Consider the following 57358-nt stretch of genomic DNA (forward strand, 5'->3'; position numbering starts at 1 on the left):
GAGGATGTGCGACGCGCTGCTGATCATCGACCAGGCGTTGTTGATGGTGTTGTACTGATTTTCGTACGCGGGGTACTTACGCGACTCTCTGCTGCACTTGCTCTCGTATGCTGCTGCCTCGGAGATGCACTCGCGGGCGACTTCATAGGCCCACGGCATGTCGTTCCACAGGTTCACATCGCACTGTATGTCAGGTCCGTAGGTCCAGAATATGGGCGATCCGCTGACGGCGTTGGAGAGCATGGCGTAATGATCGAAGGCGTTGTTGAAGTCGTCGGAAAGCTCGCTTGCCGCAGCCTGGAGCTCGCTTTCGCTTGGGCCTGAATCGACGACGGGGTCTTCGGGCTGCGTTCCCTGGTCCCCCTGGTCTCCCGGAGTCACCTGGTTTCCCGGGGCGCTTGCGCCTCCTTGGGGGCTCTGGGTCACGGCCTGGCCTTCCTCGTTCACGGCTGCGGTCGCCGTTGCGATGACTCCTCCAAGCGAGCTCGCACCGATGGGAGCGATGTTGCCCGGAGAAAACGAAAACGCCCCGACGTCAGCACCACCGGCTGCGGCATCTCCAGCGGGCTGCGCGCCTTCCGCCGGGGATTCGCCGTTCGTGGTGCCAAAGAGCGCACCGCGAAACAATCCGCCTGGCTGCGCGTCGAATGCCGGTGGTATCGCAAAGGCGAACAGCGTGACGGAGCAGGCCACGAGAAGCGTCGAGGCGGATACGAGAGTCCTGTGTGCTTTGGGGAGATGGCGAAGGAGGGCGCCAATCCCCGAAGAAGGTTTTGAGACCACGCGCTTGTTCCTCCAATGTGCGCATCATCTTGGACGTGCCGCGACACGCGGGGTGCCAGACCCCTCCATCGTGAAATGTTGCGCAAGTATTATATTTCGCTGCTTCTGGTTTTTGTTGCGCAACAGGATGATGCTCGGTGATGTGCGTGTTCAGGACAGCGTGCTCGGCGCATCTTCGGCTCACGCCGTCGCTTTTCGCCATTCCGCAAAAAATTCAAAATTATGCATTGACAAAAAGTTAGCTATGTCTAATATGCAGTTAACATTAACTAACTACGGAGGCTATCATGACGTTATCGGATATCAAGCCGGGAATGAGCTGCACGGTCGTGCGTCTGCGCGACAAAGGCGCCACACGCCGTCGCATCATGGACATGGGCATCACCAAGGGTGCCCAGATCAAGGTCGACAAGGTCGCCCCGCTCGGTGATCCCGTCGATTTGACCGTGCGTGGCTATCATCTGTCGCTGCGCAAGGAAGACCTCAACAAGATCGAGGTCGAAACGGCATAACCACACGAAATGACGATGGGCTGGCCCTCCCTGTACCAGCCTATCTTTTTGCATTGATGTTAGCTACAGCTAACAAATGAGACAATTACTCAGAGCAATTGTCTCATTATCAGACGTTCCAAAAGCAAGGAGAGGAAGAGAGCACGACATGGAAACGACCATCGCGCTGGTGGGCAACCCCAACTCAGGCAAGACGACGCTGTTCAACCAGCTCACCGGCAACCACCAATACGTGGGCAACTGGCCGGGCGTAACGGTGGAGCGCAAGACGGGGCACCTCAAGGCGGACAAGAACATTCGCTTTGTCGACCTTCCCGGCATCTATTCGCTATCGCCGTATTCGAACGAGGAGGTCATCTCCCGCAACTACCTGGCCGATGGTCACCCCGACGCCATCATCAACATCGTCGATGCGTCGAATCTCGAGCGTAATCTCTACCTCACCACGCAGCTCATGGAGTTCGGCGTTCCCGTCGTGGTCGCGCTCAATCAGATGGACATCGTCAAGAAGCGCGGCTACACCATCAAGTCCAAGGAGCTCTCAGAGCAGCTGCAGGTGCCCGTCGTCGAGATTTCGGCCCTGCGCGGCGACGGCATGAAGGAGCTCGTGGCCACGGTCGTGAAGGCTGCCTGCGAAGGTATCGCCCCGCAGCCCGTCTCGTTCACGCCTGAGCTCGAAACCGCGCTCAAGAAGATCGAGGACAAGCTCCCCAGCGTCATGTCCGATGACATGCGTCGTTACTACGCCATCAAGCTCTTCGAGCGTGACAAGGAGGCTATCGAGGAGCTTGGCGCCAAGGTCAACTGCGACGAAGTCATCTTCGAGGCCGAAAGCCTCTTCAATGACTCGTCAGATGCCATCATCACCAACGAGCGCTATCGTTACATCGAGGGCTTCATCAAGCGCGTCCAGCGCCGCTCGATTTCCGGTGCGACAATCTCGGAGAAGGTCGATAGCGTCCTCACCAACCGCATCCTGGCGTTACCAATCTTTGTCGTGGTCATCACGCTCATCTACTACATTTCCATCAGCACCGTCGGCACTTATGCGACCGACTGGGCCAACGACGGCGTCTTTGGCGACGGCTGGTATCTTGACCCGGTTGCCATCGTGTCAACCGAGGGTACGGCGCAATCCGCACTCGACGCGGCGACCGAGCCCTACGACGAGGCGCAGACCGCTGTCAACGAGTATCTGACGCAAGCTGGCGAGGCGGGCGTCAACACCGATGCGATAGCGGCGTTCATCGGCGAGAAAGCCGACGAGGGCGCCGACCTCGAGTCTCCCGAGTTCCAGGCCGCGCTCGCGGCGTTCGAGCAAGACACTGCCAGCTCCGGTTTCGTGGCCGAGTACACCTCGGTCGACGAGGAATCCTCAATGGAGACCGACTACTTCGTGTACTACGGCGAAGCAGGCGAAGAGCAGGCGTTGGCTCTTGCCGATGCCCGCAACGAGGAAATCGCCGCCGAAGGCCGCGAGGGGTCTGCCGAGGCCGTCGTCTACAGCTTTGACGGCGAAGCCACCGATGGGGAGACCGGCGAGGTCATCACCCAGGGTGTCGGCGTGCCCGCACCCGAGGACCCGAGCGCCTACGGTATCTGGATTCCCGGCATCCCCGTCCTCATCGGCACCGCTCTCGAGGCCGTCGGCTGCGTCGGCTGGCTCTACGACCTCATCATGGACGGCATCGTTGCCGGTGTCGGCGCCGTACTTGGCTTCGTCCCGCAGATCATGATCCTGTTCTTCCTGCTGGCTATCCTCGAGGCATGTGGCTACATGGCCCGCGTCACCTTCATCCTCGATCGCCTCTTCCGTCGCTTCGGCCTGTCGGGCAAGACCTTCGTGCCCATGATCGTCGGCACCGGTTGTGGCGTGCCGGGCATCATGGCTTCGCGCACAATCGAGTCCGAAAGCGCTCGTCGCCTCACGGTCATGACCACGACCTTCATGCCGTGCTCGGCCAAGCTGCCCATCATCGCGCTCATCGCCACGGCCATCTTCGGCGGCGTGTGGTGGGTCGCCCCGCTCGCGTACTTCATGGGCATCGCCGCCATCATCGTCTCGGGCATCATCCTGCGCAAGACCAGGCCGTTCATGGGCAAGGTCACGCCGTATGTCATGGAGCTTCCCGAGTACCGCCTGCCGCGCTTCGTCGATTTGCTGCGCAGTATGTGGGACCGCGCCTGGGCCTTCATCAAGAAGGCGGGCACCATCATCCTGCTCGCCACGATCGTGGTCTGGTTCCTGTCCGGATACGGCATCTACGAGGGCCAGTTCATGTGGGTCGGCGAGGACCTGATGGATTACTCGTTCCTCGCGTACTTTGGCAACGCCTTCGCGTGGATCTTCGCACCGCTCGGCTTCAACAACTGGGAGTGCGCGTCCACCGTTATCACCGGCCTCATCGCCAAGGAGAACGTCATCTCGACGATGGCCGTGGTGTACGGCGGCGATCCTAACGTCGCGTGGACCAGCGCCTACATGGCGTCGCTCGCGGCGACGACCGGCTCCGTCTTACTCGTTCCTGTCGCGGCCTTCGCCTTCATGACCTTCCAGCTGCTTTGCGCACCGTGCTTCGCGGCCATGGGAGCCATCAAGCGCGAGATGGGCGGCTTCAACAAGTGGTTCTGGGCTGCCATCGGCTGGGAATGCGGCTTTGCCTACGTCATCGCGCTCATCATCTTCCAGATCGGCGCGTGGGTCACGACCGGCATTTTCAGCCTCGGTACCATCGTCGCCCTCGTGTTCGTCGCGGCCCTGATCTGGGCGCTCTTCCGCCCGGCCAGCAAACCCGCAGCCCCCGAGCAGGCCAACTCGGCTGCAAAGGCGGCTGCGTAGATGAGACAAAAGTCGCCGGGGCAGTTTTGTCTCATTGTCCCGGCTGCATAGAACGTTTACCCCTGGCTTCAGGACAAGCCTTCTTCATGGGCGGCTCCTCCACCCGCCTGAAAATGTCCTCCCTCTCTCCGGGAAGCGCCCCTTACGGGGCGTTTCCTGCGTTTGGCAGACAAAACTGCCCCGGCGACTTTTGTCTGGTTTCACCTCGCACATTTAAGACAATTGACGCTTAATTCAACTTGCTGATATAGGTAAATTGCATGTAAAATACATGCATAATAAATATCGATGAAGGAGCACTTCATGCCGGCGTTGCAAGTAAGAGATTTCCCCGATGCCCTTTACGAGGACCTGCGTGAGTATGCCGCGCGGCATCATCGCAGCATGGCCCAGCAAACGGTGGATGCCGTCGATTGCCTGATACACGGCACCGCACCTGCGCAGACATGCGGATGTGCAACTCCCGCATCATTCGACCTCACCTCTGTCCGGAAGTTGCGCATAGCCAAACGCGAGGAGGTGTTCCGTCGGGCAGCCGAACGCAGGACGCAGCGGCAAGACGGCCTTCCCAATCCGGTGGAGATGCTCGCCCAGGCTAGGGACGAGCGTGACGAGCAGCTCGAGCACGTCATGGCAGAGGTCATGGAGGACGCACGATGATTGTCCTCGATACTAATGCCGCCGTTGCGATTGCCATGGGCACCGACTTGGGCGATGCTCTTGTCATGTTGCGTAACCCCGACGAGCGTGTCATCGCGCCTTCGTTCATGCATGCCGAGGTAGCTCACGTGATGAGCAAGTATGTGCGCGGGGGATACCTCGAGGTTTCGCAGGCTGTGGACTGCGCACGCGATGCCCTGCTTCTCGTGGACGAGTTTCGCGATGATGCCTCGCTATGGACGGAGGCCCTCACCGAATCACTGCGGCTCGGCCACTCTTCGTATGACCTATTCTACCTGGTGCTCGCTCGCCGAGAGGGGGCAACGCTGTTTACGTTAGATCGCAAACTCCAGAAACTCTGCGACAAAAATGGCGTCAATGCCGTTTGGCTCGACTGGAATTTTGGGTGAAGATTCTCTAATCCAGCTGTCGCAGAATTTGCGACAGCTCACCAGACAAAATTGCCCCGGCGACTTTTTGTCTGGTCTACAACCGCGTGCTCGTGGGGGTCTCGGAGACGGGGCCGAAGTTCTCCTCGTACCAGGCGATCCACTTGTTCATCGTATCCTCGCTGACAGCATGCTCCATCATGCACGCCTCGCGATTAGCCGCCTCTTCATCCACGCCGAGCGCATCGATGAGGAAGGCGCGCAGTACGCGATGACGCGTGAGGATATGCTCGCCGTATTCCTTGCCAACTTGGGTGAGGGTGATTTCGCCGTAACGCTCCTGCTCGATGTAACCCATCTCACGCAGGTTCTTTGTTGCACGTGCAACACTGGCCTTGGAAAAGCCAAGCGCATCCGCGACGTCGGTGGAGCGCACCGAGCCACTGCCATGCAGGGCAAGGTCGTAGATTGCTTCGATGTAATCCTCATATGAGGGGGTAAGGTCGCCTATGGCCACGATGAGCTCCGCTCGCTTCGAGAGTCGATGATAAACGCATTATACTACGGATGGATAATCACGGCGTGTTCTTTATCTGGATTTATGGATAATGCGGAGAAATGAGACGGTTGCTCAGAGACATTGTCTCATTGTCGAGGTCTGAGAGCTGCGGTTACGTCAACTTGTTGCGTTATCGATGTCGAGAAATGCCAGCACGTCATCGTCCAGGCCGTCGGCATCGAAAAGGCAATCCGCATCACGCACGGTCCGCAGCGAGCCATCGAGCACGATGCCGACCTTATCGGCCAAGATGCGCGCCTCCTCGAAATCATGCGTGACAAATACGATGGTGCAATCAAAGCGCTTGTGTACTTCGCGCACGACGCCGTACATTTGCCGCTTGGTTGCGGGGTCAAGTGCCGAGAACGGCTCGTCAAGAAGCAGTATCTCGGGTTCGAGGACGAGGGCGCGTGCCAATGCCGTACGCTGGGCCTCGCCACCGCTGATGACGCCAGGGTATCGGTCGGCGATCCCATCGATGCCAAAACTCGTGAGCAGCCGGTCGGCGCGTCTTCGCGCTTCATCGCCGCCGATTTTACGAACCCGCAATCCGTACTCCACGTTCTCCCGCACGGTCATATGGGGAAAGAGCGCGTAATCCTGGTAGAGAATCCCCAGATGGCGCTGCTGAACGGGAAGGCTGTCGGCCCTCTTGCCGTCGAGTAGGATTTCCCCGCGTTCCCAAGAACATGCCCCGGCGATGGCCTCCATGAGCACGGTCTTGCCCGATCCGGTTGAGCCGAGGATGGCGAAGATTTCGCGCGGTCGTATATTCAGCGACGGGACGCTCAGAACGAACGCCCCGCGCCTCACACGCAGGTCTCTGATTTCGATACTACCGGCCAAAGGATTCCTCCTCGAAGGGCACATCGGCGATATCGGGCATTTCGTCGATCGGCTTCTCGTTGCAAGATGCCCGTCGGCTGCGCAGCCATCTACCGCGCCCGCCTTTGTCCACGCGCGATGCTCCGACCGGGCGATTCAGCAGGTCCGCGAGCACCAACGTCGCCGCCGAGACGATGAGCATGATCATGGCCGTCGCCATCGCCACGTCATTGTTTCCCGTCGATATGCTCAGGTAGATGCTTCCCGGCAGCGTCTCCGTTCGCATACGTGTGACTCCCACGAGCATGAGCGTGGCACCGAACTCTCCCATCCCGCGTGCCCACGTGAGGACGGCGCACGAGATGATCGAGTTGCGTGCCTGGGGAAGGATGATGTCGCGAAACACCTGCCAGGATCTCGCCCCGAGGGTCTTGGCCACGAACTCCATGCGAGGGCTGACCTCGTCAAGCGCCGTTCGCACCATGCGGATGGCGAAGGGTAGATTGACGATGAGCTGGGCGAACACGATGCCAGCCGGTTGAAAGACCACGGCCAGGCCAATGTCCTTGAGTGCCTTGCCAAACGGTGACGAGAAGATGATGAGGAGCGCGAAACCCAGCAGGATGTAGGGCAGCGACAACGTGAGTTCCATGACGACGCTCGCGATGCGCTTGCAGGGCATGTTCGTGTGCGAGAGCGCGTAGGCGGTTGGCAGCGCGAGCACGAGGCAGATGGCGGTCGAGATTATCGAGGTGACAACACTCATGCGCAGTGAGAACATAACTTCAGCCGAGGTGAGTGCCTCGTGGAAGTGGGTTATGCCACTGGCGACAACGGCAACGATGGCACTCCCGATGAACAGGAGCGCCACGATTGCGATGATGATGGTGAGCGTGGGAAAGAGTTCCCGGATGCGCCCACTATGCTTGCGTGTCTCGTCCGTATGAGACATGGCGATTCTTGGAACAAATGTGGGACAAATGGACAGGTCGTTTGCCCCACATTCACGTCCGAATATACGGAGCTATGCGCGCTCGTAGCCGTAGGAAGCCCAGATATCCCAGACGGCATCCGTTTGCAGGAAATCCTTGAAGGCGCTAACGGCGGCGACATCCTGAGCGCAGGTAAGCTGAGCTGCGGGGATTACCTTGACGAGGGCATCAAGATCGCTCGTGTCGACGATGCTCACACCATCGCCCTTCACGTTCTCCTTCCAGACGATTCCCGCATCACCTTCGCCATTGGCAAGAGCGGTTGCGATCTGAGGTGCGGTGGTCGTGGTGGTGATGACGCCCGAGCTCATAAGCGAGTCCCATAACTCGGCATCGGTCAGTGCCTTCTTGGCGATTTTGCCGATAGGGGTGGATTCGGGGTCACCGACGAGCACACGCTGAGCGTTGGCGAGGCTGGCGATGCCGGTGATGTTTGCAGGATTCGATGCGGGAACGGCAAGTACAGGGATGTGCTTGACCAGATCCTCGCTCGAGGCGACCGCGCTTTCGACAGGCTTGAGCTCTTCCTTGGAGCCGGCGATGAAGAAGTCACCTTCGTTCGTCGTGGTGATTTGCGTTTGGATTTGCGCGGCGTTGGCATAGGTCACGTTCATCTCGCAACCGGTTTCCTCGGTGAAGAGGTCAGCTATCTTCTGGAAGGGCTCGGTCATGCCCGCGCCGCAATAGATGTTGAGCTGCTGGCCTTGCAGGTTAGCTGCTTGCGACGATGATTGCGATCCCGCGTTTGACGAGGAACACCCCACCATCGTTAGCGCTGCTAGCACGAGAGCCATGGCAGCGATTGCGCCAAGTCGCCTGATTCTACTTCCCGTTTTGGTGATTGCCATTGCAGTTCCTCTCCCAAGGTGATTGATTCGGTATATGAAATATATCAATAAAAGAATATTTTACAAGAAGAATAGATGTGCATTAGAATAATACTGCCACGAATGGATACTCGTAAATCGCCCAGTGGCAAGCAAAGATAAGGAGCAGATCATGAGGATTTCCGCACGTAATCAGCTGAAGGGCACGATTGTCGAAGTAGAAGAAGGTGCCGTGAACGGCATTGTCACGATCGAGATTCCCTGCGGATGCAAGATAAAAGCTTCCATTACGAATGCAGCGATTCATGATTTGGGACTCGAGGTTGGCAAAGAGGCCATTGCGATAGTCAAAGCGAGTTCCGTCATGTTCGCAACTGACCGCATCCCCAACATTTCGGCTCGCAACCAACTCAAGGGCAAGCTCGTCGAGGTAGAGGAAGGCGCGGTAAATGGAATCGTCACCATTGAGCTGCGCTGCGGCTATAAGATCAAAGGTTCGATTACCAATCAGGCAATCGACCAGTTGGGACTCGAGGACGGCGGAGATGCCGTCGCCGTTTTCAAGGCCAGCGAAGTCATGGTCGGGGTCGAATAAGGAAAAAGTTTCATATTATTCTTTACATAGAATAAAAAGAGGCTATACTATTATTTCAGATGGAGAACAATTACTCTTCTTCTTCCTCTCTCTCGTGCGAATGCGGCCGAACTTCCCCGGTCGCATTCGCATATATGCAGGGTTTTTGCGCGCAGCTCGACCTTTCGGCATCCAGGTCCTAGGGCTCCGGCTCTTCGCGAATAATCGGTATCGGGATGTCGTGTCTGTCGGCTGCGCTTGCGCAACCGGAGCAGCTCCCCTTGCTGCAACCCATGCAGGCGTTTGGGAGCCTGAGGTCCTCATCGCTTGGCAAGTCGGCATCGCGATGCGCGCCATGGCATGAGCGCCCCTTCTTGCCAAAACCGCCGAAGAAGGCGACCTTGATGGCAATGCCAATCCACACGACAACGATGGCAAGTATGATCCAACTCGCAATATTCATATCCATATGTTAGCATACCCTAACTAATGAGACAAATGTCGCCGGGGCACCGGATTTGTCATTTCGAGCGGAGCGGCCGAGGGCTGCGCAGTCGAGAAATCTCCGCCATGGGATTCCTCCACTTCGGGGCCTCGCGGCCCCTTCGGTCGGAATGACAATCGTGGGACAAATGGCCCGTTCATTTACCCCGGCTCGACCGCTTGCTCCATTCGCCCGTGATAGTATGTGCAGCGTGTCATTTCATCGAGGAGGAACCCATGAGCTACGACATCACCGACATCAACCTTGCCGACGAGGGCCGCGCGCGCATCCTGTGGGCCGACCGCGACATGCCCGTGCTCGCCGAGATTCGCGAGCGTTTTGCCAAGGAGCGCCCCTTCGAGGGAATCCGCGTCGGTGCGTGTCTGCACGTGACGACCGAGACCGCCAACCTTGTACGCACGATGATCGAGGGCGGCGCCCAGGTCGCTTTGTGCGCAAGCAACCCGCTCTCTACTCAGGACGACACGGCCGCTGCACTCGTCAAGTACTACGGCGCTGAGGTCTTTGCCCGCTGTGGAGAAGATACCGAGACTTACTACAAGCACCTCGATGCCGTCATCGATACCAAGCCACAGATCACGATGGATGACGGTGCCGACCTTTGCGACCGCATCCATGGCGATCGCCAGGATGCCCTCGAGTACGTCATCGGCGGCACCGAGGAGACGACAACCGGCGTCATCCGCCTGGCGGCCATGGCTGCAGCCGGTGCGCTCAAGTACCCCTCGTTCAATGTCAACGATGCCAACACCAAGCACTTCTTCGACAACCGTTATGGCACGGGCCAGTCCACCCTCGATGGCATCGTGCGCGCGACCAATCGCCTGCTCGCGGGACGCACCCTTGTGGTGAGCGGCTACGGCTTCTGTGGCCGTGGCCTGGCGCAGCGTGCTGCCGGCATGGGCATGAGCGTCATCATCTGCGAGGTCGATCCGCTCAAGGCGCTCGAGGCTCACATGGAGGGCTATCGCGTGATGCCGTGTGCCGAGGCCGCCAAGTACGCCGACGTGTGGGTTACCGTGACGGGCGACCTCAACGTCATCGACGCGCCAGCGTTCGAGAACATGAAGGATAGCGCTATCATCTGCAATTCCGGTCACTTCAATAGCGAGATTAACATCCCGTGGCTCGAGGAACATGCGGTATCGAAGGAGACCCTCAAGCCGCTGGTTGACGAGTACACGCTGCCTGACGGCCGCACCATCATCCTGCTTGCCGACGGACGCCTCGTGAACCTTTCTGCCGCCGAGGGGCATCCCGCCGAGGTTATGGACATGAGCTTCGCCAACCAGGTGCTCGCGGCGGAATATCTGCTCAAGCATCGCGACGAGCTGTTGCCGCAGTGCTACAACATCCCGGCCGAGATCGACGACGAGATCGCGCGCGTCAAGCTCGGCACGCTCGGCATCGAGATCGACACGCTCACGCCCGAGCAGGAGGCTTACCTCAACTCCTGGACGCTGGGAACGGTGTAGGGGACGGGCCCACTGGCGTGCAAAGAAATTACGATTGTGTGAAGAGAAGTCTCGACCCCATCTCACACAATCGCAAAAAACGTGCACGACGCTCGTCGATTCTACTTTGCGGCTTCGATTTGCTCCGAAAGCCAGCCAGCCCACTCGTCAACGCCGTCGCCTTTGGTTGCGGTGATGGCGAAGCTCGGCGCGCTGGGATTGAGACGCGCTATGTGCTCGTCGAAAAGCGTTTTGTCAAAGGTGAAAGCTGACATCACGTCGACCTTGTTGAGGATGATGGCATCGGCCACCTGGAACATTCCCGGGTATTTGAGCGGCTTGTCATCGCCTTCGGGCACGGACAGGATCATCATCTTGATGTCCTCGCCCAGGTAGAAGTCCGCAGGACATACGAGATTGCCGACGTTCTCAATAAAGATAAGGTCGATGTTGTCGAGGTCGAGCACCTCGAGAGCACGATGCAGCATGTCGCTTTCCAGGTGGCAGGCGCCGGCCGTGTTGATCTGCACCGCTGGAATCCCCATGGCCTTGATGGTTTGCGAGTCGACATCACTCGCGATATCGCCCTCGATGACGGCGATGTTGTACTTATCGCGCAGTGCGTTGATGGTTGCCACGATGGTCGACGTCTTGCCCGATCCGGGGCTTGCCAGCACGTTGACCATGTAGACGCCCTTTTCGTCGAGCAGGGCGCGATTTGCCGCAGCGCCCTCGTCGTTCTTGTTCAGAATCTTCGTTTCCAGGTCGATGTGAGCCATGTCGTCCTTCTCTCTCGATGTGCCATGGGGTCTGACCCCTTGGCACATTGGAACCTACGCGGGGTCGTCCTCGTCGTCGGGTGTCTCGATTTCCATGGACGCAACCTCGAGCTCGCGTCCCGCAATAAGCATGGTCGCTGCGGAGTCACAGGCGGGACAGTGGTTGTGGAAGCGGTCGTGCTCGAACTCGTTACCGCAATCGAGGCATTTCGACCGCGGACTCACGAAGTCCATCTCGAGCACGCAGCCATCGAGCAGCGGGTCATCCTCGGAAAGCGCCCCGAAGGCGAACTCCATCGCCTCGGGCACGACCATCGTCATCTCGCCGATCGTGAGCTTGATGTTTGTGATCTTAGTCGCACCGTTTTGACGTGCGACGGGAACGACCGAATCGAATATGCCCTGAACAAGCGAAAGCTCGTGCATTATGCAGCCATCTCCGCTTCTTCCTCGGCGCGCTGGCGCTTGATTCTACGTGACAGTGCAATGCGCGCGGCGGCGAGGGACACCTCGTAGAGCGCGAGAAGCGCGGCGAACATGATGCCCATCGTCACGGGAGAAGCGTCCGGAGTGACGACGGCGGCGATTACGAGCAGGCCAACGTAGATGCCACGCCAGCTCGCACGCATCTTCTTATACGGCACGATGTTGAACAGGATGAGGAAGAACACCACGAGCGGCAGCTCGAACGCAAGGCCAAAGGCAAGCTCGAACAGGATGATGTAATGCAGATAGTCGGTTGCCTGCGGCAGAATCTGACCGATTGACATGCTTTCGTTCGTGAGAAACTGGAACGCCGGACTCAGGCAGAAGCAATAGCAGAACACCATGCCGAGTACGTAGAGTGCGACGGCAACGAAGAACGTCGGCAGCACGTAGCGGCGCTCGTTGGGGCGCAGCGCCGGCAGGAAGAACGCGAGCAACTCCCAGAAGATGAGCGGGCTGCATACGAGGACGGACATGAAAAGGGCGACGCGAAATTTCAGCGAGAAGCCTTCGAAAGCGCCGGTCACATAGACTTCTTGCACGTAATCGCTCACGGGGAGGATGAGGAAGTCGATGAGGTAGGGCGCGAGCAGGTACATGAAGCACACCGTGACTGCGAGGGCGACGACGATTATGACGATGCGGCGGCGTAGCTCACCGATATGGTCCATGAGCGGCATGCGAGCGGGTCCGATGGGCACGTCACTCACCGCCCTTCTCGCCGTCAAGATCGTACAGGCTCGCGGCCATGCTCTTCTTCTTGACGGTGCCGCCTGCCTCGGGAATGGGCTTGCCCTCGGGATGCTCTGCGGGCGCGTCATCAAGGATGGACGCGAACGGATCATCAACAGCGGGTGCCGGAGCTGCTTGCTTTGCCGCCGGAGCAGGAGGCTCACCAGGAACGCCGCCGGGGATGGCAGCGCCGGGCTTACTCGCGGGAGAACTCGTCGAGCTGCCGAACATGTCCTTGAACGGGTCGGTGAACATGTTCTTCGTCTCGTTGAGGGTATCGTTGATGGCGGAGATGTCTTCCTGAATGGGCTTGGTCGACTCTTCGACCTGATCCTTATAGGGGGCAATGGCCTCCTGGAAGGGATCGGCGACCTCTTCCTTGAATTTCTTGTTGGCCGCCTCGGAGGCGTTTCTGAACTGCCTGATCGCCCGTCCTACGGTGCGCCCCATTTGGGGCAGCTTCTCCGGTCCGAAGATGAGGAAACCGAAGAACAGGATAATCACCAGTTCCGTGCCACTGATTCCGAACACGAAAACATCCTTTTCTAACAGCGTTCGATTTCCCTGCAAGCTCGCTACTTTACCACATGCGGCGCGGAGGAAGCGGTGAGACGGCGTGCCTGGCACACTGTCTCATATCGCAGGCATTTTATTGATTCTGGCTATCATTTGAGACAGTGTGCCAGGCACGCCGTCTCACTCGCCTGCGAACTCGATGCCCGTTTCGGTGATGACACCGGTGATGAGCTCGTTGGGGGTGATGTCGAAAGCAGGATTGAAGACGTCGCATTCACTCGGCGCAATGGGAAGCCATTGATGCCCGTAGGGCATACAGCGCACCTCGGCCTCGTCGCGCTGCTCGATGACGACCTCATCGCCCGTCACGAGCGACTTGTCGAAGGTCGAATGCGGCGCGGCGACAAAAAACGGCACGCTGTGATAGCTCGAGACAACCGCGAGCGGATAGGTCCCGATCTTGTTTGCCACGTCGCCGTTAGCGCACACGCGGTCGGCACCGACGATGACGGCGTCCACGAGCCCCTGGCCCATGATGGACCCGGCCATGTTGTCGCAGATGAGCGTATAGGGCACGCCTGCCTGCTCGAGCTCCCACGCGGTAAGGCGCGATCCCTGCTCGACGGGACGCGTCTCATCGACCCAGACCTTTTCGATGTCACCGTTCTCGAAGGCGTGGTAGATGATTGACGTTGCCGTACCCCACGCGGCTGTTGCGAGCGCGCCGGCATTACAGTGAGTCTCGATGCGCAGGGGACGGCCCAAGCGCTGGGCAAGCGTGGAGATGATGACGGCGCCGTTCTCGCCGATGAGCTTGCATGAGTAGATTTCGTCCTCCATGAGCTGGCACGCCTGCTCTTCGAGGTCCTCGGTGATCTTATCAACGCTACCACCCTGGTAAGCGGCCATGCGCGCCGGCGCCACGAGCTCGTTGATCGCCCATGCGAGGTTGACCGCCGTCGGACGTACCGCCGCAATCTCGCGGCCGCGTTGCTCGAGCTTGCTCGCGAATACGGTGACGGAATCGACGTCACTCTTGGGGTTGGCCTGGCGTTTTGCTTCGCGAATGACAGGCCATTCGTTCTTAGCCCAGAGCACAAGGGCGAACGCGCCGGCAATGCCGATGGCCGGGGCACCGCGCACGGCGAGCTCCTCGATTGCATCGCAGACCTGCTTCGAGGTGAAGCAGTCGATGTACTCGATCGAAAACGGAAGCAGGCGTTGGTCGAGCACCGTCAACCGGGCTGCCGCATCGTCAAGATTTGCCGTGGTCAGCGCACTGGGAACCCATCCCTCGAGCGCCGGCTGCCATTTTAGGGAACGCGGAAGATTCTCTCCCACCATGCCTATCGCACCGCCTTTGATTAAAAACACTTAGGCGGATGATACCACCAAGCGTCCGCACGCGGCGGCTTCACGCCTCACAAGACTTTGGCTATCATGAGCGCATGGATAAGAAACCAAACGCAAAGGCATTGCTGCCCATCGTCGTCTTCCTCGTGCTGTACCTCGGATGCGGCATCTATTTCGAGTACATCGCACCGACCGAGGGACAGATGGGCTTCTACGTGGTGAGCGTCGTCGTGGCGTTCGTCATCGCGCTCATCGTCGCGCTGCTGCAAAATCGTTCGCTTTCCTTCGACGAGAAGATCCACGTCTGTGCACGTGGCATCGGTGACGACAACATCGTCATCATGCTCTTCATCTTTCTGATGGCCGGGGCCTTTTCGGGTATTGCGAGTGCGGCCGGAGGTGTCGAGAGCACGGCCAACCTCTTTCTCGACATACTCCCTGCCCAAGCGGCCATACCCGGCCTCTTCGTCATCGCCTGCATCATCTCGCTGGCCATGGGCACGAGCGTGGGCACCATCACGGTGCTAACGCCAATCGCGGTCACGGTTGCGCAGAGCGCCGGCTTCAACTTGCCCCTATGCGTTGGCACCGTCGTGGGTGGCGCGATGTTTGGCGACAACCTCTCGTTCATCTCGGATACCACCATCGCGGCGACCCGCACGCAGGGCGTCAACATGAAGGACAAGTTCTTCAACAACTTCCGCATCGCCTTGCCGGCAGCGCTCATCACGCTCGGCATTCTCATCGTCATGGCACTCATGGCCGGCACGCCCACGCTCGACGACTTCGACTACAACATTTGGCAGGCGATTCCGTACTTCGCGGTGCTTGTCGCCGCGTTGTGCGGCATCAACGTCTTCGTCGTGCTCGGTGGTGGCATCGTGCTCTTTGCCATCGTGGGCGTCGCGACGGGATCGCTCGACTTCGCGACGGCGTTCTCGGCCATGGGCACGGGAACGGCCGGCATGTTCGAGACGATGATCGTCACGATTCTGGTGGCGTCGATTAGCGCCCTCATGCGCGAATACGGTGGCTTTGCGTCGGTGCTCGGCTTCATCAAGCGTCATTTCACGGGCAAGCGCGGAGGCGAGCTCGGTTGCGGTCTGCTCACGTTGCTGCTTGACGTTGCCTGCGCCAACAACACGGTCGCCATCGTCGTGGCCGGACCCATCGCCAAGCACATCGGCGAGAAATACGGCATCGAGCCCGTGCGCGTTGCCAGCCTCATCGACATCTTCAGCTGCGTCGGCCAGGGTCTCATCCCCTACGGTGCGCAGCTGCTCGTTGCCGCGAGCCTCGCCGGCATCGCGAGCGTCGAGATCATGCCGTTCTTGTTCTATCAGTTCCTGCTACTCGCCTGCGTACTCATCAGCATCGCCCTCGACCGCAAATGAGACACATTGGACAGGTACATCTGTCTCATGCACGCGCAATTGTATTGCGACCAATACCGGTAAGTCGTTCAATTTGTCGGATGGATAATCCGTTTGTCTTCATGAGCTTCAAGAGGGCGTCTCTTCTCGGTTTTGAGAATGTCTTTACATCCGTCGTGGGCACATCTCCTAAAATATCCTCTGCTTTTTTAAACAGCGCTGCCTCATCTTTGGTGTATTTGCCATATCTCGCCTCATTGTCGAGGCAGCAAGTCTGATCATGATTTTGGACATGGAATCGTTTAAATGCATCGATTCCTCCGCACAGCTCAAGCACGAGTCTCGTGTCGCATATGACCGAGTTACCAACATATTCCCCATAACTTGACCATGGATAATCGTTGGTCTCGCACAATCCCCCCTTCTTTGGGTTTTCATGGATATAGCGGACGACTGTCAGAAGATACGCTTCGTCGTCAACGGCCTCACTCTTGAAGCGCTCTTGGAACAGGTGTCCCACACGTCCCGCTTTTGCGTTAAACCATCGCGCATAACCACCGGATAGCTTTTGCATACATTCCGCAAGCTTTTGCAAATCAGCATGGACGAGTAGATGGAAATGGTTGTCCATAAGGCAGTAAGCGTGTAGCCGGACCTCACTAAGGTCAACTGTTTTCTGAAGCAAATGCAGAAAAACGCGCCTGTCCCCATCACATTCGAAGATTATCTGCCTTCCTGTTCCGCGGGCCATCACGTGGTAGAACCCTGCCTCACTCATTTTTCTTTTCCTGACCATTTTTTCTCCAATCTTTGGTTTGCCAGAATGAGACAGATGTACCTGTCCAATGTGTCTCATCTGTTTCTTCACCAGACGCGGCAGCAGGTGACGGTGCGGATCTCGTGGGCGCCGCCGTCGAGGAGCACGTGCGCTGCTGCCGAAAGCGTCGCGCCCGTCGTGAAGACGTCGTCGATGAGGACGATGCGTCGCGGCGGCGCGCCTGCGTCCGATATCGCCCCCGCCGCCAGCGAGAATGACCCACTGCGATTTGCCAGTCGCTCCCCGCGTCCCAACTCGCGCTGGTCGCGTGCCCCTTTGCAACTTGCAAGCGCATGCACGAGCGCCATCCCCGTACGTCGCGCGACAATCTCCGCCACGCGTTCCATATGGTCGAAGCCGCGTCGCAGCAGCGCCTCGGGCGATGCTGGCACGTACACAAGCGCATCTGCCCACTGCGACCAATCCTGGAGAGGCGGCGGGATTTCTCGACTCCGCTCCGCTTCGCTCGAAACGGCAACAGGGGACTTCGCTTTACTTGATTCACGAACTGAATGACTCGCCTGTTCGTTCCCTATCCACCTGCCCCATGAGACAGATGTACCTGTCCAATGTGTCTCATTTCGTCCGCGGATGGCGGTGCAGAGAAGCGATGCGATCACCGCGTCGAGGCGCAGTTCGTCGCTGTCCTTGTAGGTGCTGATGATTCTCCGCGCACCGTCCTCGAAGGAAAGCGCCGCTCGCGCCTGCGTAAACGGAAACGCCTCCTCGGGATGCAGCAGCGCCGACTCGCTACCGGGCATGGGGCACTCCGTGCATAACGTGCGTCCAAACGGCGCCCCGCAACGCGGACACGCAAGTGAAAGATCGATGAAGGGAAGAGAAGATGCGCAGCCCTCGCACAAAACGCTGCCGGGCATGTCGCACACGACACAGCGCGTGGGGCTAATCGTTTCCAAAATGGAGGTAGCCAGAACCTTATATATATGGTTAAAATCGTGCAACTGAGGCCTTTCCGGCCCCACCCGCTAGTCTCCGCGGGTAATTGTAAGCCATAGCTGTCTTCAAGAACGCAGCAAAAACGAGTGAGTGATGGACAACATGGAACTAATCATTACCGAGAAGAACATCGCGGCCCAGCAGATCTCTCGCCTTCTTGCCCAAGGTGGCAAGCCCGAGACGGACAAGGTCTACAACACCCCCGTGTACCGCTTCAATCGCGACGGCCACGAATGCGTCGCCATCGGTCTCAAGGGCCACATCCTCGGTCTCGACTTCCCGCAGGAGCTCATCTACAAGAAGAAGACCGGCTGGGTTGGTCTCGAAGAGGACGGCGAGGTCATCGATGCGCCGGACGTCCCCAAGGAGCTCCCCACCCCACCATGGAAGTCCAAGCGCCGTCCGTACATTCCCGAGGGCATCAACCTCAAGGGCTGGAAGATTCCGTCGCTGCCCTACCTCACCTACGCGCCCATCGTGAAGCTTCCCGCCGAGAAGGACATCATTCGCTCGCTCAAGAACCTTGCCAAGAAGGCGGACGAGATCGTCATCGCCACCGACTTCGACCGCGAGGGCGAGCTCATCGGACTGGATGCCATCTCGGTCGTGCGCGAGGTGAACGAGACCGCTCCCATCACGCGCTCTCGTTACTCGGCCTTCGTGAAGAAGGAGATCGAGGAGGCGTTCTCTCCCGCCAAGCTCACGATGCTCGATTACGACCTTGCGCATGCGGGCGAGACGCGCCAGTACATCGACCTCATCTGGGGCGCCGTGCTCACGCGTTACCTCACTTGCGTGAAGTACAGCGGCATCGGCAACACGCGCTCTGCCGGCCGCGTGCAGACCCCGACGCTTGCCCTCGTGGTCGAGCGCGAGAAGGAGCGCGATGCCTTCATCCCCGAGGACTATTGGGTCATCACCGGCAACGCCGCCCCCAAGGGCGATCACGACGAGGCCTTTACCGCGACGCATGCCACTGCGCGCTTCAAGGACAAGGACGAGGCAGATGCCGTCATGGCCCGCATTGCAGGCGCAAGCGAGGCGACCGTCGGCACCATCGAGAAGAAGCGCCGCAAGTCCAATCCGCCGGCTCCGTTCAACACCACGTCGCTCATGGCGGCGGCAAGTTCCATTGGCATCAAGCCGGCGCGCACCATGCGCATCGCCGAGTCGCTCTACATGAACGGCTATACCTCGTATCCCCGCGTCGACAACACGGTCTACCCCGACAATCTCGACCTGCGCGAGGTCCTCGGCATTCTCGCCAAGGTTCCCGATTTCCGCGAAGGCGCCGAGGAGCTGCTCGCCAAGAACAAGCTCACGGCAACGCGCGGCAAGCAGGAGACGACCGACCACCCGCCCATCTACCCCACGGGCGCGGCCGATCCCGACAAGCTTCGCCCCGAGGAGTGGAAGCTCTACAGCCTCATCTGCCGCCGTTTCATGGCGACGCTGTCCGAGGCCGCCGTCCTCGAGTCCACCAAGGTCACGCTTGACGTCGCAGGCGAGGCATTCACCGCCCGCGGTGACGTGCTCGTCGAACCGGGCTATCGCAGCGTGTATCCGTACGGCCTCAAGAAGGACGAGCAGATGCCCCCGCTCACCGAAGGGCAGACGCTCGACTTCTGGGATGCCGACTGCGCCCACAGGCAGACCGAGCCGCCCGCGCGCTTCTCGTCGGGTAAGCTCGTCCAGGAGATGGAGGCCAAGGGTCTGGGCACCAAGGCCACGCGCCACGACATGATCGAGCGCCTCTATAGCCGCCATTACATCGTGAACGATCCCATCGAGCCCACCCAGCTCGGCATCGCCATCATCGATGCACTCGAGAAGTTCGCCGAGCCCATCACCACGCCCAACAGGACTGCTGAGCTCGAAGGCGAGATGACACAGGTTGCCGATGGCAAGCGCCAGCGCGACGAGGTCGTGCTGCACTCGCGCGAGCTGCTCGGCGGCATCATCGAGGCCCTCATCCCCGAGAAGGACGCCATCGCGGACATGATCAGCGACGCTGTCACGGCCGACAGCCGCGTCGGCGCGTGCCCCAAGTGCGGTGGCGACCTCTGCGTGAAGACGTCGGCCAAGACCCGTGCGAGCTTCGTCGGTTGCAACAACTGGCCCGATTGCGACGTGACCTACCCGCTTCCCCAGGGCCGCTACGAGGCGCTCGAGGAGCCGTGCCCCACGTGCGGAGGTCCGCAGATCAAGGTCACGCCCTTCAGGCAGAAGGCGTATAACCACTGCCTCGATCCCGAGTGTCCCACCAACAAGATGGAAGAGATCGTCGTGGGCACCTGCGAGGTCTGCAAGGAGGCGGGTCGCGAGGGCAAGCTCATCGCGCAGAAGAACCCGCGCACGCTCAAGCGTTTCATCCGCTGCGAGAATTTCGAGCAATGCGACGTGAGCTATCCGCTGCCCCAGCGCGGCGACATCACCGCGACGGGCGAGGTGTGTGACGAGTGCGGTGCCCCCGAGGTCATCGTCTCGACGGCTCGTGGCCCGTGGCGCATCTGCGTGAACATGAACTGCCCCAAGCGCGAGAAGGAGAAAGCCGAGAAAGCCAAGAAGTCGAGCGGTGGGGCCAAGAAGAAGTCCACGGCAAAGAAAAAGACCGCGGCCAAGAAGTAGACGAGGCACCATAGCTGCATGAATAACAACGCAGATAGCACCGGGGGCATTTTCCTCACGCTCGAAGGCGACGATGGCGTCGGCAAGTCGACCCAGGCTGACCTTCTCGCCAAATGGCTCGAGGATCGGGGTCACACGGTCCTGCGCGTGCATGAACCAGGCGGTACGCGCCTGGGCGAGAAGATCCGCGCGCTCCTTCTCGACAAGGACGACGACGCGATGGTGCCGCTTGCCGAGCTCCTGCTCTTCGAGGCGGCTCGCGCCCAGGTGATGAGCGAGGTCATCGAGCCGGCACTTGCCGCGGGCAGCATCGTCGTCTGCGATCGTTTCACCGACTCCACGCTCGCCTACCAGGGTTACGGCCGCGAGCTCGGTGCCGAGCTCGTGCGCTCGACCAACGATCTCGCCTGCGGTGGCCATTACTCGGATCGTACGCTGTTGCTCTCGCTTGACCCCGATGTCGCCCGCAATCGTGTGGAGAGCCGCGCGAGCGGCGGTGCGACAGACCGCATGGAGTCTGCGGGCGATGCCTTTCGCACGCGCCTGCGCGCGGGCTTCGAGGAGATAGCCGCCGCCGAGCCCGAGCGTGTGCACGTCATCGATGCCAACGGCAGCGTCGAGCAGGTGCATGGGCGCATATGCGATGACATCGCCGATTTGCTTGGCACGATAGGGGCTGGGGCGGAGGGGCGCTCATGAGCGAGCTCTTTGCCGACATTGTTGGTCAGGACCAGGTCATATCATATCTCCAGCGCGTGCACGATACGGGCAACGCAACGCATGCCTATCTCATCGCAGGCGGCGACGAAAGCCTGGGCGCCGATTTGGCGCTGCGTTTTGCGGCCGGTCTCATCGCGCGGGGTGACGCGCAGGCGCAAGACGAGGTTCTGCGACGTGTCCACCCCGACCTGCACGTCTACACGCCTGCTGGCACCGACGGCTACCTTGTCGAGCAAATTCGCGAGCTCACGCGTGATGCCGAGCTCGCTCCCATCCGCGCCGCAAGCAAGGTCTACATCGTCCAAGACGCCCATCGCCTGGCGGGGGCGCCGGCAAACGCGTTCCTCAAGACGCTCGAGGAGCCGCCGCACGATGTCACCTGCATACTCGTCGCCAATAGCGAATCCGCGGTACTCGAAACCCTGCGTAGTCGCTGCGAGGTGCTCGTGCTCAACGCCATCTCGGGGGTACGGACCGGAAACGCCCAGGTCTTCGACATGCTCTACGCGCTTGCGCGCGACTGTGACAACCGTACGCTGCTCGGCAACTCCAAGCGTTTCGTCGAGCTCGCACGTGAGCAGGCGGCAAAGATGAGCGACGATGACCTCGATGTCGAGGCATACATCGAGAAGTACGATGACTACCTTTCGCAGGGTGCCAAGAAGCAGATCGAGCTTGCCGGCAAACGCGAGGCAACTGCGCACGAGCGTGCGGCCCTCTTCGACTTCTGCGCCCTCGTGCGTGCCTGGTTACGCGATTGCCTCGTGACGCGCGAAGGAGGCTCGGAGCTGCTCGCGTACCCCGAATGTGCCGACCAGACCTCTCGGGTGGCTCGCTCGACGAGCATCTCAGGTCTTCTTACCGCGCTCGATGCCGCCAAAGGAGCCATCGCGCGCATTTCGTATAATGTGACACCACAACTTGCGATTGACGCAATGTTCTTAGAAATCAGGGAGGCGTTATGCCATTAGTAGCGTCCGTTCGACTTCGCTACGCGTCCCAGGACTATTGGTTCGACCCTGCTGGCCTTGACGTGAAGGCGGGAGACCACGTGCTGGTCGAGACAAGCAAGGGCACCGAAATTGGCCTGTGCACTCAAGATGTCGTCGATGTCGAAGAGGTGGAGCTCGCCAAGCCACTCAAGCCGATCATCCGCATCGCGACCGAGGAGGACCTCGAAAAGGCCGACGAGATAGCCGCGCGCGACCAAGAAGCGCTTGCCGTCTTTCATGACCTTGCCGATAAGAACCACCTCGACATGAGTCCCTCGGCTGTCGAGTTCTCGTTCGACGAGTCGCATGCGACTTTCTACTTCACCTCGGACGATCGCGTGGACTTCCGCGGTCTCGTGCGCGATTTGGCTGCTGAGTTCCACACGCGCGTCGACATGCGCCAGATCGGGCCGCGTGACGAGGCCCGCATGCTCGGTGGCTTGGGCCATTGCGGCGAGGAGCTGTGCTGTGCACGCCTAGGTGGCGAGTTCCAGCCCGTGAGCATTCGCATGGCCAAGGAGCAGGATCTCCCCCTCAACCCTACGAAGATTTCGGGTCTGTGCGGCAGGCTCATGTGCTGCCTGCGTTACGAGTACGAGGCATACAAGGACTTCAAGGGCCGCGCTCCCAAGAAGAACGCCCTCATCGACACGCCGGCGGGCATGGGCAAGGTCGTCGAGTTCGACACGCCACGCGAGACCGTGCGTCTGCGCATGGAGGACGGCTCGAGCCTCACGCTTCCCGTCTCGGCCCTCGACACGGGCGACAAGGTGCCGCGCGAGGGCGAGCGTATCCGCCCTTGCCACATCTCACAGGAGAACTTCGACAAAATCATGGAGGAGCTCAGCAACGACAGCAATCTCGCGATGATGGGCGAGAAGCTCTTCTCCGATGACCCCAATCTGGCTGATACCACGGCCGAAGGCGGCTCGCTCGAGCGCGTTCACCGTCGTCGTCGCGGCTCGTCGGGCTCTTCCTCGCACGGCTCATCGGGCGAATCGGGTCGCAAGCCACGCAAACGCGGGTCATCCTCGCCGGAGCCCAAGCCGCGTGACGAGCGCAAGCGCCGCCGCTCCGTCTCCGCAACCGACGGCAGCGAGATCAAGCACGACGACTCCACGCGCAAGCAAGCGGGTGGCTCCAAGGACGAGCAATCCCCGAGCAACGCGAACCGCTCGCGCAATCGCCGCAGGCGCTCGAACGGCAAGCCACGCGAAAACGGCCAGAGTACGCAGTCTAAGGATGGCGCGCAGAGCAAGAATCAAGGTTCCTCGCGTCCGCGCCCCGGTCAGCACTCATCGACCGTAAGCGGAAGCGCGGCACAGGGCGGCTCAGGCGGCTCGAATGGTTCGGGCAACAAGCGCCGCCGCAGACGCCGTGGCGGGTCGGGACACGGTCAGGGTTCGGGCAAGCCGGGCGAGGGCAAGGCAAGCGAATAACACGCGCGAAGCGGGAGATGCACATGGCACGCAACATGACGCTGTTGACCGATCTCTATGAGATCACGATGGCTCAAGGATATTGGTCGCAGGGCAAGCTCGATACCGAGGCGTGCTTCTACTCGTTCTATCGCGATAATCCCTTTGGGGGCGGTTACGGCATCTTCTGCGGTGCCAACCAGATTGCCGAGCTCATCGACGGTTTCGGTTTTACCGATGACGACATCGAATATCTCGCGACGCTCACCACCGCATCCTCGACCCCGCTCTTCAATCCGGCGTTTCTCGACTGGCTGCGTGACCTCGAGCTGTCTGTCGATATCTGCACCGTTCCCGAAGGCTCACCCGTCTTTCCGCGCGAACCGCTCGTGCGCGTGATGGGGCCGCTGCTGCAATGCCAGCTTTTGGAGCCGGCCATCCTCAATGGCGTCAACTTCCAGACGCTCATTGCCACCAAGGCCGCACGCATCTGTCGGGCAGCCGAGGGACGTCCCGTTTCCGAGTTTGGCCTACGTCGCGCACAGGGCCCCGATGGTGCCATGTCCTCGTCGCGCGCCGCCTATGTGGGCGGATGCGCATCTGTCGCCAACGTGCTCGCGGGCAAGTGCTACGACATTCCCGTAAGCGGCACGCATGCACATTCGTGGGTCATGTCGTTTCCCGACGAGCTATCTGCTTTCAGGGCATATGCGGCTGAAATGCCCGATAACTGCACGCTCCTCGTAGACACCTATGACGTGGAGCAGGGCGTGCGCAATGCCATAATTGTCGCTCGTGAGCTCGAGCGCGATGGGCATAAACTCCAGGCCATCCGCATTGACTCGGGTGACTTGGCGTGGCTCTCCAAGATGGCCCGCTCCATGCTCGACATGGCCGGACTCTTCGATGTGGGCATCGTGCTTTCCAACGACCTCGACGAGTACACGATCATGTCGCTTAACGACCAAAAAGCCCAATACACGGCCTTGGGTGTGGGCACGCACCTCGCCGCCGCCTATGGGCAACCCGCCCTCGGAGGCGTCTACAAGCTTTCGGCCATACGCGAGCCGGGGCAGGAGGAGTGGACGCCGCGTCTCAAGATTTCCGAGCAGCTCTACAAGCGCACCATTCCCGGCGTGCTTGACGTGCGTCGTTATTTCGATGCGGATGGTCACTTGGCCGGTGATCTCATCATTGACGTGCACGACGAGCTACCCGCAGAAGCCGTCATGGTAGATCCGCTCGACGCGACGCGTCGCAAGAAGGTGGAGGGGCGCTTTGAGACGCTGCTCAAGCCGCTCGTCAAGGACGGCCGAGTCGAAGACGTCGATCTGTCGGCACGAAGCGCGCAGGCGCGATGTGCCGACCAGCTCGCGTTGCTGGACGATTCGATCAAACGCTTCATGAATCCGCACGAGTATCCGTGTGGCATCGAGCGCGGGCTTTTTGATCGTCGCAACGAGATGGTCATTGCCACGGGGAAGAACAGTTCGCTCTATGATTAGAGCCGAAGACGCGATGCGGGGCAGTTCCCCGCGTGCAAATAAGAAGGGGGCATCCGATGCCAGAAGATAAGATTCAGTGCCGTTTGGTTCTCGATTCGTGCTGCGATCTTCCCGCCGAGATTATCGACAGCGCCAAGGTCGATCTCCTCGAGTTTCCGTTCAACATGAACGATGGCGAGCACTTCGACGATATGTGGAAGAGCATGACCGCCAAGGAGTTCTACGACCGCATGCGCAAGGGCGAGGTCTCGGGAACGGCGCAGGTTCCCGTCTCCGAAATCACCGAGCGTTTCGAAGCCTATGCCAAGGATGGCATGCCGACGGTGTACCTCGGCTTTAGCTCCGCGCTTTCCGGTACCTTTGGGCTTGTCGAGCAGGTTGTCGGCGACATCAGGGAGCAATATCCCGATTTCGAGATATACGTGATCGATACCAAGCTCGCGTCGATTGCCGAAGGCCTGCTTGCCTACGAGGCAATCAACCAGCGCAATCGTGGCCTTTCGGCCAAGCAGCTCGCAGCATGGGCCGAGGAGGCGCGCTGGTTCGTGAACTGCCTGTTCACGGTCGATGAGCTCGAGTACCTGCGTCGAGGCGGTCGCATTCCGGCAGCGGCAGCCACCATCGGTGCCAAGCTCAACATCAAGCCGCTGCTCGCGTTCGATCTCGACGGTGCTCTCTCTCTTGTCGGCGTCGCCCGTGGCCGCAAGAAGTCGCTCAAATCACTGGTCAAGTGCTATGACGAAAACCACGCCGATGACCATGGGTCCAACGGCGTCGTGCTCACGGCCTCGGCAGATGCGGAAGGCGACGTCAAGTGGGTCGAGGAACATCTCAATCGCCCCGAGGGCGCCATCCCCGCCATCCGCAGTCAGATCGGCCCCGTCATCGGTTCGCACGTCGGTCCGGGTATGGTCGCCGTCGTGTTCTGGGGCGATGACCGCCGCGAGAAGATTTCTATTGCCGATCGCATTGCCAACAAGATAAACAGTGGGGAGTAATTGATGATCAGTCCGCTTGACACGCGCATCGCGTTCTTTGGCGGGTCAGCACAACCCGCCGTCATCGAAGCGATTGCCAAGCTCAAGATGAGCGGGTTCGATGTCGTCGTCGCGAGTCACGATCCGCGCGAAGCCCCGGCCCTGCGCGAAGTGGGTGCGGTCTTCATCGACGACCGCATGGAGGCCCTGCTCGGCAGCCAGGTCGTCATCACCTCGCTGCGCACGACGGCCGAGGTCGAGAACCTGTATCTCGGCGATGAGGGCCTGCTCGAACTCATGGATCCGGGCACGTTCTGCATCGACTTGAGCATATCAAGCCCGCGTCTCGCCCGCGAGATCCAGGCGGTCGCCGCCGTCTCAGATATCGAGGTGCTCGATGCCCCCATCGTCTGCGTGGGCGAACATGAGCAGCCCATCGCCTTCGTGGGCGGTGATCCGCAAACGCAGGAAACGCTCTCGCCGCTCTTCCCGTACCTGGCCCCCGTCATCATGCCGCAGGAGTCGGCAGGTGATGGGCAGTTCGCCGCCATGATTAGCATCATCGCGCTTGCCGGATCCCTCATGGGCGCCATCGAGGCAATTTCGCTCGCACACATTGCGGGCTTTCCCGAGAAGAACGCGCTCAATGTGCTTGCGTCAACCTCGGGCGGCTCGCGTGCCCTTATCGACTACATTCCGCAGGTGCTCAGCCACGACTATACGGGTCTCATCAATATCGCGAGCTTCCTCGACATGCTCGACGTCGCGCTCGACACCGCCGAAGAGCTTGAGGTGACCATTCCCATGACCGAAACGGCCTATCAGCTCTACGAGTTGCTTCAGGCAGTTGGCGGCGAGGAAATGAACCTGCAGGCCCTCGCCCTGCTGTACGAGGATGAGCAGACCTGTGCCGATTATGGCCTGGATTGGGCGCTCGCCGAGGGATTCAACGAGCGCTGCGAGCGTTTCGACGATCTTTTCGGTGGCTCGGGTCTTCTCGATGATGATACCCCGGGCTCCTCCGGTCGCTCGCATGGCGACCCACCGCCCATTGACGGCTTCTTTTCGAAGAATTAGACGGGCGACCTTCCATGGAGTTGTTCGCGACTTGCGGCACGGGTCTTGAGGCGATTCTCGGCCAGGAGCTGCGCGGCCTTGGGATGGACGAGGTTCGCCCCCTCACGGGCGGTGTCGCGTTCTCGGCAGATCTTGAACAGGCCTATACCGCGCTGTTATGGTCGCGCGTCGCGAGCCGCATCCTGCTGGTGCTCGAACGCGTCGAGGCAACGGACTCCGATAGCCTCTATGCGGGCGTGCGTGGCATTGCCTGGGAGGATGTCGTTGCCCCCGGCGCGACGATTGCCGTGAACGCCCGTGGCACCAACGACCAGCTGCGTGACACGCGCTATACGGCGCTGCGCGTGAAGGATGCCGTCTGCGACCGCTTGCGCGATGAGCGTGGCGAGCGTCCCGATGTCGATGCGCAACATCCCGACCTGCTCATTCAGGTAAACCTTCACGCCAAGCGAGCGACCGTCTACATCGACCTCTCGGGCACCTCGCTTGAGAATCGTGGGTATCGCGATGTCGCACGGAGCAGCTCGCCTTTCATACACGAAACGCTCGCTGCTGCCATGCTCCTCGCGGCGGATTGGCCCGCACGTGCAAAGTGCGGCGAAATACTTGTTGATAGCATGTGCGCCGCAGGTACCCTCATTATCGAAGCGGCTTTGATAGCGGGTGATGTGGCGCCGGGTATCACACGCTCTACCTGGGGATTCTCGGGGTGGTGTGGCCATGACGAAAAGTTGTGGCAGACCATCCTCGACGCTGCTGACGCACGTGCCCAAGCAGGGGCGCGTGAGGTCGTGATATACGCGACAGACGCCCGCGAGCGCGAGATAGCGTGCGCACGGGCCCGGGCCAAGGCTGCGGCTATCGCCTCGCTCATCGAGTTTCTACCGTGCCGAGACGCGCTTGCCAACACCATCATGTACCGTGCCGACGCTCGGGGTTTGTTCGCGAGCTGCCTCTTCGTCAGCACGGAGTGCCTCGAGGCGACCCTACCCGCGCTCTACGCGCAGCTTGCTGGCGAATTGCTTGACGCCAAGCCGCTTGAGGCGGCTGTCCTGCTCGTAGAGGGCCAAGATGCCGATGCCTATCTAGGCATGGAGCGCACGCGGGGCTATAGCTGCATGAACGGTTCCGCTCCCTGTGACATCGCGCTCTTCGACCTGCGCGGTGATGCATCCCGTGCTGCACAGGTGAGCGTGCGTGACAGGCAGCTCGCCGTCTACGACGCAAGCGCACAGCAGTTTGCCGACCGTCTCAACAAGGTTTTCAAGCAGCGCCGCAAATGGGCGAGCAAGAACGGCATTTCGGCCTATCGCATCTACGATGCGGATTTGCCCGACTACAACATGGCCATCGACCTCTATGAGGGGGCGGGCAAGGATGCGGGCAGGCGCCTCGTGCACGTCGCCGAGTACGCGCCACCCAAGAACATCGATGCAGCCAAGGCGGCACGCCGCATGACCGACGCCCTCAATATCGCAAGCGTCGTGCTCGACGTTTCCGCAGACGACATCTTCGTGAAGCGTCGCGTGCGTGCCAAGGGCGGCTCGCAATACGCGCAGCTTACGCAGCAGGCGGGTGAGACACATTGGACAGGTACATCTGTCTCATCGCGGTTCCGCGATGAGACAGATGTACCTGTCCAATGTGTCTCACCCGCCATCATGCGCCCCGGGCGTCTCATCACGCAGGAGAATGGTCTGCTCCTCGAGGTCGATCTTGCGAGCTATCTCGACACAGGGCTGTTCCTCGACCATCGTGACACACGCGAACTTGTCGGCAAGCTTGCCGCGGGCAAGAGCTTCCTCAACCTCTTTGCCTACACTTGCACGGCAAGTGTCTATGCCGCTGCCCATGGGGCGAAGTTCACGACGAGTGTAGACCTCTCGAACACCTACCTGCAATGGGGCGAGTGCAACATGGAACTTAACGGCCTCATGAATGGCCACCAGGAGTTCGTGCGTGCCGATTGCGTCGAATGGGTCCAGCAAACGCGTCACACGAAAATGCGCTGGGACCTCATCTTCGTCGATCCGCCCACCTTCTCGAACTCCGCGAAGATGCGCACGCGCGGCTGGGACGTGCAACGCGACCATGCCGAGCTGCTCATCGGTGTGAGCCGCCTGCTAAGCCGTGGCGGTGCTGCGGTGTTCTCGTGTAATCTGCGTGGATTCAAGCTTGACCGCGAAACGATCGAACGTGCGGGCGTGCAGGTCGTTGACATCACCGACAAGACGATACCGTTGGATTTCGAGCGACATGCCCAGGTCCACCATTGTTTTGTTTTGCGGAGAATCTAGACCGCGCGATTATCTGCTGCGTGATACACTAAAGCCGCTCCTCCCAAGTCTGTGGTTGCGAGCTGGTAAAACAGCTCTAGTCCAAGGCAGATGCGGTCGAAAGGATCCACGTAAGCGGGCAGGGTTTCCTGCACGTGAGCATGGCGCATCTTAGGGGTAAGACGTACCGTCCGTTATGGTCACATACGGTGGCCCGGGCGAGAAAATGAGTAGTGAGATAGTATCAGGCAAAAGTTTCTGTATGCGAGTGTGGGGTCAAAAACCAGGTCAGTTGGGAGGAGCACTTTCACTGGCCCATGAAAAACGGAGCAAGATGTTCGCAAAGCAAATCAAACACAAGACAATAGCCTCGATCATCATGGCGCTTGCCGTGTGCATGCTTGCCGTGGTCGGGCTGTCCGCGTGCCAGCTTCAAACCAAGACGCAGGTTGAGAGCAATCTCACGCCCAAGCTGGATGCTTCGGCAACCATCACCGAGGGCGTACTCACCGTGGGCATCAACACGAGCAACTCACCGTATGGCGGCACCAATTCGAGCAATCAGACCGTCGGCATCGATGTCGACGTTGCCGCGGCCGTCGCCCAGGAGCTCGGCTTGCGCATGCAGATCATCGATGTCGGGTCGAGTGGTCGCTTCGCGCTCAGCAACAAGCAGGTCGATGTTGCTCTCGGGCTCACCAAGTCCGGCACGGGCGACCTCGTCACCTACAGCGATCCATATCTGACGGACGGCCTCTCGCTGTTTTGCCTGAGCACCAACCGTCCCGTCTCCATCGAGGATGTCGCAGCGCAGACGGCTGCTGGCACCGCCAAGGTGCTCGTCCAGGCCGAGACCACTGCTGCGAGCAAAATGCAGGAGCTTCTCGGCATCGACAAGATCGTCGCCATGCCCACCATGCAGGCGGCATTTGACGCGCTCAACAACGGCGAGCAGAAGTTCCTGGTGACCGACGCAGTCATCGGCGATTACTTTGCGCGCAACTACGAGAGCGTCATCCGCATGGGATTCCTGGGCGCAGATTGCGTCACGCCCATCTACGCCGTGACGCTCACGCAGAGCTCCGCGCTTTCGAGTGGCGTTAACACCGCCATCAAGACGATCAACGAAAACGGCGTCATGCGTGTCATCGCAACCAAGTGGCTTGGTACCGATGGCGATACGCTTCTTGCAGGAAAGACCGATCTGGCGACGCTGCCAGCCAAGGCATTTGGCATCGGCGTGTCAGCAGAACCGGATAATCCCGAGGAACCCAACCCCGATACGCCGGAAACCCCAGGTGAGGAGGATACGGGCGCGCAATCCGGCGACGAGTAGAACGAACAACCCACGATCAAGGAGGTCTATCATGGCTATCACAGTTTCGGGACGAAAGATGAACGTCACTCCCGCTATCAAGGACTACGTTGACGAGAAGATCGGGCGCTCGCTCGAGGTATTCGACAGTGCCGCCATGGACGCGGAGGTCGTCCTGCGTACCGAGAAGAACCCGGCCATTTCGCTCAATGCCATTTGCGAGGTCACGGTCAATGCCAAGGGTGCCGTCATTCGCGTGGCCGAGTCCGCCGAGGACATGTACGCGGCCATCGACCTGGCATCCGACAAGGTTACCCGTCAGCTGCGCAAGTACAAGACGAGGATCGTGGAGCGCCGTGGCGGCAGGGGTAGCATCCGCCACCTCCAGCCCGACGAGCTGGACATCCCCGATGTCATCCCGACCGAGCCCGAGGAAGACGACGACTTGCTCGTGCGTCTGAAGGAAGTCGAGATGGAGCCTATGACCGAGGAGCATGCACTCGTGCAGACCGACCTGCTTGGCCATGACTTCTTCGTCTACTTCGACCAGGACGCGCATCAGATCCAGGTCATCTACCATCGCAAGAATGGCGGCTACGGCATCATCAGGCCAATCATCAACGCATAGGCAATAAGACACGCCATCGTTTTGAGCAAGGGGTCGGGCACTGCCCGGCCCCTTTGTCGTAGCACATTGGCTACTCTGTGTCTTTTTATACATAGCCGCGCTTGTCAGAGTGCTAGTATGTGCAGATTATCAACTGCAGTAGGACGAAAGGAACGTCAACTCATGGCACGCGTGTACAACTTTTCCGCCGGTCCGGCGGTGCTTCCCGAAGAGGTCCTGAAGCAAGCGGCGAGCGAGATGCTCGATTACGAGGGCACCGGCATGTCCGTCATGGAGATGAGCCATCGTTCGGCCGCCTTCACCAAGATCATCACCGAGGCCGAGCAAGACCTGCGCGATTTGATGGGCATTCCGGATAACTATAAGGTGCTCTTCCTGCAGGGCGGTGACTCCCTGCTCTTCGCGACGGTGTTCATGAACCTTGCAACCAACGGCAAGGCCGACTACATCGTCACCGGCGGCTGGTCCAAGAAGGCCTACAAGGAGGCCCAGATTCTCGGCGACCCCAAGCTGCTGGTCAACGGCGAGGGCGACAACTTCTCGTGGATTCCCGACCTCTCTGACCTCGACATTCGCGAGGACGCGTCCTACGTCTACATCTGCGAGAACGAGACCGTCTACGGCAATCGCATCTACACGCTGCCCAACACCAAGGGCCATGTGCTCGTGTCCGACCAGAGCTCGATGTTCCTCTCCGAGCCGGTTGATGTGAGCAAGTACGGCCTCATCCACGCCGGCGTGCAGAAGAACTGCGGTCCAGCTGGCGTGCAGATCGTCATCGTGCGCGAGGATCTTATCCCCGACGACCTCCCCGGCGTGCCCACCATGCTGCGCTTCAAGACGCATGCGGATAGCGGCAGCCTCTACAACACGCCGCCGAGCTATGGCATCTACGTGTGCGGGCTCGTGTTCAAGTGGATCAAGGAGCTGGGTGGCCTCGAGGTCATGAAGGAGCGCAACGAGGCCAAGGCCAAGCTGCTCTACGACTACCTCGACGCGAGCGACCTTTTCTCGAGCACGGTCAATCCCAAGGACCGCTCCATCATGAACGTACCGTTCATCACGGGCGATGAGGACCTCGACAAGAAGTTCATCGCCGAGGCGACCGCTGCCGGTCTGGCCAACATCAAGGGTCATCGCAGCGTGGGTGGCATGCGCGCGAGCATCTACAACGCCATGCCCATCGAGGGCGTGCAGGCGCTTGTCGACTTCATGCGCGAGTTCGAGGCGGCCAACAACAAATAGGGGCAAACGCGCAACTTGACGCATCGGAAGGGCGCCCGCATTATGCGAGCGCCCTTGTCATTCCGAGTGGAGCGACCGAAGGTCGCGAAGTCGAGGAATCTCTCCTGCCGCCTCTCGATTCTGCTTCGCTTCGCTCGAAATGACAGTGACTGCTCCCCTTTTGATGGGACGCGATTGTTCGCGAACACCTCTTTCGCAGTTGTGAAGCGGATATGTAGGGAATGTGACGGGTTTTGAGCATATTGCTAGCTTACGTTACAGTTATATCCCGCATGCACGTAAACGAAGCGTAAATGAGGTTAATTTTTGCTGCAACATGCACTCAACCGAGGCATCATCCTCGTGCTCTCATCTTTGTTGGCGCTTGTGATTTGTCTTGCCAGCGGCGGGTTTGTGCAGACATCCCTCGCAGACGAAGAAGCTGAGGCTCTCGAGGCACAGGTCAAGTCCAGTGCCGATGCCTATAACGACGCCATCTCACGCCAGGAAGAGCTAACGGCCGAGATAGCGACACTCGATGCGCGTATAGCGGAGCTCGAAGCAAAGCTTCCCGCCCAGCGCGAGCGTTCTGACGAGAGCATACGAGCGCTCTACAAGTACGAGTACGATTCATCGAGCGTGCTCATGATGCTGCTTGAGTCAACGAGCGTCACCGACATGCTTGCGATTGTCGATTCATACAATTGGATCATCGAGTACAACACGACGGAGATCCAAAGCGCTATCCAAATGGAGTCCGAGCTCAAGAATGCTCGAGAGAAGCTCGCAAACGACAAGGCGAATGTCGACAAGGCCGCCCAGGATGCGCTCGATTCGCTGCAACAAGCCCGCGAGGCCCGCGAGCGCGTGGCGGCTCGAGCTGCCGCTGCTCAGGCTGCCGAGCAACAGGCAAGCCAGTACGTCATCAATTCGGATTCGGCGAGCGCCGACGAGAAACAGGCCGCGAGCGCGGCGAGCAACGCGGCATCATCGGCCAGCGCCTCGCATGTGGGATGGTCGGCGGATAAGTCCGACTTCGTGAGCGACTGGGCACCGCGCATCGATGCGTACCTTTCGGGTTCGCCCATGGCGGGTACGGGCGAGTACTACGCAGCGGCTGCTTGGGATAATGGCGTTGACCCGCGTTGGGCGCCGGCGATTTCGTATGTGGAGAGCAGCAAAGGCGCCGTCTGCTTCCGCTCGCACAACGCCTGGGGTTACGGTAGTTACAGCTTTGGCTCATGGGAAGAGGGCATCAACAGGGTCGTTTCCGCACTCGGAGGCTCGCTGTACGGCGGCTATCTCACGCGTGAGGCTGCTGCTACGTATTGCCCCTCGAATCCCGGGCACTGGTACAACAGCTGCGCCGAGCAAATGGCCCAGATCTAGTAGGCAGATGGAGTGGAGGGGATGTGTCAGGGGGTCAGACCCCTTGGCACATGGATCCATGTGCCAAGGGGTCTGACCCCCTGACACATCCGTCTTCGACATTCGCTTATCATGTAGTCCATGGAAATCGTCATCACATCTATAGTGCTCGTTCTTGTTGGCGTCGGCATCGGCGTGTTGTCTGGCTTGCTTGGCATTGGCGGCGGCACCATCATGGTTCCCGTTCTGCGATTGGGCTACGGGCTTGATGCCTTCATGGCCACGGCGACCTCGCTCTTCGCGATCATCCCGATCTCGCTTGCAGGAGCTATCACGCACATCCGCGCACGGAGCTGCTTTCCCAAACTGGGATTGCTTCTGGGTATTGCCGGCGCAGTTACTTCGTCGGCAGGCGTGTACCTGGGGTCGATTTCCCCTTCATGGCTCATCATGCTGGCCGCTGCCATCATCATCGTCTGCTCTGCCTTCACCATGTTGCGAAAGGCGTTGCGCATGGGGAAAGGGGGGACAGACCCCTCCGTTGCAGGTGGGCAAAAGGGGACAGACCCCGCAACGCCGGACCCCACAACGCCGACTGGCAATAAGGGGACGGACCCTCACGGCGCGCACGAGGCCAAGCAGACGCCCCCCTGCGCATTTGCATTCACGCGCAAAAACGTCGCGCTAGCGGTGGTGATAGGCCTCATAGCCGGATTCGCCTCGGGCTATGTGGGCGTAGGCGGCGGCTTCGTCATGGTTCCGCTCATGACGGCATGGCTTGGCATCCCCATGAAGCGCACCTCGGGCACCTCGCTCATCGCCATCATCATCCTCGCCGTCCCCGGCGTCATCCAGCAGGCCTTCCTCGGTCACATCGACTACCTTGCGGGCATCATGCTGTGCGTAGGCGCTATTCCCGGTGCCGTGCTCGGCGCCCGCCTCGTGCCGCGGGTACCCGAACGCACGCTGCGCTTCATCTTCGCCGGTCTGCTTGCCGTGGCAGCCGTGATGCTCGTGATAAACGAGTTCGGCTTGCTGTAATGTCATTTCGACGAGGGGGCGATGCGAGCCCACGCTGCCATTCCGAGCGAAGGAGTACTGCTCCCCTTGTCATTTCGACCGGAGGGGGCTGCCCCCATTGTCATTTCGGGCGGAGAGGGCTGCCCCCATTGTCATTTCGAGCGGAGGGGTACTGCCCCCATTGTCATTTCGAGCGAAGCGAACGCAGTGAGCGAAGTCGAGAAATCTCGCCCCTTGCGTTTCAATGGCAGTAATGGGGGAGATTTCTCCACTACGGCGCTCCGCGCCCCCGGTCGAAATGACTGCGGGAGGGCAACCGGCCTTCGGTCGAAATGACAAAAGAGGCTCGCTATAATACGTAGATTACGCTATCGAAGCCCAGTGACGAGGGAAACGGCAACACCACGATGAGCAAACACAACGAAACGAAGATGACCGGAGCCCAGTGCCTCATACGGGCGCTGGAGGATGCCGGCGTCGAAACCGTCTTTGGCTATCCCGGCGGCCATGCGCTTGACATCTACGACGCGCTTTACGATAGCAAGAAACTCAACCACATCCTCGTGCGCCACGAGCAGGGTGCGGTGCACGCTGCCGATGGCTATGCGCGTGCGACCGGCAAAGCTGGCACCGTCATCGTCACGAGCGGCCCTGGTGCCACCAACACGGTCACGGGCATCGCGACGGCGTACATGGACTCCATTCCGCTCGTCGTCATCACCGGCCAGGTTCCCACCGATGCGCTGGGAAGCGATGCGTTCCAGGAGTCGGACATGACCGGCATCACGCTCCCCATCGTCAAACACAGCTATCTCGTCAAGGACGCGGCTGATATTCCCGCTATCATCGCCCAGGCATATCACATCGCCTCGACCGGACGTCCGGGTCCCGTGGTCATCGACATCCCGAGCAACCTCGCGCGCGAGCTCGACGTTGCATACGACTATCCCGCCGAGGTCAAGCTCCAGTCATACAAGCCCACGTACAAGGGCAACAGCAAGCAGGTGAAGCAAGCGGCGCGCGCAATCGAGAAGGCGAAGCGCCCTGTCATATACGCGGGAGGCGGTGTCATCACCTCGGGCGCGACGGCCGAGCTCACGCAGCTTGCAGAGTCGATGCAGATTCCCGTTGCGACGACGCTCACCGGCAAGGGGGGCTTTCCCGAGGACAGCCCGCTCAACCTGGGGATGCTGGGAATGTACGGGCTCCCGGCGGCAAACGAGGCAATGCACGAGAGCGACCTCGTACTCGCCGTGGGCACGCGTTTCGCGAACCGTTCGACGGGCGATGCACACGGGTTCGCGCCGCATGCGCGCGTGATACACATCGACATCGATCCCGCCGAGATAGGCAAGAACCACCATGCCGATATCCCCATCGTGGGCGATGTGAAGACGGTGCTCGGCTCCCTCATCGAGGAGTTGCACAAGAACGATGCGCAGCCACAGACCTCCGCGTGGCTCGAGAGCATCGCGCAGTGGAAGCGGGAAAAGCCCCATCGCAACATGCGTGACGAGGGTATGATTCGCCCCGAGCAGGTGATGATGGCCCTCGACGAGCTCACGAAGGACCGCGACACCATCCTCACCACCGATGTGGGCCAACATCAGATGTGGGCAAGCCAGCTTTTCCACACCACGAGGCCGCGCACGTTCGTGTCGAGTGGTGGTGCGGGGACGATGGGATTTGGACTTCCGGCGGCAATGGGCGCTCAGCTCGGCATGCCCGATAGCCGTGTCATCTGCATCACGGGCGATGGCTCCATCCAGATGAACGTTCAGGAGATGGCGACGATTCGCGAGAACGGGCTGCCGGTCAAGGTGTTGCTCCTCGACAACAATTGCCTGGGAATGGTGCGCCAGATGCAAGAGCAGTTCCACGACAGGCGCTACAGCCAGACCCTGTTCAGTCGCAATCCCGATTTCGTTGCGCTTGCCCGCGCCTACGGGTGGGGCGCAAGCAAGGTCGAGAGCCCATCGGAGCTCGAGGCGGCGATGCAGCAGTGGCTTGCAAGCGAAGGACCGGCGCTTCTGTGGCTTCCCATTGCGAGCGACGAGGACGTGTATCCCAAGGACGCGTGCGATGGCTCGGCCAAGGGCGTGTCGGACCTGCGAGACGAGGAGTAGCCATGTCGCGCATTCTTTCCGTGTGGGTGGATAACAAACCGGGCGTGCTCGCTCGCATTGCCGGCCTCATCGCGCGCCGCGGCTTCAACATCGAGTCTCTTGCCGTCAGCATCACCGAGGAGGACGTGCGCAGTCGCGTGACCATGGTGGTCGATGCCGACGAGCTCATCGTCGAGCAGGTGACCAAGCAGCTTCACAAGCTCATCAACGTGTACAAGGTGACCGACCTCACCGATAAGGATCACATCGAGCGCGAGCTCGTGCTCTTCAAGGTGAGCGCCGAGCCTGAGAAACGCGGCGAGATCATCGAGCTTGCGGGGCTCTTTGGCGCGCGCGTCGATGGTGGGGCGGCCGATTCGCTCATCATCGAACTCACGGACACCGCCGAGAGGATCGAGGCGTTCGAGGCTCTTCTCGGTCCCTATGGCATCAGGGAAATGATCCGCACCGGCAAGGTCGCGCTAGCAACTGACTAGCCGCCCGTCTCGAGCGAAAGGGCGAGATTCCTCCGCTCCGGTGCCTTCGGCCCCTCCGGTCGGAATGACAATAATGCCCCCCTGTCATTTCGAGCGGAGAGGGCTGCTCCCATTGTCATTTCGAGCGAAGCGAACGCAGTGAGCGAAGTCGAGAAATCTCGTCCCTTGCGTTTCAGTGGCAATAACGGGGGAGATTTCTCCACTACGGCGCTCCGCGCCTCCGGTCGAAATGACAGGGGAGCGAGCTGCACGCCTCCGGTCGGAATGACAGAGCGCTCACGCTCCTCCGCTCGGAATGGCAGAGGCAGTCCTAGTCGTCAACCCCGTCGGCGTTGCGGATCATCTTGCGCTTGATCTTGCCGCCGATGGTCTTGGGCAGGTCATCGACGTACTCCACGATACGCGGATACTTGTACGGCGCCGTCGTGCGCTTGACGTGGTCCTGCAGCTCCTTGGTGAGCTCGTCGCTCGGCTCGTAGCCCTTGGCCAGGATGATGGAAGCCTTCACGACCTTGCCGCGTACGGGGTCGGGGGCGGCGGTCACCGCGCATTCGACGACGGCCGGGTGCGCCACGAGCGCGCTCTCCACCTCGAACGGCCCAATGCGATAGCCCGAGCACTTGATGACGTCGTCGTTGCGGCCAACGAAGAAGCAGTAGCCGTCGGTGTCACGCCATGCCATGTCGTGTAGGTTGTAGTACTCGCCACCCACGGCTTCGGCCGTACGCTCGGGATCGTTGTAGTAGCCGACGAACAGGCCCGGCGGATAGGCTTCCTTGAGGCCGGTGACGCAGATAGCGCCCTCGCTGCCGTCGGCAACCTCGTAGCCATCATCGTCGAACAGCTTGATGTTGAGCAGCGGACTGGGCTTGCCCATGGAGCCGGGGCGCGGCTCGATCCACGGGTAGGTCGCCAGCAGCACGGGGCCTTCGGTTTGGCCAAAGCCCTCGCGGATCTTCTTGCCCGTAAGCTTCTCCCACTGGATGGTCACCTCGCCGTTGAGCGGTTCGCCCGCGGTCGCGAAATTCTCGATGGACGAGAGATCATAGGCTGCGACGTCCTCCTGGAGCATGAAGCGGTACATGGTGGGCGGCGCGCAGAAGGTCGCGAGGTCGTAGTCCTGCATGACCTGCAGCAGTTTGGCAGGCACGAACTTGTCCATGTCGTAGCAGAAAATCGTTGCGCCGGCGATCCACTGGCCGTAGATCTTGCCCCAGCCAAACTTGGCCCAGCCGCTGTCGGTCACGCTCATGTGCAGGCGATTTTCGCGCACCTGCTGCCAGTACTTGGCGGTGAGGATGTGTCCGAGCGGGTGCTTGAAGCTGTGCTCCACGGCCTTGGCATTGCCGGTCGTGCCGCTCGTAAAGTAGATGAGCATGATGTCGTCGATTTGCGTGGCGTCATCGCCGGTAGGACGTTCCCACTCGTCGCTTTCGTTCTCGATGAGCTCGTCGAAGGACAGCCAGCCGTCGCGCTTGCCCGCGACGAGCACCTTCTCCTGGATGCTGGGCGAGTTGGGAAGGGCGCCCTCCACCTGCTCGACCACGTAGTCGTCATCGACGCAGATGAGCATCTTGACGGCTGCGGAGTTTGCGCGGTACGCAATGTCTTTCGAGGTGAGCTGGATGGTTGCCGGGATAATCGAGGCGCCGATCTTGCATAACGCCATAGCGCACACCCAGTATTCCCAACGGCGGCGCAGCATCATCATCACGACGTCGCCCTTGCGGATGCCAAGCTTCTTGAAGGCGTTGGCGGCGCGGTTTGAGAGCAGCGAAATGTCCGTGAACGTGAACTCGCGCTCCTCGCCAGCGTCGTTGATCCACACGAGGGCCTTCTTCTCGGGCTCGACACGCGCCCACTCGTCTACGACGTCATAGGCGAAGTTGAAGTTCTCGGGCACGTCGATCTTGAAGTTGTCGTAGAAATCCTCGTACGAGTCGAATTCGATGCGGGGGCAATATTTGCTGAGTATGTAGTCCACTTTTACCTTTTCTTTCTAGGATATGAGACAGTGTGCCAGGCACGCTGTCTCGTTGTCTCATTCGCTAATGATGGTAAGGAACTTGGCTGGTACATCGCCGTTGCAGCGCTGCCCGTGCCTGTGTTCCGGGTTGAAGAAGATGGAGTCGCCTGCGTCGAGGACTATCTCGCGGTCATCGAAGGTGAAGACGATGGAACCCTCGAGGATGTAGTTGAACTCCTGGCCCCGATGGTCGACGAGCTCTGCGGGCTCGTCATGGGGGTCAAGGGTGACGAGGAGGGGCTGGAAGTCCTTCTGCGTAAAACGCCAGGCAAGATCCTCGAAGTGATAGCCCGGAAGTCGGTCGACCTCGCGGCCTTCGCCTGCCTTGATGAGGTGGAAGGTGTCGAGATGTCCGGACTTGCCCGTCAGGATCTCCGTGAACTCGATGCCAAAGCGATTTGCCATGTGATAGATGGCCGAGATGGGCACATCGGCACCCGTCTCCTCCCATTGGATGTAAGTTTCCAGATCAACGTCAAGGTCGGCGGCCATGTCCTCGGCCGTTACGTCGCAGGCCTCGCGGATGCCTCGGATGCGCTCGCCAATGGCGATGAAATCAGTTGACATAATCGACCTTTCTCTGGAACGGAATTGTCGTTGAGGATATACCCTGACCGTGTGCTATGCAAGCGAAAACCTGCGCCATGCACAGAGGTGGAGGGTCGGTGTATCTCACCTGGCGAGCGCGTTTTTTGCGATTGTGTGGACTTGCAACTCTTCGCATGCACGTTTTTTGCGATTATGTGGCACCGCTTTTCTTTGCTTGCATGTTTTTTTCGATAATGTGAGACTAAACGCCCCTTGGTCTTCACATAATCGCAATTTCTTTACATGAGGCGTTTTCCATCTCACACAATCGCAATTTATTTGCATGCAGATTGCCCTTGTCTCACACTATCGAAAAATGCTCTCTATCAGACGTCGGCCCAGCGACCCGCGAAGCCCGCATCATTGCCCACGACGTCACCTGCGGAGTAGCCGGTCATCGTGCCATAGATGACGACTTCGCCGATGCTCGTCTGCGCTTTGACGTCGATGCTGTTGGCCCAGGTTGCGCCATGGGCGGCGAACTCGATATCCTCGCCATTGATGTGCGCGACGCCCGCGACGTCAAAGTCCTTGCCGTTGCGCGTGCCCTCCGCGTCGAGCGATCCCACATCGGTGATGTCGAGATGTGCGCGGGCGGTGTCGCCCGAAAGCTCGAGCTTCACCTTTCCCTGACGATGGTATTTGGGCGTGTCGACGATGACATCGTATGTTGAGGCCATGGGGTGTCCTTTCGCGTGTTGTTGCTGCAAGCGATAGTAGCGCATGTGCGAAAAGACAGCTAGGACGGGAGGCCCGAAAGAGCGAATGCGGTGTGGCCGGTCGAACGGAAGGCTAACTGCCCATCCAGTCGAGCAATTCGCGTTGACGAGCCAAATGCCGATCGTTTGGCGTCTGCAAGCGCCGCTTGCATTTGCGATTGACGAGTTCGAACCGCTTTCGTAATCTCGCATCGTCGGACAAGTCATCCTTTCCGAGCGAGATGGCGGTGATTCCGAGCATGCGGTATGCATTGCGCACGAGCTTGTCGTAATTCAGGCGCTCCTGTGCCGATGGCCATGCGCGATTACTGTATTCAATGACCACACGATACTCGGGCCAATAAAGGTCGGGTTTGAAGGTGCGCGCGCCAAGAATGCGCGCGGCGGGGTCGGGTGCCTCGATTTCCTGGCCGAGCAGAGGGGCCTTGCACCCCATTCCTCCCTGGAGCCGGGGAAGATGCGCGAGCATGCAGACTTTCGTTTCCCTGGGCGAGCGCGATCCTTGCAGGATTTGTCGGGCCGCCCTGCGGGCCGCCCTGGCCCCTGTGAAGTTATGGGCACTTGTCGCGAAAGCGGCAAAGCCCTCCGGCGTGCTGATGGGACTTCGGGGGAGAAATCCGCGCGGAGCATCGGGAGCGAGCGCGTAGTCCCCGCAGAGCTCAAAGCCAAGAGCGATCAAATCGAACCATGCAAACGAGCGCGCCATTTGCAGAAAGCAGAATTCGGGACTGCTGAGTGCGATATGCAGTCTCGTGCCGTCGGGAAGGGTTGTTTCGTCAGCTAGGACAAGCGCTCCGTCTGGCAAGGCAGTTTGCACGCAATGGAATCGCGCCCGCTTGGTGGAGCGCCTCTCGTTTCGATTGGCGGTGAGTAGATCGAGCGGCTTGCGCATACTCGCGAGCATACCTGACGAAAGGGCGCTGTCGAGCGTTCGAACGTGAGCGCACCCGCACGCGTGGTCGATAAAGTCACGCGCCTCGTCGGCATCTAGGCCTCGTCCGCGTTTTGCGGTTGGGCTGCGCCAATAGGAGAGCGAGCTATTGTGAGCAAGAATAATATATGCATGCTTTGTCATGTGATTAAAATAGGCGATATGGTGGCAAAATCAAGAGCAAGCAGCTGTGTTTCATGAGATAAAACCGCCAAATCGATGTAAATATACACTTTTCGTGCCACTTATAGAACCAAAACGGGGAACCCTTATCGTCCGAGACGAGGGGTCACTACAATAACTGCATTTACTGCGCCATACTGGTTATGACAACTGGGAAATGAGGATGATCATGAAGGTATTGATTCCGGAAAAGTTCAACAAAGCCGGCATTGCCGTGCTTGAGGATGCCGGTTACGAAGTCACGTTCAAGCCCGACACCACGCCCGAGGAGCTCGTCGAGATGATTCCCGAGTACGACGCGCTCATCGTGCGCTCGGCCACGACGGTCACCCGCGAGGTCATCGAAGCCGGAACCAAGCTCAAGATCATCGGCCGAGCCGGTGTGGGCGTCGACAACATCGATCGCGACGCTGCCACCGAGCGCGGCATCATCGTGTGCAACGCGCCGCTTTCCAACGTCGTGTCCGCTGCCGAGCAGACCATGGCACTCATGCTCGCCACCGCGCGCAACACAGCGGCTGCGAGCGCGTCCATGAAAGAAGGCAAGTGGGACCGCTCCAAGTTCACGGGCAAGGAGCTCCAGGACAAGACGCTCGGCATCTTCGGTACCGGTCACGTCGGCCTGTTGGTTGCCGAGCGTGCCGCCGCCTTTGGCATGAAGCTCATCGGCTATGACCCGTACTGCCCGCCCGAGCGCGCCGCCCACTACGGCATCACGTTGCTCGATGACATCGACGAGGTGTGCAAGCAGTCCGACTTCATCACCCTGCACATGCCCAAGACTCCCGAGACCACCGGCATGATCGGCGCCAAGCAGCTGGCCGAGATGCCCGAGGGCGCCATCGTCCTCAATGTCGCGCGCGGCGGCCTGGTCGACCTCGATGCGCTTGCCGACGCGCTCGAGAACGGCCACCTAGCCGGTGCCGGCATCGACGTGTGGGAGAACGAGCCCGTCTCCGACTCGCCCATCCACAAGTTCGAGAACGCCGTCATCACCCCGCACCTGGGTGCATCCACCAAGGAGGCCCAGATTCGCGCGGCAACGCAGATCGCCGAGTACGTCATCGCCGGCCTCGAGGGCAAGACGGTTGCCACAGCGGTGAACGCCGCGCGCATCCCGGCCGACGTCATGGCGCAGCTCAAGTACTTCATCCCCGTTGCCCAGCGCGGTGGCGAGATTCTGTCGCAGGTCGTTGGCGGCGGTATCGAGAAGCTGAAGGTCACGGCATGTGGCAAGATAGCAGACACGGATCCGACGATCCTGGGAATGGCGGCGCTTGCGGGCGGCGTGACGTTCAACAGCGAAGTCACCGTCAACATCATCAACGCCAGCTACATCGCCGAGCAGCGCGGCATCGTCGTCGAGACCGCTACCGATCCGCTTTCTGAGAGCTATCCGAGCTATATCGAGATCGAAGCATCGTGCGGTGACGATGTGTATTCCATCAGCGTCACGCGCGATATGACCTCGGACATGCCGCGCATCATCAACTTCATGGGCCTGCCCGTCGACTTCGTGCCGATGAAGGACTTCGTCGTGCTCGAGTACGAGGATCAGCCTGGCCAGATCGGCAAGATCGGCACGGTGTTTGGCGATGCGGGCATCAACGTCGAGTCCATGCAGATCGCCAAGGACTCCGAGCATCCCCTGGTCGAGGTGCTCATTAACCTCAACCAAGCGGTTCCTGCCAACGTGCGCCGCGATCTCGAGGCCGCTCTCGACATCGAGCGCGTCTGGTACATCGATCTGTAGGGACGAAGCTATACGGCAGGCACGCTGTCTGTCGGAACACACTATGTGCCCCAAGCGGTAGTTTTTGGCAAGAGCTGGCAGAAACGAACGTTTGGGGCGCATTTTTGCTACGGGCGTGGCGGAAATTTACGTTTGGGGTACACCCAATGTGCCCCAATCGGCAATCCTCGGCAGAATATGACGAAAGCGCTCGTTTGGGGCACACGGCAAGCGCCCCAAACGGTAATTCCAGGCAGCGCTAGTTTCGTAATGTCTCACCGCATGTTTTCGCCAAGGCTTTGAAAGGCTATCCTCTAAAACACGTTAATAGAACCAGACCGGAGCTCACACATGACCAAGGCGATGAACATACTGTACGAGATCGGCGACACGCTCTACGTCAACCTCACCAATCGCTGCCCGTGTAGCTGTGCCTTTTGCATTCGCAACGAATCCGACACTGTCAACGGCCACGATGTCCTCTGGCTCGAGCGCGAGCCTACTGCCGACGAGGTCATCGAGCAACTGCGCCAACTCGACCTCTCTCGTTACTCCGAGCTTGTCTTCTGCGGGTATGGAGAGCCCATGGAAGCATTTGACGTGCTCAAGGAGGTCGCCCGTTGGGTGAAGGAGAACACGGCGTTGCCGGTGCGCATCAACACCAACGGCCAAGGTTCGCTTATCAACGGACGCGACATCACGCCCGAGCTCCAGGGAATCGTCGATACCGTCTCGGTTAGCCTCAACAGCCCCGATGCGGACGAGTATCTCGCACTCACGCGCAGCAAGTTTGGGAGCGACGCGCACCCCGCGATGCTCGAGTTCGCGCAGTGCGCGGCAAGCTATGTTCCGACGGTGGTGCTCACCACGGTGGGAGGCACCATAACGCATGAGCAGGAGCGTGCGTGCCAGGAGCTATGCGACGAGCTTGGCGTGAGCTATCGCATTCGACCGCGGGTTTAGATGCTCCACCTCTCGTAACCAAGATGTTCGAGGAGCTCGGTCGGGGTGAAGCGTGATGCGGGCAATGTCGAGAACGCATCGACATCTCTGCTGACGATGGCGTCGACCTTGTCTGCGACAGCCGCGGCAGCGATGATGCCGTCCTCGTAGTCTGGCTTTTCCAGCTCGAGGGCGTTTCTGCACACAAGGTCATCGACACTCGCCGCGTTTGAGATTTCGAGAACCAGGCGAACAGCCTCGTACGCCCTGTCAGCATCGAGACATTTGGACGTGATATAGAAAACGTCCTTGAGCGAGGTTGCCGCAACGCATAAATCGATGGATTCCTCCACGCATGCCATCAAGCAACCTTTGGAGTCTTCCTCGAACGGGGCTCTGTGGAGGATGAGATCGAGCCAGACATTGGTGTCTACGAGGACTTTCATGCCAGGGCCTCGTACTCCCTAAGCTTCTCTTCATACTGCATGTCGCGCAGCTCGTCATCGCTCATGTTCGAGAATCTGGTAGCCGGCAGAGCCCCCAGCAACTCGATGGCATCGAGCTTCTTTCGCATGACTTCTTTCTTGGGATCTTGATTCTGAAGAAACTCTGGCAGCTCGTGCGTTTTCGCGAGTGTTTCCCAGAGTGTGCGGATTGCTTCGGTGACGCTGATGCCGTTCTCCTTGAGGACCTTGTCGCCACGCTCCTTGAGGGCGCTATCGATGCGTATGTTCAGCGTAGATGCCATGACTGCCCTCCTTCGCCTCTTGTATTGTAATATTTGCATTACAGTAATGCAAACAATATGCTGCGATTAACTAAGATTTGCGTATTCAGAAAATATTCTGAATATCATGTTAGAATGTGCCTAACGGATAAGGAGGCACATTATGCCTATCGTGAGAACTGCATCGGATCTTCAGAGGAACATCGGCGAGATTTATGAGCTCTGCCAAAACAATCCCGGGCCCGTCTACATCACCCGCAACGGCAAAGCCGATCTCGTTGTCATGGACGCGCATTATTACGAGGCCCACGAGCAGCTTCGCAAGGAAGTCTCGGCGTACGAGCGTGCTTTGAATCAACGCCTCGAGGCGGCCTATGAAGACGTGAAGGCGGGCAGGGTAAAGCCATTGAAGCAGATTCGCGAAGAAATGGGCCTTGCATGAATGCGGAAGATGATGCCGAAGAATTTGTCTTCTATGAAGTTCTCATGACGCGAGAGGCCGAAGAAGACTACAGGCGGGTATCTCGTTCTCCACGCTTTCCCCGGGTCGATATGATGCTCGATATTCTAGAGGCCTTTCCCGGTGTTGGAAGGGTTTATGATCCACAGTACGAAGCGGCAAATCTTCCCGACGACGCGCGAGTTGCGTATGCAGACATATATGGCATCTACTATTTGATTGATGAGGCCAAGAGAGCGGTCATTGTGCTTGCCATTGAAGACCAGCGCAGTGATCCTATGCTCCGGTTTGGTTAGGACCTTTTCATGAAGCACATCGAGGTGGTAGCCGCAATCATCGTGCATGATGGCAAGGTCCTGGCGACCCAGCGTGGCTATGGCAACTACGCGGGCAAGTGGGAGTTTCCCGGCGGCAAGATCGAGCCGGGCGAGGCTCCCGAGGCGGCGCTCGTGCGCGAGATTCACGAAGAGCTCGACGCCGACATCGAGGTGGGGTCAAAACTCATCACGGTCGACTACGACTATCCCGAGTTCGCGATGACGATGCAGTGCTTCGTCTGCACGCTCGCCAGTGGTATGAAGCTGCTCGAGCACAGCGACGCGCGCTGGCTGGGGAGAGACGAGTTGGATTCGGTTGATTGGCTGCCTTCGGATGTCGAGGTGATCGCGGCAATTAGGGCCGCGGGAGTTGTGTAGGAAGAAGAGTTCTTGAAAACTGCGAAACATGCTTGTTGCAGTGCAAGAGATTACGTTTATACGATATATCAAGGAGAACGAACGCTATTAACGGAACGCTATGTGCTGTTAGAAACACTCGGAGTTTTATAGAGCCGAAGAACAGGAGAATGGAAAAGTCTCCTCTAATTCGCCCTGTTCACGATGCCACCGTTCTTGTTCGTCCCTAATCTCTTTATATCGGCGTGCGTCAACCAGTCGTGGTCTTATGTTCTCAATCTCAGGGATATCCTCTTGAGAATACACATATCGATATGCGTTATTTATTATCAGCTCCCTAAGGTATAAAACCAAATTGGAATCAAAATTAATTGCATCGATTTCGTCTTTCGTTCTCCCCACTTCAGTAAACAACAACGCTTGAGGCGAGAGAGGCATCACTATGTCAGCGAACTTTGTTCCGAGCCCAATATCTAATCCCACGCTTGTGTTGCCAAATCTGTCCCTCCCAAAAATGACTACAGGGTTATCGCTCGTTGGCAGGGACACTTCATCATCAAGATATATGATTCGCCAATTATAGGAGTGGAGTACTTGCGATATCTGGCCTGTCAACGCTCGAACTGACGAGGCAATAAAAGGTTGACGACCAATATATGTTTCGACTCTAATTGCAGATTGCCCCTGTTCTAACGAGCATTTTAAGGGCATATCTCCGAGGCTAGTAAGTCCAACAGAGCGAGGAGCCGCTCTTCTTCCTTGGCGCAATGCCTCGATTCCCTTTTCACTGAGCTCTTTCTCTATTTCCCTTATTGTTTCTTTTGCTGTGTCTTCAAATATCTCTTCAGTTGTTTTAGCGACTTGCTGATACCATGAAGGTGTCCTAGTCATTTGAGCTACCAAGAACTGAACGAGCGTATTCACGTCTTGAGCAGTGAGCAATGTATGTCGGTCGATTGCGCGAAATACTTCTGCAGCAGGCGTTTCAATCTTGCGCTCTAGGTAGCTTTCGTATTCGTCGTTGTCGCTTCTATCAATACGCACAGTATATAGATCAGGCTGATAAGCAGTTGATTTAATCGGTGTGGATTTCCATACAGGCACGCCTTTATTTGAGACGATCCCATTGTAGGTTCGAACTGTATTGCCGTTCCTCGACCAGCGTTTTAAATAAAACTGAGGAACATAATGATTATCATGTGTGACTTGCTTTGCCTTTTTGTGTTTCATTACGATTGCTCAATCTAACGCTGCCGTTTTCCTTATCTCTGCTACGGAGTTTTCCCATGCAGAAAACTGTGGCTATTGGCCATGTCGACGATGCCTGGATATGCCTCTGTCGAGTTAGACATTCCAAGGGCAGGAGAGCATTCTTGCCTGGCTACGATATGTCTGAGTCGTACGAGTGGCTACTTGGTCGAGTACTCAAAGTAAAGCTTTACTGCTGATTTTAAGTGGGATTTTACGCTTGCCCCAAGGCCGCTGAATCCTTCTGCCTCATTTAATAGCGCAATATATATTGACAGTGTCTCCGCTTCGTTAAAGGGAACAAGCCGCTCGGCTCTACGCAGGTTAGAAAGTGTGCTGCTGACTGTGCGCGATTGGTATTTTTTGTATGTGCGCAGCCAGCTGATGAAAGGCTCTTTGTCTATGTCGTTCAGAGAGCGTGGCTTCTTTTCAATATGGTCACGCAGCGCCGTTGCAACGAATTCTGCAAGTTTGACGGGAACGGCGTTTCCTATCATCTGTTCGCAATCTGTCTTTGATCCCACCCATTTGAAATTTGCAGGAAATGTTTGAATGAGTGAACGTTCGAGGGTTGATAAAGGCCTCACGTTATCGTCTATCACGTGGGCATCATTTGGATGGCCAGGATATCCCTTAGGAATGGGACGATTTACACCACGCATGGTGGGAGCAGGCTCATCTATCGAAAAGACAGCCCTCCTATGATAGTTTCTCGGGTGGCGATAGTAGTACTCAGTGCCAAGCGTATCGCCAAAGTAGTCACGTACGGTTGTCTCTTTTTCTGTCATTCTCTCATTTAGAATGGTCTCTAAAGCACCATCTTCTCCACCCAAAATTCCGATACAGAAAAAGCGCCTGCGCCTTTGCGGTACGCCACAGAAGCTTGCTGTTAAAACCTTTTCTGTGAGGCCGTACCCTGCTGCTCTCAGAGTTTCTCTGACATCTTTGTATGTATAGCTCTTGCGGGCTCGGTCAACATTTTCCATTACGAAAGCTTTTGGTTTTATGGCTGAAATAATCAGAGCGAAAGACTTAGTCAGGCTGGCGCGCTTGTCCTCGACCCGTTTTCCAGCATGGGAAAAGTCTTGGCACGGGGGACCACCAATAATTATATCCGGATTCAGCTGCCTGATATTTTGTACTGCGGTGTCAACATCGCTCAAGTCGATACGAAATACCGGATGCTCAAAGTTTGCCTCATAGCAATCGGCAGCAACATCCCAATACTCAAATGCCCCAGTTATATCATAACCGGCATTTTGGAATCCCTGTGTTAATCCACCGCATCCTGCAAACAAATCTACAGCCGTAGTCACTTCTGCACCTCTCTCGCTATGAGAGTTATACAGAAGAGACACATTGACGTCAATATATTGACGTCAATTACAAATCAAATCTGTAAAATTAATCAATTTTCATCATTGTGTATTCGGGCCTGGTTCTAAAGTCATAATCGCTTTTGATAAAGCCATCAAGCCTGCGCTCGGGGGAAAGCATTTCAATGCCTTCCTTCGAAATGATTTTGGTGTAAACATCGTCCGCCACACGAGGATGAACAAAGTTGTCGCAGCCTATTATCTCTAAAACAGAATTCCCCGAGAAGGCACCAGCTTTATCACTTTGCCCTCCATAGGTAATCAGACTATGTGTAATATCAAATGTTACTTTCCCCTGTGCGGCATAATCAAATAAAGATTTTACTAACCAGATTACAGAACGAGCGGGCCTGCCAATTTCAGCACTATCTCCCAATACGGCGCGTTTTGCAGCACGGGTGAATAATTGCATAAATGCCAGGTCCGACCAGAAGAAAACGTCAAAACACTCTCTATCAAAAACTGTGCTTTTGCCGTTTGTCCGCCAGAGGGCATTGAGAACAAACGGAGTTTGCACCTCCAGCCCATTGAGGATTATTTTATCGGCAGCCTCAATGACCAGAGGGAGTTTTTCGATCATATACATCTCGTTATCCCACTGGTAATCCATGGGATGCTGTAGCGTCTCCGCGATCACGTCGCCAATCTCATGCCTTCTTCGTGCACCATATGACGAGGCAATCGAAAAGCACATCTGTTCTATTGTCGGAGGCCGCACGACAATTTCGCAGCTTTGCTGCTCGCGCGCTCTCTTTGCTGTGCCGGAAGTTGGGGCGGCAACCAGCTTCACCTCGAAAGCGCTAAGCTCTTTTCCTGTGGTCTTGCTTTTTACAACCAGGTCTGAACGATTTGCGGTGCCAGTTGCGTAATAATCATATCCAGAAAAACTATCTTCGAAACTCCAAAAGGCATGAGTTGGAGCTGTTCCTATGATCTCTTCGAGTGGCTTAGTGGCATGTAAGATAGCCGGTTCATCATTTACGCTGTTGGCAAATATATAATTTGGAGCAAGTCCGAGCTCCTGATCCATGTATATTGCCAAAGCGACAGGAAAGGCGTTTGTGAAAATGTTTTTTCCGAAGGACTTTTCTTTTGTGAAATCGTGATTAGAGTCCTGAAGGCCGTACATATATGTTTTTCCAGCCATATTGCACCTTTTCCGCTGCTTCTTATTATAGCCAAGCGAAAAAGAATATACATGTATGACGATGTCTGCGCAAAGAAATGAGGGATAAATGCGCGCCCATCTTTAGCTCAATGATGATACGAGGGTTTAAACTAAGGGGTAATGCGGCTTATATGATTTGATTATTTGCGATCCGATCCCCTCAGTCAATCTCTACACCCATACCATTGCAATATGCTCTGCAACCATCGAGGATTTCATCGAAGTCATTTTCTATAACGTCCCAGACGATTTCACGATCAACTTCACCATAGGCATGTGCCAGACGATTACGGATGCCGCGCGCGCCCTTGTCATTAAGCGAGTATTTTCTGACCGTAGCTTCCTCGACGCTGCCGAGCTCTTCGGTGAGCCGGAGAACGCGATTCAAGATTCCCTCTGCCATGAGATCGTCTTCGTCATTGGCTGGATTAAGAAACCGTTCTTTCGTAAATTGCGTGCCATTAATTTGCGCGCGTGTCTTCACGATGATGTCATACACCTCTTGTATTCGCCCTAGGTCACTTTTCTTTGCGTTCATATGCGCAGACACCGTCCTTTTCTATGGCAAGCGCGAGTGACTTGCTTTGGATTTCGCGCGCAGTAATCACGTCGCACGCCCTGCCGGTTTCCTGCTTCATCATTTTAGTGAATGACACAAGGTCATGGAGATTGAACCCGGCTTCCCTGTCCACCTCGAGTCTGATGTCTATGTCGCTGTCGGTAGTTTGCTGATTTCGGGCAAACGACCCAAAAAGCCATGCGCGCTCGATTCCCGGAAAGCGCGATGAGATACTGGCGATTGTATCAAGTACATTCTGTTTTCCGAGAGATACTTCGACAGAACCCCTCTCCTCATTAGTGAGCAGCGAGTGGAGCAAATCGAGCTTCTCGTCCATTTCTGCAAGGGTCATTGCGATGTCACGCTCGTTTCGCTCGAGGCCCATTTCGAGAAAGTGTATGTAGGCATCGGTTTTGCGCAGGTTGTTTTTCCGAGCGTACGCTTCGACTTGCTCAGCAAGAGCGTACGGAACTCTGAGCGAGAGTGCCTGACGATTGTTGGTTTTCATGCTTTCCATGATTTGCTCGCATCACTCGGAAAAGAGGATTACGAGCAAAATGTATCACAAATGAAATACGTTTTGGCAATCTATTCGCCTCATTACCGAAAATCCGCGATTCCCATTACCGATTTTCCGCCCGCTCCTTACGCCTCGAACAGCAGCGCGCCGCTCGTGAGTCCGCCACCAAAGCCCACGCACATCACCTTGTCGCCCGGCTGGATGCGTCCGGAATCGTACGCATCGCTCAGCGCCATGAGCACGCTCGACGCACTCGTGTTGCCCGCTTCGGCGATGGAGACCTGCCAGCGCTCGTAGGGAACGCCTAGCTTCTTGGCGGCAAAGCGGATGATGCGGTCGTTTGCCTGATGCGGCACGATGCAGCTCACCTCGTCCATCGACACGCCCGCGCGTTCGCACACCTCGCGTGCGGCCTCCACGATGGCGGCGGTGGCGAACTTGAAGACGCGCTGGCCGTGCATGCGGATGAACGCGGCGTGCTCGGCAAAGCCACCCTCGTCGGTTTCGATGTTCATGATTTCGCCCACACCCACATTGCCGACGTTCTCCCCAAACGGGAAGGTGCTCATGTCGTGGTTCGCATCGACGGTCAGGCACAGGGTGTCATCGTCGGTGTTCTTCAGGAAGCTCGCCAAAATGCCCGGCGCGCTCTCGTCCCACTCGAGTACTACGGCGCCGGCACCATCGCCAAAGAGCACGCAGGTGGCGCGATCGGTCCAGTCGGTGATGCGCGAAAGCCGCTCCGCACCCACAACCAGCGCACGGCGCATGGCGTTGCGCTTGTGGCCGATGCCGCTTCCACCCGCACTGGCAACCGATGCCTCGATCATGGTGGAGGCGACGTCGATGCCGTAGATGCAGCCGCTGCAGGCGGCATTGAGGTCAAACGCTATGGCTTTGCTAGCGCCCAGTTGCGCCTTGATGAGCGCCGCCTGGGACGGAACGATAACGTCTCCGGAGATGGTCATGCACACGATGAGATCGATATCTCCGGCCGCGACGCCCGCATTTTCGAGGGCGGCTTGTGCAGCCTGGACTCCAAGATCGGTGGTGGACTCGTCAACCGCGATGCGGCGGTTGTGGATGCCGGTGCGCTCGACGATCCATTCGTCGCTTGTGTCGACGATGTTTGCCAGGTCATCGTTGCTCACGACGAGCTCCGGTTGGGCCTTTCCGTGTCCGACGATCTTGCATCCCATGGCATTTCTCCTTGCTGGTCGGTCTTCGCCCCCGTCCGTCCGGGTGGGCTGACGCCCGACTATCTTAGAGTAATTCCGCCGGAATATGCCTTCGTTTGCAATGTTTGCGCAAGATTTTGCATCGTGGCTCACTCATAAAATCTTCGTCTACAATAGTCGCGCTTGTTTGTTAGACACCGCGAAAGGAACCATCATGGCAACTATCGACATCGTCCGCGACGTGCTGGTCGAGAACCAGGACCTCGATCCGAAGGCCATCACCGAAGATGCCGTCATCGAGGACCTGGGCATCGACTCCCTCGACATGGTCGAGCTCATCTGCGACATCGAGGACCAGTGCGAGGTCGACTTCGGCGAGCCTACCGATCTCGTGACCATTGGCGACATCGTCGAGCACATCGACTCCCTGAAGTAGGTCGAAGCGCTTCATGAAAACGAGAGTAACCGAACTCCTGGGCATCGAGGCTCCCATCATCCAAGGCGGCATGGCCCGCGTTGCGGATGCCTCGCTTGCCGCGGCGGTCAGCGAGGCCGGCGGCCTGGGCATCATCGCCTGCGGTGGCGCCAAGCTCGATTGGATTGCCGATCAGGTCAAGCAGGCCCAGGCGCAGACCGACAAGCCCTTTGGCTGCAACATCATGCTCATGGACCCGCTCACGCCCGAGGTCGCCAAGCTCGTCGTCGAGCTCGGCGTCAAGGTCGTCACCACGGGCGCCGGCAGCCCGGTCGAGTACCTGCCCATGTGGCGCGATGCCGGCATCAAGGTCATTCCCGTCATCGCTACCACGGCGCAGGCCAGGCGCATGGAGCGCCTTGGCGTCGATGCCGTGGTCGCCGAGGGCACCGAGTCTGGTGGTCACGTCGGCGAGCTCACCACCATGGCGCTCGTGCCCAGCGTGCGCGAGGCCGTTTCCATTCCCGTCATCGCCGCCGGCGGCATCGCCGACGGTCGCGGCATCTGCGCGGCCTTCGCGTTGGGTGCCGAGGGCGTGCAGATGGGCACGCGCTTCCTCACCATCGACGAGTGCACCGTGTGCGACCCGTGGAAGGAGAAGGTGCTCGGCGCCAAGGACTCCGACACGATTGTGACGGGTCGCGGCACGGGTCATCCCGTGCGCGGGCTCAAGAACAAGTTCGCACGCGCCTGCCGCAAACGCGAGATGGAGGCGAGCAGCCCTGACGATCTCGAGGGCATGTATGCAGGTTCGCTCAAACGTGCAGTCGAGGGTGATATGGAGAACGGCTCGATTCTCGCAGGGCAGATTGCCGCGCTCGTGAAGAAGCGCGGCACGGCCAAGGAGCTCATCGCCGAGCTCATGGCCGAGGCCGAGGCGCTCGGTGCGCTTGACCTCGCCGCCATGGCCGAGCTCAACGCTCGTCAAGGTCGCTGCCTGGAAGATGCCGACGCATAGGAAGACTGAAGCTATGGCTCAACTTGAAGGAATCGGACCGGTCCACACGGTCTTCATGGCCTCGGGGCAGGGGTCGCAAAAGCCCGGCATGGGCGTTTCGCTCTTTGGCGTTCCCGAGGTACAAGCCGCGCTCGAGTGCGCATCCGACGTGTTCGACCGCGACATAGCGGCGCTCGTCAACAGCGAAGGTGACGAGGCGCAGGCACAGCTCAACGAGACGCGCAATGCGCAGGTTGCCATCGCCGCGCTTTCCATCGGCATTGGTCGCGCCCTCATGGCGCGCGGCATCCGGCCCGATGTGCTGCTCGGCTTCTCGCTCGGGCAGATCAGCGCGCTCGCGCTTGCCGACATGCTCACCGACGAGGAGGCCTTTCGGCTCATCGACGTGCGCTCACGCGTCATGGACGAGGCGGCACGCTCGAATCCGGGTGCGATGACAGCGCTGCTCAAGGCTGACGAGGAAAGCGTCATGGCGTTGTGCGAGCAATGCGCCCAAGGCGACGTGCTCGCGCCTGCGAACTTCAATTGTCCAGGCCAGATCGTCGTGGCCGGCACCGTGCCTGCAATCGAGCGCGCGGAGGAGGCCTGGAGGGAGCAGGGCGGCAAGCTAAGCCGCCTGGCGACGCAGGGCGCCTTTCATAGCCCGCTCATGCAGACGGCGTGCGGTCCGTTTGCGGAGTATCTCGCAACCGTCGACTTCAAGGAGCCGGTCATCCCGGTCATTTGCAATACCGATGCCACGCCACTTAATGTCGCGACGGTTCGTCAGCGTCTGGTCGATCACCTCACGCACCCGGTGCGCTTCCAGCAGAGCGTCGAGGCACTTCGCGAACAGGGTGCGGGCACCTTCATCGAGGTCGGCTTCGGCGGCGTGCTGAGCGGCTTGGTGCGACGCATCGACAAGGAAGCCACACGTGCTTGCGTGCAGGATAGACCGAGCTTCGAGGAGCTCGAGGAATCGTGGAGGAAAAGCGATGAGTAACACCGATCAGGGCAGCCCTGTTGCCCTCGTTACCGGGTCAGGCCGTGGCATTGGCCTTGCCTGTGCACGAGCGCTTGCTGCCGATGGCCATGACGTTTGCCTTAACTGCTCGAGCGATTCGAGCTTCGAGCGCACGAATGCTGTCGCCGAGGAGATTGCCAGCGAGTATGGCGTGCGCACGCTGGCCGTTGTGGCCAACGTGGCAGATACGGAGGCCGCCAAGGCCCTCGTGGACCAGACGGTTGCCGAGCTCGGTCACATCGACGTGCTCGTCAACAACGCGGGTATCACGCGTGACGGTCTCATCGCGCGCATGGGCGAGGATGACTTCGATGCCGTCATCGACGTGAATCTCAAGGGCACCTTCAACTGCTGCAAGGCTGCGTCCAAGCACATGATGAAGCAACGTAGCGGCGCCATCGTCAACATGAGCAGCATCGTGGGTATTGCGGGCAATGCGGGGCAGGCAAATTACGCCGCCTCGAAGGCCGGCGTCATCGGCCTTACCAAGTCGCTTGCCAAAGAGCTCGCTCGTCGCAACATCAGGGTCAACGCGGTTGCCCCGGGCTTCATCGCGACCGACATGACGGATGCGCTCAACGACCAGCAAAAGGAAGCCATCACCTCTCAGATCGGTCTTGGCCGATTGGGCGAGGCAGACGACGTGGCCGCCCTCGTGGCGTTTCTCGCGAGTCCCGCAGCTTCCTACATCACCGGACAGGTAATCAGCATCGATGGAGGACTTTCCCTATGAGCACGACAAACGAGAACATGAACCTTCGTCGTCCGGACGGCACGCAACGCGTCGTCATCACGGGCATGGGTGCCGTTACGCCGGCAGGCGTTGGCGTGGATGCGCTGTGGGACGCCGTCATGGGCAAGCAATGCTGCATCGCGCCCATCGAACGTTTCGACACATCTGAATATGAGGTGCACAACGCCGGCGAGGTGCGTGGCTTCGATGCTACCGAGCATGGTCTCTCCAAGAAGGAGGCGCGCCGCTTCGAGCGCTTCGTCCAGTACGCCATGGTCGCAGCTGACGAGGCGATGGCCCAGGCGGGCCTGAACATGGACGAGGTCGATTCGACGCGTGTGGCCATTGCGTTTGGTACGGGCATCGGCGGTATCGACGAGCTGCAAAAGGGCTTCGAGACGCTGAGCGAGAAGGGCCCCAAGCGCGTGAGCCCGCTGTTCGTCCCCACCATGATTGGCAACATCGCCGCCGGCAACCTTGCCATTCGCTACGGCATTCACGGGGCGTGCATCAACGTGGTCACCGCCTGCGCGACCGGAGCGCATAACATCGGCGAGGCTGTTCGTGCCATCCGCCACGGCTATGCCGATGCCGCGCTCGTCGGAGGAGCCGAGGAATCGGTATCGCCCATTTGCATCGCCGGGTTCACCAACCTCGGGGCGCTTTCCAAGGCCGAAGACCCTACTCAGGCCTCGTTGCCCTTCGATGTACGACGCAAGGGGTTTGTCGCAGGTGAGGGTGCAGGCGCGCTCGTCATCGAATCACTTGAGCATGCGCTCAAACGTGGCGCCACACCCATTGCCGAGATCACCGGATATGGCTCTACCGGCGATGCCTACCACATGACCGCGCCCGACCCCGAAGGCGCGGGCATCGTGCGTTCCATGCGTCAGGCGCTCGATGAGGGTGGCTTCGCGCCCGCCGACATCGGGCACGTCAATGCCCACGGCACGGGTACGCCTGCAAACGACAAGACCGAGTCAATCGCCCTGTACGCGCTGTGCGATGACGATGAGCTTGCCGCGGGCGTTCCGGTGACATCCATCAAGGGCACGACGGGCCACACGCTCGGCGCGGCCGGTGCGGTCGAAGCAATCGTCTGTGCGCTTTCGGTCGCCCGCGATTGCGTACCACCCACGACGGGGTTCGCCGAGCCCGATCCCGAGTGCGCCGTCAATGTCGTGACCGAGGCCCTGACGGACGTTCCGCAGAAGGTCGCGCTCTCTAACTCGCTTGGCTTTGGCGGCCACAACGCGACGCTCGCATTCAGCCCCTACGAATGAGACAAATGGTGGGGATGAGACACATTGGACAGGTACATCTGTCTCACTGCATGCAGTGAGACAGATGTACCTGTCCAATGTGTCTCATCCCCGTCTCAGAAAGGAACGTACGTCATGGAAATCAGCTATCCCGCGGGACGCGAGGTCATCGAGGCAGTGCTGCCCCATCGCGATCCCTTCGTGTGGGTGAATC

57 protein-coding genes and 1 pseudogene (2 of these 58 cut by a window edge) are annotated in these 57358 nt (G+C 58.9%); 33 read left to right on the forward strand and 25 right to left on the reverse strand.

Annotated elements, in window-relative coordinates; genetic code table 11:
- Positions 1–783: the 5' portion of a hypothetical protein gene (locus DBY20_07905; protein ID PWL78235.1), read on the reverse strand. It extends 165 nt beyond the left edge of the window; 783 of the gene's 948 nt are visible here — the first part of the coding sequence; the start codon lies at positions 781–783; the stop codon falls past the left edge of the window.
- A gap of 287 nt (positions 784–1070) precedes the next feature.
- Here DBY20_07905 and DBY20_07910 point away from each other — a divergent pair, with 287 nt between their 5' ends.
- The 4 genes from DBY20_07910 (at position 1071) to DBY20_07925 (ending at position 5204) form a co-directional block, all read left to right on the forward strand.
- Positions 1071–1295 (forward strand): ferrous iron transport protein A, encoded by a 225-nt coding sequence (locus tag DBY20_07910; GenBank protein ID PWL78236.1) that lies wholly within the window; start codon positions 1071–1073, stop codon positions 1293–1295.
- Between the two features lie 148 nt (positions 1296–1443).
- Positions 1444–4134 (forward strand): ferrous iron transporter B, encoded by a 2691-nt coding sequence (locus DBY20_07915; GenBank protein ID PWL78237.1) that lies wholly within the window; start codon positions 1444–1446, stop codon positions 4132–4134.
- 303 nt (positions 4135–4437) lie between these two features.
- Positions 4438–4794 (forward strand): hypothetical protein, encoded by a 357-nt coding sequence (locus DBY20_07920; GenBank protein PWL78238.1) that lies wholly within the window; start codon positions 4438–4440, stop codon positions 4792–4794.
- Positions 4791–5204 (forward strand): toxin PIN, encoded by a 414-nt coding sequence (locus DBY20_07925; GenBank protein ID PWL78239.1) that lies wholly within the window; start codon positions 4791–4793, stop codon positions 5202–5204. Before DBY20_07920 ends, DBY20_07925 begins: the two co-directional genes overlap by 4 nt.
- A gap of 76 nt (positions 5205–5280) precedes the next feature.
- On the opposite strand, the gene DBY20_07930 is transcribed toward DBY20_07925, so the two are convergent.
- From DBY20_07930 to modA, 4 genes are all read right to left on the reverse strand, one after another.
- Positions 5281–5703: a metal-dependent transcriptional regulator gene (locus tag DBY20_07930; GenBank protein ID PWL78240.1), complete on the reverse strand. Its 423-nt coding sequence runs from the start codon at positions 5701–5703 to the stop codon at positions 5281–5283.
- Between the two features lie 156 nt (positions 5704–5859).
- Positions 5860–6588, reverse strand: coding sequence for a sulfate transporter (locus DBY20_07935; protein PWL78241.1), 729 nt, complete (start codon positions 6586–6588; stop codon positions 5860–5862).
- On the reverse strand, positions 6578–7519 hold the full coding sequence (locus tag DBY20_07940; protein ID PWL78242.1) for a nitrogen fixation protein NifC: 942 nt from the start codon (positions 7517–7519) through the stop codon (positions 6578–6580). Before DBY20_07940 ends, DBY20_07935 begins: the two co-directional genes overlap by 11 nt.
- Before the next feature lie 72 nt (positions 7520–7591).
- Positions 7592–8407, reverse strand: a complete 816-nt coding sequence (gene modA, locus DBY20_07945; protein ID PWL78243.1) for a molybdate ABC transporter substrate-binding protein — start codon at positions 8405–8407, stop codon at positions 7592–7594.
- Between the two features lie 151 nt (positions 8408–8558).
- On the opposite strand from modA, the gene DBY20_07950 reads away from it, so the two are divergent.
- The gene (locus DBY20_07950; GenBank protein ID PWL78244.1) at positions 8559–8981 is read left to right on the forward strand and encodes a transporter; all 423 of its coding nucleotides are present in this window, start codon (positions 8559–8561) and stop codon (positions 8979–8981) included.
- Positions 8982–9159: 178 nt separating this feature from the next.
- On the opposite strand, the gene DBY20_07955 is transcribed toward DBY20_07950, so the two are convergent.
- Complete coding sequence (locus DBY20_07955; protein ID PWL78245.1) at positions 9160–9429, reverse strand: hypothetical protein; 270 nt, start codon at positions 9427–9429, stop codon at positions 9160–9162.
- A gap of 251 nt (positions 9430–9680) precedes the next feature.
- Here DBY20_07955 and DBY20_07960 point away from each other — a divergent pair, with 251 nt between their 5' ends.
- Positions 9681–10940, forward strand: a complete 1260-nt coding sequence (locus tag DBY20_07960) for an adenosylhomocysteinase (protein PWL78246.1) — start codon at positions 9681–9683, stop codon at positions 10938–10940.
- A gap of 101 nt (positions 10941–11041) precedes the next feature.
- Here DBY20_07960 and hypB read toward each other — a convergent pair whose 3' ends face one another.
- From hypB to mtnA, 5 genes and pseudogenes are all read right to left on the reverse strand, one after another.
- Positions 11042–11698, reverse strand: a complete 657-nt coding sequence (gene hypB, locus DBY20_07965) for a hydrogenase accessory protein HypB (GenBank protein ID PWL78247.1) — start codon at positions 11696–11698, stop codon at positions 11042–11044.
- Positions 11699–11752: 54 nt separating this feature from the next.
- Positions 11753–12124, reverse strand: a complete 372-nt coding sequence (gene hypA, locus DBY20_07970; protein PWL78248.1) for a hydrogenase maturation nickel metallochaperone HypA — start codon at positions 12122–12124, stop codon at positions 11753–11755.
- Positions 12124–12885: a twin-arginine translocase subunit TatC gene (gene tatC, locus DBY20_07975; GenBank protein ID PWL78310.1), complete on the reverse strand. Its 762-nt coding sequence runs from the start codon at positions 12883–12885 to the stop codon at positions 12124–12126. Before tatC ends, hypA begins: the two co-directional genes overlap by 1 nt.
- Before the next feature lie 391 nt (positions 12886–13276).
- A pseudogene (locus DBY20_07980) lies at positions 13277–13447 on the reverse strand (sec-independent translocation protein MttA).
- Positions 13448–13612: 165 nt separating this feature from the next.
- Entirely contained in the window at positions 13613–14776 is a 1164-nt protein-coding gene (mtnA, locus tag DBY20_07985) for an S-methyl-5-thioribose-1-phosphate isomerase (GenBank protein ID PWL78249.1), read from the reverse strand.
- A gap of 104 nt (positions 14777–14880) precedes the next feature.
- On the opposite strand from mtnA, the gene DBY20_07990 reads away from it, so the two are divergent.
- On the forward strand, positions 14881–16179 hold the full coding sequence (locus tag DBY20_07990; GenBank protein ID PWL78250.1) for a sodium:proton antiporter: 1299 nt from the start codon (positions 14881–14883) through the stop codon (positions 16177–16179).
- A 25-nt stretch (positions 16180–16204) separates the two neighbouring features.
- On the opposite strand, the gene DBY20_07995 is transcribed toward DBY20_07990, so the two are convergent.
- Both DBY20_07995 and DBY20_08000 read right to left on the reverse strand, forming a co-directional pair.
- A complete protein-coding gene (locus tag DBY20_07995; protein ID PWL78251.1) occupies positions 16205–17014 on the reverse strand; it encodes a transposase in 810 nt (269 codons plus the stop codon).
- Positions 17015–17022: 8 nt separating this feature from the next.
- Positions 17023–17853 carry a hypothetical protein gene (locus tag DBY20_08000; protein PWL78252.1) on the reverse strand — a complete coding sequence of 277 codons (831 nt, stop codon included), beginning with the start codon at positions 17851–17853 and terminating at the stop codon, positions 17023–17025.
- A gap of 181 nt (positions 17854–18034) precedes the next feature.
- Between DBY20_08000 and DBY20_08005 the strand changes: the two genes are divergently transcribed.
- From DBY20_08005 to DBY20_08075, 15 genes are all read left to right on the forward strand, one after another.
- Positions 18035–20560 carry a DNA topoisomerase gene (locus DBY20_08005; protein PWL78311.1) on the forward strand — a complete coding sequence of 842 codons (2526 nt, stop codon included), beginning with the start codon at positions 18035–18037 and terminating at the stop codon, positions 20558–20560.
- A gap of 18 nt (positions 20561–20578) precedes the next feature.
- Positions 20579–21259: a dTMP kinase gene (tmk, locus tag DBY20_08010; GenBank protein ID PWL78253.1), complete on the forward strand. Its 681-nt coding sequence runs from the start codon at positions 20579–20581 to the stop codon at positions 21257–21259.
- Entirely contained in the window at positions 21256–22251 is a 996-nt protein-coding gene (locus DBY20_08015) for a hypothetical protein (GenBank protein ID PWL78254.1), read from the forward strand. Before tmk ends, DBY20_08015 begins: the two co-directional genes overlap by 4 nt.
- A complete protein-coding gene (locus DBY20_08020; GenBank protein ID PWL78255.1) occupies positions 22242–23711 on the forward strand; it encodes a hypothetical protein in 1470 nt (489 codons plus the stop codon). The genes DBY20_08015 and DBY20_08020 overlap by 10 nt, the downstream gene beginning before the upstream one ends.
- A gap of 23 nt (positions 23712–23734) precedes the next feature.
- Complete coding sequence (locus tag DBY20_08025; protein ID PWL78312.1) at positions 23735–25195, forward strand: nicotinate phosphoribosyltransferase; 1461 nt, start codon at positions 23735–23737, stop codon at positions 25193–25195.
- Between the two features lie 56 nt (positions 25196–25251).
- Positions 25252–26193, forward strand: a complete 942-nt coding sequence (locus DBY20_08030; protein PWL78256.1) for a DegV family protein — start codon at positions 25252–25254, stop codon at positions 26191–26193.
- 3 nt (positions 26194–26196) lie between these two features.
- On the forward strand, positions 26197–27249 hold the full coding sequence (locus DBY20_08035) for a hypothetical protein (GenBank protein PWL78257.1): 1053 nt from the start codon (positions 26197–26199) through the stop codon (positions 27247–27249).
- A gap of 14 nt (positions 27250–27263) precedes the next feature.
- On the forward strand, positions 27264–29546 hold the full coding sequence (locus DBY20_08040; GenBank protein PWL78258.1) for a bifunctional 23S rRNA (guanine(2069)-N(7))-methyltransferase RlmK/23S rRNA (guanine(2445)-N(2))-methyltransferase RlmL: 2283 nt from the start codon (positions 27264–27266) through the stop codon (positions 29544–29546).
- 175 nt (positions 29547–29721) lie between these two features.
- A complete protein-coding gene (locus DBY20_08045; protein ID PWL78259.1) occupies positions 29722–30861 on the forward strand; it encodes a hypothetical protein in 1140 nt (379 codons plus the stop codon).
- A gap of 31 nt (positions 30862–30892) precedes the next feature.
- Positions 30893–31468, forward strand: a complete 576-nt coding sequence (gene raiA / locus DBY20_08050; protein ID PWL78260.1) for a ribosome-associated translation inhibitor RaiA — start codon at positions 30893–30895, stop codon at positions 31466–31468.
- A 162-nt stretch (positions 31469–31630) separates the two neighbouring features.
- Positions 31631–32713 (forward strand): 3-phosphoserine/phosphohydroxythreonine aminotransferase, encoded by a 1083-nt coding sequence (locus DBY20_08055; GenBank protein ID PWL78261.1) that lies wholly within the window; start codon positions 31631–31633, stop codon positions 32711–32713.
- A gap of 306 nt (positions 32714–33019) precedes the next feature.
- On the forward strand, positions 33020–34081 hold the full coding sequence (locus DBY20_08060; protein PWL78262.1) for a hypothetical protein: 1062 nt from the start codon (positions 33020–33022) through the stop codon (positions 34079–34081).
- A 120-nt stretch (positions 34082–34201) separates the two neighbouring features.
- Complete coding sequence (locus DBY20_08065; protein ID PWL78263.1) at positions 34202–35101, forward strand: sulfite exporter TauE/SafE family protein; 900 nt, start codon at positions 34202–34204, stop codon at positions 35099–35101.
- Between the two features lie 386 nt (positions 35102–35487).
- A complete protein-coding gene (ilvB, locus tag DBY20_08070) occupies positions 35488–37206 on the forward strand; it encodes a biosynthetic-type acetolactate synthase large subunit (GenBank protein PWL78264.1) in 1719 nt (572 codons plus the stop codon).
- Positions 37207–37208: 2 nt separating this feature from the next.
- A complete protein-coding gene (locus tag DBY20_08075; protein ID PWL78265.1) occupies positions 37209–37682 on the forward strand; it encodes an acetolactate synthase small subunit in 474 nt (157 codons plus the stop codon).
- A 310-nt stretch (positions 37683–37992) separates the two neighbouring features.
- Here DBY20_08075 and DBY20_08080 read toward each other — a convergent pair whose 3' ends face one another.
- The 4 genes from DBY20_08080 to DBY20_08095 form a co-directional block, all read right to left on the reverse strand.
- Positions 37993–39666: an acetyl-CoA synthetase gene (locus DBY20_08080; GenBank protein ID PWL78266.1), complete on the reverse strand. Its 1674-nt coding sequence runs from the start codon at positions 39664–39666 to the stop codon at positions 37993–37995.
- 57 nt (positions 39667–39723) lie between these two features.
- Entirely contained in the window at positions 39724–40275 is a 552-nt protein-coding gene (locus DBY20_08085; protein PWL78267.1) for an XRE family transcriptional regulator, read from the reverse strand.
- A gap of 347 nt (positions 40276–40622) precedes the next feature.
- On the reverse strand, positions 40623–40976 hold the full coding sequence (locus DBY20_08090; protein PWL78268.1) for a hypothetical protein: 354 nt from the start codon (positions 40974–40976) through the stop codon (positions 40623–40625).
- Between the two features lie 112 nt (positions 40977–41088).
- Complete coding sequence (locus DBY20_08095) at positions 41089–41484, reverse strand: hypothetical protein (protein ID PWL78269.1); 396 nt, start codon at positions 41482–41484, stop codon at positions 41089–41091.
- A gap of 808 nt (positions 41485–42292) precedes the next feature.
- On the opposite strand from DBY20_08095, the gene DBY20_08100 reads away from it, so the two are divergent.
- Positions 42293–43882 carry a phosphoglycerate dehydrogenase gene (locus tag DBY20_08100; GenBank protein PWL78270.1) on the forward strand — a complete coding sequence of 530 codons (1590 nt, stop codon included), beginning with the start codon at positions 42293–42295 and terminating at the stop codon, positions 43880–43882.
- Positions 43883–44224: 342 nt separating this feature from the next.
- Positions 44225–44824: a radical SAM protein gene (locus tag DBY20_08105; protein ID PWL78313.1), complete on the forward strand. Its 600-nt coding sequence runs from the start codon at positions 44225–44227 to the stop codon at positions 44822–44824.
- On the opposite strand, the gene DBY20_08110 is transcribed toward DBY20_08105, so the two are convergent.
- Entirely contained in the window at positions 44821–45249 is a 429-nt protein-coding gene (locus DBY20_08110; protein PWL78271.1) for a hypothetical protein, read from the reverse strand. The two genes, DBY20_08105 and DBY20_08110, sit on opposite strands and share 4 nt — an antisense overlap.
- Positions 45246–45590: a hypothetical protein gene (locus tag DBY20_08115; protein ID PWL78272.1), complete on the reverse strand. Its 345-nt coding sequence runs from the start codon at positions 45588–45590 to the stop codon at positions 45246–45248. The genes DBY20_08110 and DBY20_08115 overlap by 4 nt, the downstream gene beginning before the upstream one ends.
- A 103-nt stretch (positions 45591–45693) precedes the next feature.
- On the opposite strand from DBY20_08115, the gene DBY20_08120 reads away from it, so the two are divergent.
- From DBY20_08120 to DBY20_08130, 3 genes are read left to right on the forward strand one after another with little or no spacing between them, the layout of a single operon-like run.
- Positions 45694–45972, forward strand: a complete 279-nt coding sequence (locus DBY20_08120) for a hypothetical protein (protein PWL78273.1) — start codon at positions 45694–45696, stop codon at positions 45970–45972.
- Positions 45969–46286 carry a hypothetical protein gene (locus DBY20_08125; GenBank protein ID PWL78274.1) on the forward strand — a complete coding sequence of 106 codons (318 nt, stop codon included), beginning with the start codon at positions 45969–45971 and terminating at the stop codon, positions 46284–46286. Before DBY20_08120 ends, DBY20_08125 begins: the two co-directional genes overlap by 4 nt.
- A gap of 9 nt (positions 46287–46295) precedes the next feature.
- Positions 46296–46685, forward strand: coding sequence for an 8-oxo-dGTP diphosphatase MutT (locus tag DBY20_08130; protein ID PWL78275.1), 390 nt, complete (start codon positions 46296–46298; stop codon positions 46683–46685).
- Positions 46686–46811: 126 nt separating this feature from the next.
- Here DBY20_08130 and DBY20_08135 read toward each other — a convergent pair whose 3' ends face one another.
- The 6 genes from DBY20_08135 to DBY20_08160 form a co-directional block, all read right to left on the reverse strand.
- On the reverse strand, positions 46812–47894 hold the full coding sequence (locus tag DBY20_08135) for a hypothetical protein (GenBank protein PWL78276.1): 1083 nt from the start codon (positions 47892–47894) through the stop codon (positions 46812–46814).
- A gap of 179 nt (positions 47895–48073) precedes the next feature.
- Complete coding sequence (locus DBY20_08140; GenBank protein PWL78277.1) at positions 48074–49228, reverse strand: DNA (cytosine-5-)-methyltransferase; 1155 nt, start codon at positions 49226–49228, stop codon at positions 48074–48076.
- A gap of 88 nt (positions 49229–49316) precedes the next feature.
- Positions 49317–50435: a HindVP family restriction endonuclease gene (locus tag DBY20_08145; GenBank protein ID PWL78278.1), complete on the reverse strand. Its 1119-nt coding sequence runs from the start codon at positions 50433–50435 to the stop codon at positions 49317–49319.
- Positions 50436–50616: 181 nt separating this feature from the next.
- Positions 50617–50994: a hypothetical protein gene (locus DBY20_08150; GenBank protein PWL78279.1), complete on the reverse strand. Its 378-nt coding sequence runs from the start codon at positions 50992–50994 to the stop codon at positions 50617–50619.
- A complete protein-coding gene (locus DBY20_08155) occupies positions 50975–51532 on the reverse strand; it encodes a hypothetical protein (GenBank protein ID PWL78280.1) in 558 nt (185 codons plus the stop codon). Before DBY20_08155 ends, DBY20_08150 begins: the two co-directional genes overlap by 20 nt.
- Before the next feature lie 128 nt (positions 51533–51660).
- Positions 51661–52734, reverse strand: a complete 1074-nt coding sequence (locus DBY20_08160; protein PWL78281.1) for a ketoacyl-ACP synthase III — start codon at positions 52732–52734, stop codon at positions 51661–51663.
- 193 nt (positions 52735–52927) lie between these two features.
- Between DBY20_08160 and DBY20_08165 the strand changes: the two genes are divergently transcribed.
- The 6 genes from DBY20_08165 to DBY20_08190 form a co-directional block, all read left to right on the forward strand.
- A complete protein-coding gene (locus tag DBY20_08165) occupies positions 52928–53149 on the forward strand; it encodes a phosphopantetheine-binding protein (protein ID PWL78282.1) in 222 nt (73 codons plus the stop codon).
- A 13-nt stretch (positions 53150–53162) separates the two neighbouring features.
- Entirely contained in the window at positions 53163–54146 is a 984-nt protein-coding gene (locus DBY20_08170) for an enoyl-[acyl-carrier-protein] reductase FabK (GenBank protein ID PWL78283.1), read from the forward strand.
- 55 nt (positions 54147–54201) lie between these two features.
- On the forward strand, positions 54202–55128 hold the full coding sequence (locus tag DBY20_08175; protein ID PWL78284.1) for an ACP S-malonyltransferase: 927 nt from the start codon (positions 54202–54204) through the stop codon (positions 55126–55128).
- A complete protein-coding gene (fabG, locus tag DBY20_08180) occupies positions 55121–55882 on the forward strand; it encodes a 3-oxoacyl-[acyl-carrier-protein] reductase (GenBank protein ID PWL78285.1) in 762 nt (253 codons plus the stop codon). The genes DBY20_08175 and fabG overlap by 8 nt, the downstream gene beginning before the upstream one ends.
- Complete coding sequence (gene fabF, locus DBY20_08185; GenBank protein PWL78286.1) at positions 55879–57165, forward strand: beta-ketoacyl-[acyl-carrier-protein] synthase II; 1287 nt, start codon at positions 55879–55881, stop codon at positions 57163–57165. Before fabG ends, fabF begins: the two co-directional genes overlap by 4 nt.
- A 114-nt stretch (positions 57166–57279) precedes the next feature.
- Positions 57280–57358: the 5' end (the start) of a beta-hydroxyacyl-ACP dehydratase gene (locus DBY20_08190; protein PWL78287.1), read on the forward strand. 374 nt of this gene lie beyond the right edge of the window; only the first 79 of its 453 coding nucleotides appear in the window; the start codon lies at positions 57280–57282; the stop codon falls past the right edge of the window.

The organism is Coriobacteriia bacterium, assembly GCA_003149935.1.
In the GTDB taxonomy this organism is placed as follows: Bacteria; Actinomycetota; Coriobacteriia; order Coriobacteriales; family QAMH01; genus QAMH01.

Excerpts from the sequence above, each read along its gene's own strand:
- DBY20_07910 (PWL78236.1), top strand. The coding sequence starts at position 1,071 with ATGACGTTATCGGATATCAAGCCGGGAATGAGCTGCACGGTCGTGCGT.
- DBY20_07915 (PWL78237.1), top strand. The coding sequence starts at position 1,444 with ATGGAAACGACCATCGCGCTGGTGGGCAACCCCAACTCAGGCAAGACG.
- DBY20_07920 (PWL78238.1), top strand. The coding sequence starts at position 4,438 with ATGCCGGCGTTGCAAGTAAGAGATTTCCCCGATGCCCTTTACGAGGAC.
- DBY20_07925 (PWL78239.1), top strand. The coding sequence starts at position 4,791 with ATGATTGTCCTCGATACTAATGCCGCCGTTGCGATTGCCATGGGCACC.
- DBY20_07940 (PWL78242.1), bottom strand. The coding sequence starts at position 7,519 with ATGTCTCATACGGACGAGACACGCAAGCATAGTGGGCGCATCCGGGAA.
- modA (PWL78243.1), bottom strand. The coding sequence starts at position 8,407 with ATGGCAATCACCAAAACGGGAAGTAGAATCAGGCGACTTGGCGCAATC.
- DBY20_07950 (PWL78244.1), top strand. The coding sequence starts at position 8,559 with ATGAGGATTTCCGCACGTAATCAGCTGAAGGGCACGATTGTCGAAGTA.
- DBY20_07955 (PWL78245.1), bottom strand. The coding sequence starts at position 9,429 with ATGGATATGAATATTGCGAGTTGGATCATACTTGCCATCGTTGTCGTG.
- DBY20_07960 (PWL78246.1), top strand. The coding sequence starts at position 9,681 with ATGAGCTACGACATCACCGACATCAACCTTGCCGACGAGGGCCGCGCG.
- hypB (PWL78247.1), bottom strand. The coding sequence starts at position 11,698 with ATGGCTCACATCGACCTGGAAACGAAGATTCTGAACAAGAACGACGAG.
- hypA (PWL78248.1), bottom strand. The coding sequence starts at position 12,124 with ATGCACGAGCTTTCGCTTGTTCAGGGCATATTCGATTCGGTCGTTCCC.
- mtnA (PWL78249.1), bottom strand. The coding sequence starts at position 14,776 with ATGGTGGGAGAGAATCTTCCGCGTTCCCTAAAATGGCAGCCGGCGCTC.
- DBY20_07990 (PWL78250.1), top strand. The coding sequence starts at position 14,881 with ATGGATAAGAAACCAAACGCAAAGGCATTGCTGCCCATCGTCGTCTTC.
- DBY20_07995 (PWL78251.1), bottom strand. The coding sequence starts at position 17,014 with ATGAGACACATTGGACAGGTACATCTGTCTCATTCTGGCAAACCAAAG.
- DBY20_08000 (PWL78252.1), bottom strand. The coding sequence starts at position 17,853 with ATGCCCGGCAGCGTTTTGTGCGAGGGCTGCGCATCTTCTCTTCCCTTC.
- DBY20_08005 (PWL78311.1), top strand. The coding sequence starts at position 18,035 with ATGGAACTAATCATTACCGAGAAGAACATCGCGGCCCAGCAGATCTCT.
- tmk (PWL78253.1), top strand. The coding sequence starts at position 20,579 with ATGAATAACAACGCAGATAGCACCGGGGGCATTTTCCTCACGCTCGAA.
- DBY20_08015 (PWL78254.1), top strand. The coding sequence starts at position 21,256 with ATGAGCGAGCTCTTTGCCGACATTGTTGGTCAGGACCAGGTCATATCA.
- DBY20_08020 (PWL78255.1), top strand. The coding sequence starts at position 22,242 with ATGCCATTAGTAGCGTCCGTTCGACTTCGCTACGCGTCCCAGGACTAT.
- DBY20_08025 (PWL78312.1), top strand. The coding sequence starts at position 23,735 with ATGGCACGCAACATGACGCTGTTGACCGATCTCTATGAGATCACGATG.
- DBY20_08030 (PWL78256.1), top strand. The coding sequence starts at position 25,252 with ATGCCAGAAGATAAGATTCAGTGCCGTTTGGTTCTCGATTCGTGCTGC.
- DBY20_08035 (PWL78257.1), top strand. The coding sequence starts at position 26,197 with ATGATCAGTCCGCTTGACACGCGCATCGCGTTCTTTGGCGGGTCAGCA.
- DBY20_08040 (PWL78258.1), top strand. The coding sequence starts at position 27,264 with ATGGAGTTGTTCGCGACTTGCGGCACGGGTCTTGAGGCGATTCTCGGC.
- DBY20_08045 (PWL78259.1), top strand. The coding sequence starts at position 29,722 with ATGGTCACATACGGTGGCCCGGGCGAGAAAATGAGTAGTGAGATAGTA.
- raiA (PWL78260.1), top strand. The coding sequence starts at position 30,893 with ATGGCTATCACAGTTTCGGGACGAAAGATGAACGTCACTCCCGCTATC.
- DBY20_08055 (PWL78261.1), top strand. The coding sequence starts at position 31,631 with ATGGCACGCGTGTACAACTTTTCCGCCGGTCCGGCGGTGCTTCCCGAA.
- DBY20_08065 (PWL78263.1), top strand. The coding sequence starts at position 34,202 with ATGGAAATCGTCATCACATCTATAGTGCTCGTTCTTGTTGGCGTCGGC.
- ilvB (PWL78264.1), top strand. The coding sequence starts at position 35,488 with ATGAGCAAACACAACGAAACGAAGATGACCGGAGCCCAGTGCCTCATA.
- DBY20_08075 (PWL78265.1), top strand. The coding sequence starts at position 37,209 with ATGTCGCGCATTCTTTCCGTGTGGGTGGATAACAAACCGGGCGTGCTC.
- DBY20_08085 (PWL78267.1), bottom strand. The coding sequence starts at position 40,275 with ATGTCAACTGATTTCATCGCCATTGGCGAGCGCATCCGAGGCATCCGC.
- DBY20_08090 (PWL78268.1), bottom strand. The coding sequence starts at position 40,976 with ATGGCCTCAACATACGATGTCATCGTCGACACGCCCAAATACCATCGT.
- DBY20_08095 (PWL78269.1), bottom strand. The coding sequence starts at position 41,484 with ATGCTCGCGCATCTTCCCCGGCTCCAGGGAGGAATGGGGTGCAAGGCC.
- DBY20_08100 (PWL78270.1), top strand. The coding sequence starts at position 42,293 with ATGATCATGAAGGTATTGATTCCGGAAAAGTTCAACAAAGCCGGCATT.
- DBY20_08105 (PWL78313.1), top strand. The coding sequence starts at position 44,225 with ATGAACATACTGTACGAGATCGGCGACACGCTCTACGTCAACCTCACC.
- DBY20_08110 (PWL78271.1), bottom strand. The coding sequence starts at position 45,249 with ATGAAAGTCCTCGTAGACACCAATGTCTGGCTCGATCTCATCCTCCAC.
- DBY20_08115 (PWL78272.1), bottom strand. The coding sequence starts at position 45,590 with ATGCAAATATTACAATACAAGAGGCGAAGGAGGGCAGTCATGGCATCT.
- DBY20_08120 (PWL78273.1), top strand. The coding sequence starts at position 45,694 with ATGCCTATCGTGAGAACTGCATCGGATCTTCAGAGGAACATCGGCGAG.
- DBY20_08125 (PWL78274.1), top strand. The coding sequence starts at position 45,969 with ATGAATGCGGAAGATGATGCCGAAGAATTTGTCTTCTATGAAGTTCTC.
- DBY20_08130 (PWL78275.1), top strand. The coding sequence starts at position 46,296 with ATGAAGCACATCGAGGTGGTAGCCGCAATCATCGTGCATGATGGCAAG.
- DBY20_08135 (PWL78276.1), bottom strand. The coding sequence starts at position 47,894 with ATGAAACACAAAAAGGCAAAGCAAGTCACACATGATAATCATTATGTT.
- DBY20_08145 (PWL78278.1), bottom strand. The coding sequence starts at position 50,435 with ATGGCTGGAAAAACATATATGTACGGCCTTCAGGACTCTAATCACGAT.
- DBY20_08150 (PWL78279.1), bottom strand. The coding sequence starts at position 50,994 with ATGAACGCAAAGAAAAGTGACCTAGGGCGAATACAAGAGGTGTATGAC.
- DBY20_08155 (PWL78280.1), bottom strand. The coding sequence starts at position 51,532 with ATGGAAAGCATGAAAACCAACAATCGTCAGGCACTCTCGCTCAGAGTT.
- DBY20_08160 (PWL78281.1), bottom strand. The coding sequence starts at position 52,734 with ATGGGATGCAAGATCGTCGGACACGGAAAGGCCCAACCGGAGCTCGTC.
- DBY20_08165 (PWL78282.1), top strand. The coding sequence starts at position 52,928 with ATGGCAACTATCGACATCGTCCGCGACGTGCTGGTCGAGAACCAGGAC.
- DBY20_08170 (PWL78283.1), top strand. The coding sequence starts at position 53,163 with ATGAAAACGAGAGTAACCGAACTCCTGGGCATCGAGGCTCCCATCATC.
- DBY20_08175 (PWL78284.1), top strand. The coding sequence starts at position 54,202 with ATGGCCTCGGGGCAGGGGTCGCAAAAGCCCGGCATGGGCGTTTCGCTC.
- fabG (PWL78285.1), top strand. The coding sequence starts at position 55,121 with ATGAGTAACACCGATCAGGGCAGCCCTGTTGCCCTCGTTACCGGGTCA.
- fabF (PWL78286.1), top strand. The coding sequence starts at position 55,879 with ATGAGCACGACAAACGAGAACATGAACCTTCGTCGTCCGGACGGCACG.